The organism is Bradyrhizobium genosp. SA-3 (genome assembly GCF_004212635.1).
Taxonomy (GTDB): domain Bacteria; phylum Pseudomonadota; class Alphaproteobacteria; order Rhizobiales; family Xanthobacteraceae; genus Bradyrhizobium.
This window is the reverse complement of record NZ_PSRT01000056.1, coordinates 1-52,174: the sequence shown is the minus strand read 5'-3', so window position 1 is coordinate 52,174 and position 52,174 is coordinate 1. Positions and strand designations below refer to the sequence as shown.

Annotated in this window: 48 protein-coding genes, 1 tRNA gene and 4 pseudogenes; 30 read left to right on the top strand and 23 right to left on the bottom strand. The window is 61.6% G+C overall.

Features of this window, described 5'->3' with window-relative positions:
* Positions 1-2: 2 nt before the first annotated feature.
* Complete coding sequence (locus tag CWO91_RS20775) at positions 3-947, bottom strand: ketopantoate reductase family protein (protein ID WP_130215804.1); 945 nt, start codon at positions 945-947, stop codon at positions 3-5.
* A gap of 102 nt (positions 948-1,049) precedes the next feature.
* Here CWO91_RS20775 and CWO91_RS20770 point away from each other — a divergent pair, with 102 nt between their 5' ends.
* The 3 genes from CWO91_RS20770 (at position 1,050) to CWO91_RS20760 (ending at position 3,497) form a co-directional block, all read left to right on the top strand.
* Positions 1,050-2,102, top strand: a complete 1,053-nt coding sequence (locus CWO91_RS20770) for a LysR family transcriptional regulator (protein WP_245471321.1) — start codon at positions 1,050-1,052, stop codon at positions 2,100-2,102.
* Between the two features lie 202 nt (positions 2,103-2,304).
* A complete protein-coding gene (locus CWO91_RS20765) occupies positions 2,305-2,763 on the top strand; it encodes a VOC family protein (protein WP_130215802.1) in 459 nt (152 codons plus the stop codon).
* Between the two features lie 293 nt (positions 2,764-3,056).
* Positions 3,057-3,497, top strand: a complete 441-nt coding sequence (locus CWO91_RS20760; protein WP_130215800.1) for a CBS domain-containing protein — start codon at positions 3,057-3,059, stop codon at positions 3,495-3,497.
* A 326-nt stretch (positions 3,498-3,823) separates the two neighbouring features.
* Here CWO91_RS20760 and CWO91_RS45040 read toward each other — a convergent pair.
* The 3 genes and pseudogenes from CWO91_RS45040 to CWO91_RS20750 all read right to left on the bottom strand — a co-directional run bounded on the left by CWO91_RS45040 (position 3,824) and on the right by CWO91_RS20750 (position 7,207).
* Positions 3,824-5,586, bottom strand: a pseudogene (locus tag CWO91_RS45040) (transketolase).
* A gap of 84 nt (positions 5,587-5,670) precedes the next feature.
* Positions 5,671-6,768 (bottom strand): annotated as a pseudogene (gene tal / locus CWO91_RS45035) (transaldolase); the annotation flags it as partial.
* A gap of 49 nt (positions 6,769-6,817) precedes the next feature.
* Positions 6,818-7,207: a hypothetical protein gene (locus CWO91_RS20750; RefSeq protein WP_130215798.1), complete on the bottom strand. Its 390-nt coding sequence runs from the start codon at positions 7,205-7,207 to the stop codon at positions 6,818-6,820.
* Positions 7,208-7,390: 183 nt separating this feature from the next.
* On the opposite strand from CWO91_RS20750, the gene CWO91_RS20745 reads away from it, so the two are divergent.
* The 5 genes from CWO91_RS20745 (at position 7,391) to CWO91_RS20725 (ending at position 11,703) form a co-directional block, all read left to right on the top strand.
* Complete coding sequence (locus CWO91_RS20745; protein ID WP_130215796.1) at positions 7,391-8,581, top strand: NADH-quinone oxidoreductase subunit D; 1,191 nt, start codon at positions 7,391-7,393, stop codon at positions 8,579-8,581.
* A 20-nt stretch (positions 8,582-8,601) separates the two neighbouring features.
* Positions 8,602-8,928 (top strand): antibiotic biosynthesis monooxygenase family protein, encoded by a 327-nt coding sequence (locus tag CWO91_RS20740; RefSeq protein ID WP_130215794.1) that lies wholly within the window; start codon positions 8,602-8,604, stop codon positions 8,926-8,928.
* A gap of 138 nt (positions 8,929-9,066) precedes the next feature.
* Positions 9,067-10,029 carry a PQQ-binding-like beta-propeller repeat protein gene (locus CWO91_RS20735; RefSeq protein WP_165405587.1) on the top strand — a complete coding sequence of 321 codons (963 nt, stop codon included), beginning with the start codon at positions 9,067-9,069 and terminating at the stop codon, positions 10,027-10,029.
* A gap of 86 nt (positions 10,030-10,115) precedes the next feature.
* A complete protein-coding gene (locus tag CWO91_RS20730; protein ID WP_130215790.1) occupies positions 10,116-10,526 on the top strand; it encodes a hypothetical protein in 411 nt (136 codons plus the stop codon).
* 184 nt (positions 10,527-10,710) lie between these two features.
* Positions 10,711-11,703, top strand: coding sequence for a ribose-phosphate diphosphokinase (locus tag CWO91_RS20725; protein WP_130215788.1), 993 nt, complete (start codon positions 10,711-10,713; stop codon positions 11,701-11,703).
* On the opposite strand, the gene CWO91_RS20720 is transcribed toward CWO91_RS20725, so the two are convergent.
* Entirely contained in the window at positions 11,615-12,745 is a 1,131-nt protein-coding gene (locus CWO91_RS20720) for a hypothetical protein (protein ID WP_208753050.1), read from the bottom strand. The genes CWO91_RS20725 and CWO91_RS20720 overlap by 89 nt on opposite strands.
* 233 nt (positions 12,746-12,978) lie before the next feature.
* Here CWO91_RS20720 and CWO91_RS20715 point away from each other — a divergent pair, with 233 nt between their 5' ends.
* From CWO91_RS20715 to CWO91_RS20700, 4 genes are all read left to right on the top strand, one after another.
* Complete coding sequence (locus CWO91_RS20715) at positions 12,979-13,689, top strand: dienelactone hydrolase family protein (protein WP_130215786.1); 711 nt, start codon at positions 12,979-12,981, stop codon at positions 13,687-13,689.
* Positions 13,673-14,353 (top strand): phosphoribosyltransferase, encoded by a 681-nt coding sequence (locus tag CWO91_RS20710; protein WP_130215784.1) that lies wholly within the window; start codon positions 13,673-13,675, stop codon positions 14,351-14,353. The genes CWO91_RS20715 and CWO91_RS20710 overlap by 17 nt, the downstream gene beginning before the upstream one ends.
* Positions 14,350-14,718 carry an HIT family protein gene (locus CWO91_RS20705; RefSeq protein WP_130215782.1) on the top strand — a complete coding sequence of 123 codons (369 nt, stop codon included), beginning with the start codon at positions 14,350-14,352 and terminating at the stop codon, positions 14,716-14,718. The genes CWO91_RS20710 and CWO91_RS20705 overlap by 4 nt, the downstream gene beginning before the upstream one ends.
* Positions 14,719-14,993: 275 nt before the next feature.
* Complete coding sequence (locus CWO91_RS20700) at positions 14,994-16,193, top strand: site-2 protease family protein (protein WP_130215780.1); 1,200 nt, start codon at positions 14,994-14,996, stop codon at positions 16,191-16,193.
* A 31-nt stretch (positions 16,194-16,224) separates the two neighbouring features.
* Here the strand turns inward: CWO91_RS20700 and CWO91_RS20695 are convergent, their stop codons facing one another.
* A complete protein-coding gene (locus tag CWO91_RS20695; protein ID WP_130215778.1) occupies positions 16,225-16,434 on the bottom strand; it encodes a hypothetical protein in 210 nt (69 codons plus the stop codon).
* Entirely contained in the window at positions 16,431-17,369 is a 939-nt protein-coding gene (ligD, locus tag CWO91_RS20690; RefSeq protein ID WP_130215776.1) for a non-homologous end-joining DNA ligase, read from the bottom strand. Before ligD ends, CWO91_RS20695 begins: the two co-directional genes overlap by 4 nt.
* A gap of 311 nt (positions 17,370-17,680) precedes the next feature.
* Between ligD and CWO91_RS20680 the strand changes: the two genes are divergently transcribed.
* Positions 17,681-18,253: a uracil-DNA glycosylase gene (locus CWO91_RS20680; protein ID WP_165405586.1), complete on the top strand. Its 573-nt coding sequence runs from the start codon at positions 17,681-17,683 to the stop codon at positions 18,251-18,253.
* Between the two features lie 106 nt (positions 18,254-18,359).
* On the opposite strand, the gene CWO91_RS20675 is transcribed toward CWO91_RS20680, so the two are convergent.
* The 4 genes from CWO91_RS20675 to CWO91_RS20660 all read right to left on the bottom strand — a co-directional run bounded on the left by CWO91_RS20675 (position 18,360) and on the right by CWO91_RS20660 (position 22,026).
* The gene (locus CWO91_RS20675) at positions 18,360-19,181 is read right to left on the bottom strand and encodes a phosphosulfolactate synthase (protein WP_130215772.1); all 822 of its coding nucleotides are present in this window, start codon (positions 19,179-19,181) and stop codon (positions 18,360-18,362) included.
* A gap of 13 nt (positions 19,182-19,194) precedes the next feature.
* Positions 19,195-20,586 (bottom strand): MmgE/PrpD family protein, encoded by a 1,392-nt coding sequence (locus CWO91_RS20670; RefSeq protein WP_130215770.1) that lies wholly within the window; start codon positions 20,584-20,586, stop codon positions 19,195-19,197.
* A 317-nt stretch (positions 20,587-20,903) separates the two neighbouring features.
* Entirely contained in the window at positions 20,904-21,338 is a 435-nt protein-coding gene (locus CWO91_RS20665; RefSeq protein WP_130215814.1) for a CBS domain-containing protein, read from the bottom strand.
* 391 nt (positions 21,339-21,729) lie between these two features.
* Positions 21,730-22,026: a hypothetical protein gene (locus CWO91_RS20660; RefSeq protein WP_165405585.1), complete on the bottom strand. Its 297-nt coding sequence runs from the start codon at positions 22,024-22,026 to the stop codon at positions 21,730-21,732.
* Positions 22,027-22,337: 311 nt separating this feature from the next.
* Between CWO91_RS20660 and CWO91_RS43100 the strand changes: the two genes are divergently transcribed.
* Positions 22,338-22,484, top strand: coding sequence for a hypothetical protein (locus CWO91_RS43100; protein WP_165405584.1), 147 nt, complete (start codon positions 22,338-22,340; stop codon positions 22,482-22,484).
* Between the two features lie 89 nt (positions 22,485-22,573).
* The gene (locus CWO91_RS20655) at positions 22,574-23,014 is read left to right on the top strand and encodes a CBS domain-containing protein (RefSeq protein ID WP_130215766.1); all 441 of its coding nucleotides are present in this window, start codon (positions 22,574-22,576) and stop codon (positions 23,012-23,014) included.
* Between the two features lie 85 nt (positions 23,015-23,099).
* Here the strand turns inward: CWO91_RS20655 and CWO91_RS20650 are convergent, their stop codons facing one another.
* Positions 23,100-23,822 carry a metallophosphoesterase family protein gene (locus tag CWO91_RS20650; RefSeq protein WP_130215764.1) on the bottom strand — a complete coding sequence of 241 codons (723 nt, stop codon included), beginning with the start codon at positions 23,820-23,822 and terminating at the stop codon, positions 23,100-23,102.
* A 4-nt stretch (positions 23,823-23,826) separates the two neighbouring features.
* Complete coding sequence (locus CWO91_RS20645) at positions 23,827-24,618, bottom strand: nucleotidyltransferase family protein (RefSeq protein ID WP_130215762.1); 792 nt, start codon at positions 24,616-24,618, stop codon at positions 23,827-23,829.
* Positions 24,619-25,339: 721 nt separating this feature from the next.
* On the opposite strand from CWO91_RS20645, the gene CWO91_RS20640 reads away from it, so the two are divergent.
* From CWO91_RS20640 to CWO91_RS20605, 8 genes and pseudogenes are all read left to right on the top strand, one after another.
* Complete coding sequence (locus tag CWO91_RS20640) at positions 25,340-25,567, top strand: hypothetical protein (protein WP_130215760.1); 228 nt, start codon at positions 25,340-25,342, stop codon at positions 25,565-25,567.
* A 151-nt stretch (positions 25,568-25,718) separates the two neighbouring features.
* Complete coding sequence (locus CWO91_RS20635) at positions 25,719-26,993, top strand: S41 family peptidase (RefSeq protein ID WP_130215758.1); 1,275 nt, start codon at positions 25,719-25,721, stop codon at positions 26,991-26,993.
* A gap of 813 nt (positions 26,994-27,806) precedes the next feature.
* Positions 27,807-29,776 (top strand): annotated as a pseudogene (locus CWO91_RS20630) (AMP-binding protein).
* Complete coding sequence (locus tag CWO91_RS20625) at positions 29,773-30,558, top strand: ABC transporter ATP-binding protein (RefSeq protein WP_130215756.1); 786 nt, start codon at positions 29,773-29,775, stop codon at positions 30,556-30,558. The pseudogene CWO91_RS20630 and the gene CWO91_RS20625 overlap by 4 nt, the downstream one beginning before the upstream one ends.
* Positions 30,559-30,567: 9 nt before the next feature.
* Complete coding sequence (locus CWO91_RS20620; protein ID WP_283810983.1) at positions 30,568-31,497, top strand: branched-chain amino acid ABC transporter permease; 930 nt, start codon at positions 30,568-30,570, stop codon at positions 31,495-31,497.
* Between the two features lie 14 nt (positions 31,498-31,511).
* Positions 31,512-32,639, top strand: coding sequence for a branched-chain amino acid ABC transporter permease (locus CWO91_RS20615; protein ID WP_130215810.1), 1,128 nt, complete (start codon positions 31,512-31,514; stop codon positions 32,637-32,639).
* A 101-nt stretch (positions 32,640-32,740) separates the two neighbouring features.
* The gene (locus tag CWO91_RS20610) at positions 32,741-34,066 is read left to right on the top strand and encodes an ABC transporter substrate-binding protein (protein ID WP_245471320.1); all 1,326 of its coding nucleotides are present in this window, start codon (positions 32,741-32,743) and stop codon (positions 34,064-34,066) included.
* 75 nt (positions 34,067-34,141) lie between these two features.
* Positions 34,142-34,981: an ABC transporter ATP-binding protein gene (locus tag CWO91_RS20605; RefSeq protein WP_130215754.1), complete on the top strand. Its 840-nt coding sequence runs from the start codon at positions 34,142-34,144 to the stop codon at positions 34,979-34,981.
* A gap of 166 nt (positions 34,982-35,147) precedes the next feature.
* On the opposite strand, the gene CWO91_RS20600 is transcribed toward CWO91_RS20605, so the two are convergent.
* From CWO91_RS20600 to CWO91_RS20580, 5 genes are all read right to left on the bottom strand, one after another.
* Positions 35,148-35,223, bottom strand: a tRNA-Lys gene (locus tag CWO91_RS20600).
* A 168-nt stretch (positions 35,224-35,391) separates the two neighbouring features.
* Positions 35,392-35,988 (bottom strand): Spy/CpxP family protein refolding chaperone, encoded by a 597-nt coding sequence (locus CWO91_RS20595; RefSeq protein ID WP_130215752.1) that lies wholly within the window; start codon positions 35,986-35,988, stop codon positions 35,392-35,394.
* A 191-nt stretch (positions 35,989-36,179) separates the two neighbouring features.
* Positions 36,180-37,181 carry a TRAP transporter substrate-binding protein gene (locus CWO91_RS20590; RefSeq protein ID WP_091878846.1) on the bottom strand — a complete coding sequence of 334 codons (1,002 nt, stop codon included), beginning with the start codon at positions 37,179-37,181 and terminating at the stop codon, positions 36,180-36,182.
* A 303-nt stretch (positions 37,182-37,484) separates the two neighbouring features.
* Positions 37,485-39,047: a 2-isopropylmalate synthase gene (locus CWO91_RS20585; RefSeq protein WP_130215750.1), complete on the bottom strand. Its 1,563-nt coding sequence runs from the start codon at positions 39,045-39,047 to the stop codon at positions 37,485-37,487.
* Positions 39,048-39,448: 401 nt separating this feature from the next.
* Positions 39,449-39,715, bottom strand: coding sequence for a hypothetical protein (locus CWO91_RS20580; RefSeq protein ID WP_130215806.1), 267 nt, complete (start codon positions 39,713-39,715; stop codon positions 39,449-39,451).
* 175 nt (positions 39,716-39,890) lie between these two features.
* Here CWO91_RS20580 and CWO91_RS20575 point away from each other — a divergent pair, with 175 nt between their 5' ends.
* Positions 39,891-41,141 carry an SMP-30/gluconolactonase/LRE family protein gene (locus CWO91_RS20575; protein WP_130215748.1) on the top strand — a complete coding sequence of 417 codons (1,251 nt, stop codon included), beginning with the start codon at positions 39,891-39,893 and terminating at the stop codon, positions 41,139-41,141.
* A 100-nt stretch (positions 41,142-41,241) separates the two neighbouring features.
* A complete protein-coding gene (locus CWO91_RS20570) occupies positions 41,242-42,342 on the top strand; it encodes an NAD(P)/FAD-dependent oxidoreductase (RefSeq protein WP_130215746.1) in 1,101 nt (366 codons plus the stop codon).
* Positions 42,343-42,478: 136 nt separating this feature from the next.
* Here the strand turns inward: CWO91_RS20570 and CWO91_RS20565 are convergent, their stop codons facing one another.
* Entirely contained in the window at positions 42,479-42,817 is a 339-nt protein-coding gene (locus CWO91_RS20565) for a hypothetical protein (RefSeq protein ID WP_165405581.1), read from the bottom strand.
* Between CWO91_RS20565 and CWO91_RS20560 the strand changes: the two genes are divergently transcribed.
* From CWO91_RS20560 to CWO91_RS20540, 5 genes are all read left to right on the top strand, one after another.
* Positions 42,780-43,655, top strand: coding sequence for a branched-chain amino acid ABC transporter permease (locus CWO91_RS20560; protein WP_091878870.1), 876 nt, complete (start codon positions 42,780-42,782; stop codon positions 43,653-43,655). The genes CWO91_RS20565 and CWO91_RS20560 overlap by 38 nt on opposite strands.
* 1 nt (position 43,656) lies before the next feature.
* A complete protein-coding gene (locus CWO91_RS20555; RefSeq protein WP_130215742.1) occupies positions 43,657-44,583 on the top strand; it encodes a branched-chain amino acid ABC transporter permease in 927 nt (308 codons plus the stop codon).
* The gene (locus CWO91_RS20550; protein WP_165405582.1) at positions 44,583-46,064 is read left to right on the top strand and encodes an ATP-binding cassette domain-containing protein; all 1,482 of its coding nucleotides are present in this window, start codon (positions 44,583-44,585) and stop codon (positions 46,062-46,064) included. The genes CWO91_RS20555 and CWO91_RS20550 overlap by 1 nt, the downstream gene beginning before the upstream one ends.
* Before the next feature lie 32 nt (positions 46,065-46,096).
* Positions 46,097-47,332 (top strand): ABC transporter substrate-binding protein, encoded by a 1,236-nt coding sequence (locus CWO91_RS20545; protein ID WP_130215738.1) that lies wholly within the window; start codon positions 46,097-46,099, stop codon positions 47,330-47,332.
* Between the two features lie 187 nt (positions 47,333-47,519).
* The gene (locus CWO91_RS20540; RefSeq protein WP_130215736.1) at positions 47,520-48,830 is read left to right on the top strand and encodes an ABC transporter substrate-binding protein; all 1,311 of its coding nucleotides are present in this window, start codon (positions 47,520-47,522) and stop codon (positions 48,828-48,830) included.
* 186 nt (positions 48,831-49,016) lie between these two features.
* Here CWO91_RS20540 and CWO91_RS20535 read toward each other — a convergent pair whose 3' ends face one another.
* The 4 genes and pseudogenes from CWO91_RS20535 to CWO91_RS20520 form a co-directional block, all read right to left on the bottom strand.
* Complete coding sequence (locus tag CWO91_RS20535; RefSeq protein WP_130215734.1) at positions 49,017-50,186, bottom strand: Gfo/Idh/MocA family protein; 1,170 nt, start codon at positions 50,184-50,186, stop codon at positions 49,017-49,019.
* A 48-nt stretch (positions 50,187-50,234) separates the two neighbouring features.
* The gene (locus CWO91_RS20530) at positions 50,235-50,549 is read right to left on the bottom strand and encodes a septal ring lytic transglycosylase RlpA family protein (protein ID WP_130215732.1); all 315 of its coding nucleotides are present in this window, start codon (positions 50,547-50,549) and stop codon (positions 50,235-50,237) included.
* A 101-nt stretch (positions 50,550-50,650) separates the two neighbouring features.
* A pseudogene (locus CWO91_RS20525) lies at positions 50,651-51,495 on the bottom strand (CmcJ/NvfI family oxidoreductase).
* A 415-nt stretch (positions 51,496-51,910) separates the two neighbouring features.
* Positions 51,911-52,174: hypothetical protein (locus CWO91_RS20520; RefSeq protein WP_208753049.1), on the bottom strand; the 264-nt coding region annotated here is incomplete at its 5' end.

The following is a 52,174-nucleotide window of genomic DNA, read 5'->3' as shown; positions in this document are numbered from 1 at the left end:
TCTCAGGCCTTTCCTGGATAATCGCTGCGAGCGTATTCGAGCCCTTTGACCAACGCGACGAGGGTAGAATTGACGGGGGTCGGCACGTTGAGCTTGGCGCCCCAACGCACGACCGAGCCGTGAATGTAATCAACCTCGGTCAGGTTGCCGGCCTGCAAACTCTGCAACATCGACGTCTTGAACTCGGGCGGTAGACCAGCGGATGCCATCGTCCAAGCGCGCCGCGGGTCGGTAATCGAGATCTTCACGCCAGCGGCTTGCGCGACCGCGATGCCCTCTGAGATTGCGGCCAGCGCGCAATCTTCCAGGATCGGTAGTGAATAGAGACCGCCATAGGTCAGCGCGGTAACGGCGGTAATTCCTCCTCCGGCGACATTGATGAACAACTTGTCCCACATCGTGCCCAAGATATTGTCGCTGAGCAGCGTGAGAATGCCGGCACGATTGAAAGTCTCGGAAATTCGCTGTGCGCGTTCCGTCAAGCGTCCATCAAGTTCGCCGATGATGGTTTCCTTGCCGATGACCCCCGAGCGAACATAACCGGGGCCAACCAGCACGCCGCCAACGTAGGTCTTGCCTGCCATGACCCGGTCACGACCAACTTCCTCCGAAAGGATGTCCTCGTGACCCAGACCGTTTTGAAGCGACATCACAACCGTCTGCGGCCCGATGATCGGCGCTGCCGCCCGGATCGCATCCCGCGTGTGGTAGGATTTGACGAGGACGATGACGAGGTCCGCCACTACGCCGACCTGGGCCGCGGAGGTGCAGGCAGAGACCTTCACAACGGTCTCGGCGCCACCTTCGAGCATCCGTAGACCACCAGCATTGATCGCCTCGACATGAGCCTGAAACGGATCGATCAACCAAACCTCGGCCCCACCGCGCGCCAGCGTGCCGCCGATGGTCGAGCCCAGGGCCCCCGCTCCGATAAAGCAGATCCTCATCCGAACGTTTCTCCCGCGCCTTTTTTGGCGTCGGAAGCGTGGTAGCAGGCTGCCCTGTATTTGGATATGCTATGATCCTTATAACCATTATTGCAGATTGCAATGAAGCACCGGGATCTCCCTGAGACGAACCTGCTGGAGCCGCGCCTGCTCCGGCTCTTCGATGCCTTGTTCACCACGGGCAGCGTCACCAAAGCGGCCGAGAAGCTCGGTCAGAGTCAGCCGACCATTTCGATCTGGCTGGCGCGCCTGCGAAAGGAACTGGACGATCCGCTCTTCATCCGGTCGGCGGAGGGAATGCTGCCGACCCCGCGCGCCGAGGCTCTCATCGGCACGGCCAGACAGGCGTTGGAGATGCTGCGTCGTCTCGCCGAGCTTCGCCCTGAGTTTGATCCGGCGACTGCAAAACGCCGCTTCGTCATCTGCATGACGGATGCGAGCCATATCACGCTCCTTCCGGCCATCCTCGCCCACGTTCGTCGTGTTGCTCCGGGCATCCGCATTGAGGCAGCGCAGATCGGCGGCGATACCCCACGAATGCTGCAGTCTGGCGAGGCCGATCTGGCGCTCGGCTACATCTCGGACCTCGACGCTGGGCACTTCCAACAGGCACTCTTTCCGCAGGATTGGGTCTGCTTGGCGAACGCAAGACATGCCCGGATCCGCGACCGCATCACCGCAAAGGATTTCAGGCGTGAGGCGCACGTCCTCATTCGCTCCGGCACCGGACATCAGTTGCTCGCGGATGCGCTACAGCAGCAGCGGATGGTCCTTGACGTTGCGCTTGAGCTACCGGGCTTTTTGGGGTTACCCGCAATCGTCGGGACGACTGACCTGATCGCCACCCTTCCAAGGCACATCGGCGAAACGTTGGCTCACTATTACGGACTGCGCGTGCTCGACTGCCCGCTGGCGATTGCCGGGTTTACGGTGAAGCAATATTGGCACGCCCGCTTCCATCACGACCCGGCAAGCCAATGGTTGCGTGACGTCTGCTGTGAGCTCTTTCAACAGCAGGAAGTGCGGGGCCTACATCGTTCCGGTCGCCCAAAGAAACGAAGGCCGACCGCAGTGCACCATTTCGAATCTGGACACGACAGGCTGTCAGGTGAGTCGCCGATTGGCTCCTCTGAAGCCCGAAAGGGCCCGCGATGAAGACGTTCGATACCAGCCGCAGCGACGCAAACTGCCGACAATCGCAGCATTTCAGCATTGCTTTCTTCGCAATCGCCCTCGAACGGCAAGCAATGCCGTACAAACGCGCAAAGATGGTCCGATGCCAATCGGAGCTGAAGCGATTGCGGCTTGGTCTGAGTCTACCCACCTGATCGATAGGTAGGCAAAAGAGGAGAATCCAATGACTGAGTTCGCAAGGCCGCGCGCCATTGGCTTCAACCACATAGCTTTGGAGGTCGGAGATATTGAAGAAGCACTGGCATTCTACGGCCGTCTCTTCAGCTTCGAGCTACGTGGCAAGACCGACACCATGGCCTTCATCGATCTGGGCGACCAGTTCATCGCGCTGCAGAAAGGCCGCCGGCAAGCTGCGGACGACGGCCGCCATTTCGGGCTCGTGGTCGACGACAAAGAAGCGGCGCGCAAGGCGCTGGACGCCGCGGGTGTCGCCGTGATCGATGGACCCTTCCTCGATTTTCGCGATCCGTGGGGCAACCGCGTCGAGATCGTGGGTTATGACAACGTCCAGTTCACCAAGGCGCCGAACGTGCTGCGCGGGATGCGCCTGACACACCTCGGCAAGAACGAGCATGCGAAGAAGGAACTCGCCGAGAAGGGCATGGCGGTGGGGCCAGGCTGAAACAGGCCGTAATTTCTTATACGGCACTTTCGACGGAAGACTGCATGAGCGAATTTCCAGATCTTCGCAACCGCATGGTCGACGTTCAACTCGCGCGTCGTGGCATCCATGATCGCCGCGTATTGGATGCTATGCGGCTCCTGTGGGAGCAGTTCGCCGACGGCTTCTCTGCACGGATCAGAACTAGTCGTCTTTGGAACGCACGATCGTCGCCTCCGTTGTGTTGACATATCAATCGAAGAAGCCCCCGCATAATCGAAATTTGTCGGGGCAGACCGGCATAGGAGTCGACCATGAAGAAGATCAGCGAGGTGATGACCCGCGACGCGAAAGTCGTAAATCCTAACGACACGGTACAGAATGCGGCAAAGCTGATGAAAGAGTGCGATTGCGGCGTATTGCCCGTGGGTGAAGGTGACCGCCTCGTGGGCATGATCACAGACCGCGATATTGCGGTGCGCTGCATCGCGGACGGCAAAGGGCCGAACAGCAAGGTCCGTGACGCTATGACCCAAGAGGTGAAATACTGCTTCGAAGACGAGGACATATCTCACGTCTGTACGAACATGAGTGAGATCCAGGTACGGCGATTGCCCGTGGTGGACCGGAACAAGCGCCTGGTCGGGATCGTGTCGCTTAGCGATTTGGTGCGCCAATCGGCAGGGACTGCCAAGGCACTGCATGGAATCGCGCGGCCGAGCCAGCAGCACAACCAGAGTTCCGCCACCGCCTGAGCCCAGCACCGACCGGAACCGGGCGTGTTCGTCTAATACAAGGAGCAGCTTCAGCATGGTGCTCCAGGAACGTCCTATTTGGACGCCGGGGAACCAGGCTACATTAACAAAGGCCGCGGACAAAATTTCCGGGAACGACTGCGCCGTGTCGCAGTTATCCAGTCAGAGCAAGTAACGTTATCCAGTCAGAGCAAGTAACGTTATCCAGTCAGAGCAAGTAACGTTATCCAGTCAGAGCAAGTAACTTTTGAAAGGTGGAATCCTTGAAAAAGTGAAAGCTCGAGCCCCGTCATTCCAATCGATGGATGGCGGGGTCTATTTTTGTTTCAGGCAGCCAATTGCAGGACCTTGTCTTCAATCGACCGGCGCGAGATGCCGTACCTGTCGAGCAATTCGTCTTTCGTGCCGGAGCGCGGCAGTCGTGCAATCCCCAGCCGATGCACCGGCGCCGTCGAGCCGACCGCGGTCGACACGGCATCGCCCAGCCCGCCATCGATCGCGTGGTCCTCGACGACAATCAGCCCCTTGGTATCACGAGCGGCTGCCGATAGCGTGACGACATCGATAGGCTTCACCGAGTAGGCATCAATCACGCGGATCGAAATCCCACGTGCGTCGAGCATGTCGGAAGCGGCCAACGCCTCATGCACCGTAATACCAGCCGCAACGACAGTGAGCCGATCTTGCAGCGACGAGCGCAGCACCTTGCTGCCGCCGATCGGAAACTCCTCCGCATTGGAGTAGATCACCGGCGTCTTGGGCCGTGTCGTCCGGATGTAGACGATGCCATTGGTACGCGCCGCCATCGCGGTCAGTCGCTCGGCGCTCACCGCATCTGCCGGATACAAAACCGTACTTTCGATCAGGGCGCGGAACATGGCAAGATCCTCAAGGCCCATCTGCGACGGGCCGTCCTCGCCGATCGAAACACCGGAATGGCTGCCGCACAGAATGAGATGGGCGGGCCGCGAATACTGCGCCATGCGAATGAAATCATAAGCGCGCGTGAGGAAGCAGGCGAACGTCGCTGCACATGGGATCTTGCCCGCCGCCGCGAGTCCGAGGGCGACGCCGACCATGTTCTGCTCGGCGATGAAACTCTCGAAGAACCGTTCCGGGTATCGGGCCGCAAACGACTCTGTTCCGGTGGAGTTCTTCACGTCGCCGTCAAGCGCTACCAGCGCGGGCTCCTCGCCAGCGAGCTTCTCCAGCGCGTGCCCGAACGCCTCGCGGGTGGCGACCTTATCGCCCAGCCGATAGGCGGGAGCGGAGTGTGCCGCGGCCACGCGCTGCGGGCGCGCCATCTGGCCGACCCGACGTGGCTCGACGACGGGCGGCGCCTGCGTCTCATCGCCCAGTTCGTCGAGTGCCTGCGACATCTGTTTGCGGTCGAGCGGTTTGCCGTGCCATCCGTCCGCTCCTTCCAGGAACGAGACCCCTTTGCCCTTGATGGTACGCGCGAGGATGGCGGTCGGGCCACCGTCATGCGCGGCCCGAAATGCCGCAAGGATCGCTGTCATATCGTGACCGTCGATCTCGATGGTGCGCCAGCCGAAGCTCGCGAACCGGCGCGCGAACACCGCGGTATCGTGGTGATAGGGCGCCGCCTCGCTCTGGCCGAGACCGTTGATGTCAACGATCGCCGTCACGTTCGCAAGGCCATTGAGCGAAGCAAACTGCGCGGCCTCCCACACCGAGCCTTCCGAGCATTCGCCGTCGCCAAGCAGGCAGAACACGCGGGCATCGATGCGGTCCAGGCGGTTCGCCGCTGCGAGCCCATTGGCCGCCGCAAGCCCCTGTCCGAGTGATCCGGTCGCGACCTGATCCATGGATTGAGCGGAGTCGGATGGCCTTCCAGCGTGCTATCGATCCGCCGCAGTGACAAGGGATCCTCGCTGATGGCGCCGGCCTCGTGCAAGGCCGCCCACAGGATTGGCGCCGCATGGCCCTTCGACAGAACGAACGTATCGACATTGCGCGCGGTCGCATCGTGCGGATCCCAGCGCATCTCGCGGAAGAACAGCGCTGCCACGATATCGGCGCACGACATGCAAGAGGTGGGATGACCCGAGCCCGCTTCCGTCGTCATGCGGATCACCAGTCGCCGCAGCCGGCGGGCCTCTGCGCGCAGACCGTCCACATCACGGAAGGCCACAGCGCGCTCACCCTTGGCGGCGAACAGCTTGAGCAGCGAGTCGAGCGGATCGATGAACTTCTGGACCGCATCGTTCTCGAGCTGGGCCGTGACCAGATCGAACGACACCCCAAGCCGATCCAGATCTTCCATGACGCGCCGCGCGCTCTGCACATCATGCGTGACCGTGGCCTGCACGGTGCCGTGGTCGCGGAACCCTGCGATGGTCTTGCGCGTCATCGTGTTGATGGTCATTGGACCGATCAACGGCTCGACATACATGAGATCCGGATAGTCCGGGTTCTTGGTGCTGGTGCTCGCCCATAGCATCCGCTGTACCCGCGCGCCTTTCTCGGCGAGCGCCATCCAGCGGTTACTCGCCCGGATATGGCTAAATGCCTGATAGGCGAGCTTGGCGTTCGCGATCGCGACCTTGCCCAGAAGGCTGCGTGGATCAGGATCGGGAGGCAGGCGGTCGGGCACGATGCGCTGCCGCAACAGTCGATCGACGAGCACATCAATGCGACTAAGGAAGAAACTTGCGACCGAAGCGATGCGTTCGATCGGCCGGCCTGCGTCCAGCCGCCGTTCAAGCGCTCGCAGGTAGGCCTCGGCCACCGCCTCATAGCGGGAAATCGAGAACAGCAGCGTGATGTTGACGTTGATGCCTTCGAACAGCAGCTGTTCGACGGCCGGAACCCCTGCCGGAGTGCCGGGAATCTTGATGAACAGGTTGGGCCGGTCGACCAGTGTCCACAGCCTCCGCGCCTCCTCGATCGAGGCCTCTGTGTCGTGCGCGAGGTGGGGCGATACTTCGAGGCTCACAAAGCCGTCGACACCCGCGGTCTCCTCGTACACTGGGCGCAGGATATCACAGGCGTTCCGGACGTCCGTGGTAATCAGCTCCTCGTAGATGCCCACCGGGGAGCGGCCCGCCACGGCCGCGCGAACGATGTCATCGTCGTAATCCGCGCCTTCCGCGACCGCCTTCTCGAAGATGGCCGGATTCGACGTGATACCACGCAAGCCTTCCTCGCCAACCCGCCGTGCCAGATCGCCGCTATCGATCATTCGCCGGGTGAGATCATCCATCCAGCAGCTCTGGCCTTGCGCCAAGAGTTCGATCGTCCGGTTCATATGCGGTCTCCTTAGTTCAAGTACCTGGAAAGCCGACCACGCACTGCCTTTATTGCCATTCGCCCTTGATCAGCGGACCGATGGGATGCTCGCGCGGCGACATCTTGAGGTGGCGGAAGATGTCGGCATTGCGGGCCGTCTCGTGTTCGGTCTCGATATCGACCCCATAGGCGCGTTCAGGATCGACGCGCGCGCCGATCAGGATGAACTCGGCGCCTTCATAGTCGAGCAGATGCGGGTCTTCCGATGCGAAGCGCCGGCCGTGGAATTGCCGCTCGACCGGTTTGGGGTAATGCGCCTCTTCCCGCTCCGACAGTCCCGCGCCGGGCGGAGACCCGGCCTCGGGGTTCTTGATAGACAGAATGTAGGCCGCCTGGCGCTCGATATTCAGCTCCTCCTGGACTTCGCCGGGATCGTGCTCAACTCTTCTGCCCTGCACCCTGCTCAACGGAATGCAAACGCACGCGTTCCTAGGTTCGGCCGGAACGCGATGCGGCCGTTTAGTTCCTCGCAGCGGGGCCCGAGGAGGCTGCGGGAGCTTTAGGAACGACCAAGCCTTGGGCCGCGTTGCTGCTACGCCGGGGCGCGGACCCGCAGCCGCAGCTGTAGCCGTGAGTTTGCCATGGAGGAAGAAGGCCTCCGCAATTTCACCATCAATTTCGGGCCTCAACATCCTGCGGCCCACGGCGTGCTTCGCCTGGTGCTGGAGCTTGATGGCGAGGTGGTCCGTCGCGTCGATCCTCACATCGGCCTGCTCCATCGCGGAACCGAAAAACTGATCGAAAACAAGACCTATCTTCAATCGATCGGGTATTTCGACCGGCTCGACTATGTCGCGCCGATGAACCAGGAGCATGCGTTCTGCCTCGCAGCGGAGAGGCTGCTTGGCCTCGAGGTGCCGCGCCGCGGCCAATTGATTCGGGTGCTGTACTGTGAAATCGGACGCTTGCTTTCGCATCTTCTCAACATCACAACTCAGGCGATGGACGTCGGGGCGCTCACCCCACCGCTGTGGGGATTCGAAGAGCGTGAGAAGCTGATGGTGTTCTACGAACGCGCATCCGGCGCGCGCATGCACGCAAATTACTTCCGTGTCGGTGGCGTGCATCAGGACCTGCCACCGAAGCTGATCGATGACATCGAAGCCTTTTGCGATCCGTTCCTTCTTGTGGTGGACGATCTCGACCGCCTGCTGACGGACAATCGCATCTTCAAGCAGCGGAACGTCGACGTCGGCAGGGTGACGTTGAAGCAGGCTTGGGAGTGGGGCTTTTCCGGCGTAATGGTGCGCGGTTCGGGTGCGGCCTGGGACCTGCGAAAGGCGCAGCCATACGAATGCTATGAAGAGATGGATTTCGACATTCCGATCGGCAAGAACGGTGACTGCTACGACCGCTATCTGATCCGGATGGAAGAAATGCGCCAGTCAGTGCGCATCATGAGACAGTGCATTGCCAAGCTCCGGGCTCCAGACGGGCAGGGTCCGGTCGCGGTGCAGGACAACAAGATCTTTCCGCCACGTCGCGGCGAGATGAAGCGCTCGATGGAAGCCCTGATCCACCATTTCAAGCTTTACACAGAAGGCTTTCGCGTACCTGCCGGCGAGGTCTATGCGGCAGTGGAAGCCCCCAAGGGCGAGTTCGGCGTGTATCTGGTTTCCGATGGGACCAACCAACCCTACAAATGCAAGATCCGCGCGCCCTCGTTCGCACATCTGCAGGCGATGGACCTACTCTGCCGCGGCCACTTGCTCGCCGACGTCTCGGCGATCATCGGGTCGCTGGACATCGTGTTTGGGGAGATCGATCGATAATGTCGTGAAAGGAGATCGCCATGCCACAGATCCAGGTCGGCCAACAGCCGGTCACGCAAATTACCATTATCGAAGCCGAACCGGAGAAACAGGCCGAAGCCCTATCGCTCATGAGGGAGCGAGCTCGCTTCATGCAGCGTCAGCCGGGGTTCATTTCCGTCAGCCTGCATCGCAGCCTCGATGGGCGTCGTATCGTGAATTACATTCAGTGGGAAAGCCGTGATCTTCTACGGGCGGCGCACCAGTCACCTGAATTTCGCAAAGCCTGGAGTCAGTTCGGAAGTCTCACCGACGATATCGATCCTCATTTGTACGAGGTCGCCGACGTCCTCGCGAAGAGTCAGTGAACCGGCGCTCGATGAGCGCGAGAGCGAAACGCCTCAGCTCATGTGCTCCACGATGATGGAACCGGAGCAGCACGGGGCTGTTAGGCGCACATGAACATCCGACGCGCTTTTTCGAGGACAGCCCGTCCTGCCTGGAGGGTGGTACTATTTGCACTTGCGCTATCGCCGCTATCCGCCCTTGCTCAAGACGGCTCCGTTCTGACCTATCATGGCGACAACAGCCGAAGCGGTCAGTACGTCGTTCCCGCGCTATCCTGGGATAAAGCCAGATCGGTTCAGCTGGATCGCACGTTCAACGCCCGTGTCGCGGGCTCGATGTACGCTCAGCCGCTGTACTGGCGTCCTCCTGGAGCGAACGCCGGGATGCTATTCGTGGGCACCGAGGACGACGTCGTCCAGGCCCTCGACGCGACGACCGGCAAGGAATTGTGGAGGCGCGTGGTCGGGCGTCCAGTGCGCCGTTCGTCGCTGCCGTGCGGAAATATCGATCCGCTTGGTATTACCGGGACGCCGGTGATCGACCCTGCAACCCAAGCCATCTATTTTGATGCTGCCGTGGAGCGAGGAAACGGCCCGCGCCACGAGGTGTTCGCGCTTTCGACAAAGGATGGCAGCGTTCTCCCCGGCTGGCCGATCGATGTGGCCGACCTTCTGCAAAAGGCAGGACGACATTTCGACCCGAGCGTCCACAACCAGCGCGCGGCGCTCACGCTTCTCGACGACACTGTCTATGTCGCCTTCAGTGGCCATTTTGGTGATTGCGGGAACTATCACGGCTGGGTGGTCGGACTTTCCCTGCGCGAGCCCGGCAAGCATGTCAGCTTCGAAACGCGTGGGCGAGGGGGCGGGATCTGGGCGCCGGGCGGTCTGAGCGTCTCCGAGCATGACATCTACTTTGCGACTGGGAATACGCTCGGCGCGCGACCTGGAGCGACGGTGAAGCCGTATTTCACTTTGGACCCGACCTGCGCCGCAGAGACGACAAGAGGGACTATTTTGCGCCATCGGACTGGAAAGCACTCGATGCCGCCGATGCGGATCTCGGGGGCAGCAATCCGCTTACTTTCAACATATCCGGAGCGGGCGGGGACCGCGCTCTGATCCTGGCGCTGGGGAAGGATGGCAAGGCTTATCTTCTCGATCGAAATAGTCTCGGCGGCATTGGTGGCCAGCTGGCGGTCGAAACAGTGTCCCAGTCGTCGATCGTCACGTCGCCGACTGCCTATCGCGTCGGCGATGATGTCTTTGTTGCCTTCCAGGCCTCCGGAGCGAATTGCCCGCAGCCCGGCCGAGGTCACGATTTGACGGTCTTGAAGATCGCAGCAGGCTCCCCGCCGGCGATGGCCACTGCCTGGTGCGGTGCGCTCCGCGGCCGCGGCTCCCCCGTTGCGACCACCACGGACGGCGATTCCAACCCGATTGTTTGGATTGTTGGCGCCGAAGGCGACAATCGGCTGCACGCATTCCGCGGCGATACGGGCGAACCGATCTTTGTCAGCGAGCCCTTGAGCGGTCTCCGACGCTTCCAGACGCTGATCGCGACGCAGGACCGCCTCTATGTCGGCGCCGACGGGCGCATTTACGCCTTTCATTTTTGAAAGGCACGCATATGCAGCTTCACGAGACCGCGATGGCACCTCTCCCATACCGGGAACTCAGCATCGGCCTCATTTGTTCAATGGTGAGATCCCCTCGAAGCTGGGGTCTCGCGCTTGCAGCCCTGCCGACGCGGAAGTGATCCCATCCCGCTCGGGGCCGGTCATCTCGCGAACGGAGCTATAGATGGCGAAATTGGCCTGTCATTCCGAGATGCGGCTGTTCGCGCTGAACGCGACGGCCGATCTTGGCAATGCCACGGCTCAGGCGCAGGGTTGGTCGCTTGCTGCACACGAGGAGCGTGAGTTCGAGGATGGCGAGCACAAGGCGCGCCCCCTCGATTCGGTACGTGGCACAGACGTATACGTGATACAAGCCCTGCATAACGGGCCAAACCAGAGCGTAAACGACAAGCTCTGCCGATTGCTCTTCTTCATCGGAGCTCTCAAAGACTGCGGCGCCGCTCGCGTCACTGCGGTCGTGCCGTATCTTTGCTATGCGCGAAAGGATCGCCGCACCAAGCTCAACGACCCAGTAACGACGCGCTACATTGGCAGTCTCTTTGAGGCTGTTGGTACTGACGCCGTCGTCGCCCTCGAGGTGCACAATCCGGTTGCGTTCGAAAATGCCTTCCGCTGCCGGACCGTCGCCCTGACGTCGACAACGCTATTCGTTAAGTTTGCCGCGCAATTATTGGATGAAAGCTTCAGCGTGGTGTCTCCGGATCCCGGTGGCGTGAAGCGCGCACAACTCTTGCGAGGAGCGTTGGAAGCCACGCTGCATCGTCCGATCGGCAAGGGGTACGTCGACAAGCACCGCAGCGCCGGCGTGGTTTCGGGCGACCTCTTGGTCGGCGATGCAGCCGATGCGACAGTGCTCATCATTGACGACCTGATCAGTACCGGAACCACGCTGCTGCGTGCCGCGCAGGCGGCCCGGCGCGCCGGCGCCCGTCGCGTATTGGCTTTCGTGACACATGGGCTATTCATGCCTGGCTCCGCCGAGGTCGTTGCGAATCCTGCCATTGAGCAGTTTGTCGTGACCGATGCGGTGCCCATTCGAATTGACGATGCCGCTGCGCGCGCCAAGGTCAAAGTCGTCCCTGTCGCCCCACTGCTCGCCGAGACGATACGCCGGCTGCACGAGAACCGCGATCTCGCCGACCTCCTGGTCTTCTGAGCAATCCAACCAGCTTGATTGCGTCCGATGCCGCCAGGCGAAGATATTGGCGCGCGACCCGCGGCCACTTCTCGGGACTGCGCGGCTCGGGCTCGAGGAGATGGGCGATCGCAAGACGGGCGCGCAATGTTGCACGATGACACCGATAAAACGTCATTAGCTCGTCGCCCGGACTGTCCTTGAGTTCTTGACGTATCCGTCGTGTAATGTACTCGCCGATCCATCCTGCCCCAAGGCGCTCGCATTCAAGGTCAAGGAAAGCGATCTCGTCAAATGGATCGACCGCACGCAGGCGCGGATTGAATTCGATGCAGTCAATGATGCGAACTGGATCACCAAGCCAGATGTGCTCGGGCCGCAGGTCGCCGTGACCATCGATGATCTTTCGGCGACGGATGCGATCGGCGAGCAGGTCTGATCGGCGATCGAGGAAACGGCGTTGCATCTGGTCGATCCACTGTATCAGCCCTGCCGGCATCGCGAGCCGACTGTCAAGAAGCACGCGCCGATTATAGTCGAGGCCTCGGTACCATTCGGCTAGTCGGACGGCCGACGAAATGAAGGTAGGCTGTGCGCGGCGATAGAACTGGGCAAGGACAGCGGCCAGCCGATCAAGCTCCCAGGTCTTGACGCCCCCCTCAACAATGCTGTTATCCAGCATATTCCGCTCGTCGAGGCGACGCATCATGACAAGCCAATCCACCGCCTTGCCCGGGCCGCCGATGGCAAGCCCCTTGGGAGACCAGACCAGCGGCAGGACGTCGAGATATACGTCCTGGGCGAGACGGCGATTGAGGCGCAGCTCAGCCCGGCACGCGGCCTCACGTTTGGCCACACTCGAAAAGTCAAGATATGGAAAGCGGACCGGCTTCTTCAGCTTGTAGGCTTTGTCCCCGACGAGAAAGACCCATGACATATGGGTCTCGCGAGTGGTGATGGTGGCTGCGCTTTCCGGATACACATTTCGCCGGCTCAGAAAGTGTACTTTGTCACGCAGCCGCAGCTCGCGGATTTCGCTCTCGCTCTGCTCTCGCGCTTCCATTGCTGGCGCCCATCAACGCTGCAGGAACGGCGCAGCCCCCGCTTGCCGAGTTGCATTGATCGCCTGCATCTTAGAGGCCTCCATCCGCCCAATCTGGGCGAGCGATACCACAGGAGCGGTTCCCGCCCCTCGCCGGGCGGCTTGTCGAAGCCGACGCGAAGACCTTCCGGAGCTGCGAAACCAAAGCTGGCAGCGCCCGTTGGTAGCAAAGGAAATAAGAAGTGAGAGCGAAAATGGTTGCTCGTGCTCGACCGGGACAGAGCGGTGAGGTCCGGGACGTTTCCATTCCACCTAGGGGGCTTGCCGGTATATTACACATTCCCGAAGGCAGCCGTGCGGTCGTCGTCTTTGCCCATGGAAGCGGATCTAGTCGCTTCAGCCCGCGCAATACGGCAGTTGCCGCCGCTCTCAATCATCATGCGCTAGCGACCCTCCTGTTGGACCTCTTGACCTTCGACGAAGAAGCGAACCGCGCGAATGTATTCAACATTGAGCTGCTGGCCGACCGTTTGCTTGATGCGGTGCGCTGGCTGGATCAGGACCGGACCATGGCTCGGTTTGCGGTGGGTCTGTTCGGCTCGAGCACGGGAGCAGCAGCAGCGCTCATGGCAGCAGCCCGGCTCCGCAACCGAATCGGCGCTATCGTCTCGCGCGGCGGCCGTCCCGATCTCGCCGGCGATGCAATCGATCAAGTCAATGCTCCAACCCTCTTCGTGATCGGCGGCAATGACTTCGGGGTGATCGAACTCAATCAAGTTGCATTTGCGCGGCTTCGAGAACCCAAGGCAATCGAGATCGTTCCGGGAGCCAGCCATCTCTTTTCGGAACCGGGAGCCATCGAACAAGTGACAGATCACGCAGCACGATGGTTCGCCCGTTACCTCACTCCTATGGCTCCAGGAGCAGGTTCGAAGGCAGGACAGCGACATGCCGTTCAGAGATAGAATCGAAGCGGGTCGAAAGTTGGCGGCGCCCCTCGCCACGTACGGGAACCAGCACCCGGCCATTCTGGCGCTTCCTCGGGGTGGCGTGCCCGTGGCAGCTGAGGTCGCAGCCGCGCTGCACGCGCCGCTCGATCTCATCATCGTTCGCAAGGTCGGCGTCCCGTTCCAAAACGAGTTGGCAATGGGTGCCGTCGTAGATGGTGGCGCACCGATCGTGGTGCGCAATGATGATGTCATTCGGCTCGCAGGCATCAGCGAAGCCGATTTCCAAGCCGAGTGCCGCAAGGAGATTGCCGAGATAGAGAGGCGGCGTCAGCGCTATTTGGGAGATCGTCAACGTCTTGAGATTTCCGGTCGGACGGCAATCGTTATCGACGATGGCATTGCGACCGGCGCCACCACGCGGGCCGCCTTGCAGGCGACGCGAAAACGAAATCCAAGCCGGCTCGTCCTCGCGGTTCCCGTTGCACCGACCGAGATTGTCCCGCAAATGCGCGCAGAATGTGATGATTTCGTATGTCTTGAGGAACATACCGCGTTCGCCGCCATCGGCTACTATTATCGGGATTTCGGGCAGGTCTCCGACGGCGAAGTGCTCGACATGTTACGACGATTTCCGATTTCGTCCGATCTGCGCCAGTCGCGGGAAAGAGCCCAGCAATGATCGACTGTCCTTTCTGCAAAATCGTCAGCGGCGAGATTCCGTCAGCGAAAGTGTATGAGGACGAGGAACATCTCGCCTTTCTCGACATTCGCCCGCAATCCCCCGGGCACACTCTCGTCATCCCAAAGAAACACCAGCGCTGGGTCTGGGACGTACCGAACGTTGGCGCGTATTTCGAAGTCGTACGGACGGTTGCGCGCGCAATGCAAAAAGCTTTCTGCGAGGAAATACATTCCCGCATCATCGGCGAAGAGGTGCCGCATGCGCACATTTGGCTATATCCCGCTCCAGGCAGGGCGAAAGGCGATCCGAGAGATTTTGAGCGGAATGCGAAAGCAATTCGCGACGCACTTGAGCCGCAATGATCCGGAGTTCTGGCCACACGTTCGTCAAAATTTGTCATCCAGCTGCCTGATCCCCCATGACTCCGAACGCCTGTCGTCGGCCTCAGTGAGACTGTCGACGGACTACTTGTATCCTCACAAAGCCATCAAGGATTGGAACGTATGCCAACAGGCGTTTTCGGTGCACACGATCGCAGACCGGCAACATCACGCTGAGGTGGCCTTAGGAATGAGGTGGCCTTAGGAACAAGGGTCCTCGACACGATGTTTCCCATGAACGCCACTGCGAGGCAGCGATGTTCCTGCACCGGATCAAAATCCTCACGCTCGCCGGGTTCACGATATGGATCGACATCTCGTGGCTCATCCTGGCAGCGCTGTTGATCTGGACGCTGGCGCTCGGCGAGTTCCCTCGCACAGTTCCGAATTTGTCCGCCGCCACATACTGGTGGATGGGATTCGCAGGCACGATCGGCCTGTTCATCTCGATCATCCTGCATGAGCTGAGCCATGCGCTGATTGCGCGGCGTTACGACATGCCGATTGCCGGCATTACGCTGTTCATCTTCGGCGGGGTCGCCGAACTGAACAAGGAGCCGAGCAGCGCCAAGGCAGAATTCCTTATGGCGATCGGCGGGCCGATCGCCAGCATGGTGCTTGGCACCATCCTGCTCCTGGTCGCTGCCGCAAGCGAGAAGACCGTTTCGCCCGCCGCATTCGGGGTGCTCGACTACCTTGGCGGCCTCAATTGGATCTTGGCACTGTTCAATCTCGTTCCCGCCTTCCCGCTCGACGGCGGACGGGTGCTGCGCGCTGGTCTTTGGGGCTGGATGAACGATTTTGGACGGGCCACGCGCATTGCCGCCGGCAGTGGCGAGTTCTTCGGCATTGCCATGATCCTGTACGGCATCCTGGAATTCATCACCGGCAGCACAATCAGTGGCGTCTGGCTGTTCTTTATTGGCTTGTTCCTGCACGGCGCCGCCGGCGCGGCACGGCACGAGCTGGCGCTTCGCCACACCTTCGGCGGGCTTCCCGTTTCCACGCTCATGCAACGCAATCCGATCGGCGTCGCCCCGGATATTTCCATTGCGGAATTGGTCGAGGATTACTTTTACAAGTACTACTTCAAGGCTTTTCCCGTGTTGCGCGACGGCGAACTCATCGGCTGCATCATGGCGAAGGATGTTCGCGATCTTGGTCCCTCCGACTCCGCCCAGCGCCGCGTCGCTGATGTCATGCGCCCATGCTCGCCGGAGATCATTGTCCCTCCGCATCTGGATGCACTGGAGGCGCTTGCAAGGATGCAGGGCGGTCTGCACAGTCGCCTGCTCGTGGTTGAACAGGGACGGCTTCTCGGCGTCCTGGCCTTGTCCGATATGCTTCAATACCTCTCGCTCAAGCAGGAGCTCGACCGAAACATGCAGGATCTGCCATGGAGCGGTGTCAAGACCCGTGATGCGGGATCTGCCCACTACGTGCATCCCGCCCGCTGACGCGCGAGCCAGTGTCCAAGCAAATTCGCCCTCAGATTGCGTTTAGCGGATGGTAACAGGGAACGCGTTGTCCGCAATTGCCCTTGATCCCGTTGGGGAAGCGGTTGAGGACTTCGGCCCGGTTCTTGAGATAGGGAAACAGGTAAGGCGCGATCCTGTCATAATAGGCAATCACGTCACCCTTGGTGTATCGCTCCTTCGGCCAGAATGTCTTGTCGAGGTGGGTAAGCTTCACGGTCATGCGCGCTCCCGTCTGACTTGCCGCGCGGGCTTGTCGCTGCGCATGCCGAGAAACACCGGATGTCGCATCTCCCCCTCGCGGGTCCATTCAGTGAACTTGACCTGGCACACGAGCCGCGGCTTGATCCACGTGGTCCGGTCCTCGTGCGGAACGTCCGTAAACGGCTTCTTGTCTGTCCTCAACTTCATCATGCGCGCGTGCAGCGTCGCGAGCATCTCTCGGGAGAATCCCCCACCGCTGTGACCAACATAGACAAGCTTGCCCTTGTCGTACACGCCAAGCACCAGCGAGCCAAAGTGCTGGCGGCTCCCGCGCGGCTCGGTGAAGCCGACCACAATGGCTTCCTGTTCCTGGTCGGCCTTGATCTTGAGCCAATCTTTCGTGCGCCTGCCCGAGTGGTAGAGACTTGCGGCACGCTTCGCGATAATGCCCTCCTCCCCCGCTCGTCGTGCTTTGTTGAACGCCGCCTTGCCATGCCGCTTTCTGTGTCCGCTGTAGTGGACGAGTGGGTGCCGTGTAAGGATGGCGTGCAAACGGTCCTTGCGCTCAAGCAACGGCTTGCGACGCAGATCGCGGCCATCGAGGAAGAGCAGATCGAACACATAATAGCGGAGACGTGCCTCGCCTTTCAGCGCATTCTGCAGCAGCTGGAATCGGGATCGGCCCTCCGCGTCGAGCGCCACTAGCTCGCCGTCAATCACGGCATTACGCTTGATGATATCGAGCGCTTCGGCGACTGGGGCATAACGCCTGGTCACGTCATTGCCATTGCGCGAGTAGAGGGAGCCATTTCTGCCTCCGGTTTTTGCGACAAGCCGGAAGCCGTCCCATTTCGTCTCGAATATCCACTCCTTGTCATCGAATGGCGCGTCGATGAGGGTCGCCAGCATTGGCCTGAGGTCGCTTTTTTCGCATGCGTCTTGATCAGCAGCCATTGCTTCGGGCTCTTCAGGCGCACGAGCGAATATGCCCCGCGAAGCTTGCTTCCCTTGAGAACGAAGCTCATGCGTCCTCGCCGCAAGCCTGCTCGCATGGTTCGCTCGCTCTCTGCTGCGCTGGCCGCGCCCTCGGCTTCGTAAGTGCCGCCGTCCCATTTTTCAACGAGCCCTGCGAGTCGAAACTCGCGTCAATGACCGTCGGTTCCAAGGCGAATCGGCGGCCGGTCTTGGCGCTCTTGGAAATCAGTGGCGCGACGGCAGTTGATAGAGTCAGAGCAGTTGCATTGCCAGGCTTGGCGCCGGAACCGATGGCCAAGGCACGCGTCGCCAACACACATCTCGATCACCGTCGTGTCGCGCCTGAGGGCCTGTTCCGACGACCGCGGCTATACGTGGTTGGCGAGGCACCCGGCGCAGAGGAAGCTGCGCAGGGCAGGCCTTTTGTCGGTCCGGCCGGCAGGGCGTTGCGCGCGATGCTGGATGAAGCTGGGATCGATCCCCAACAGCTGCGTTTGGCAAACGCTATTCCTTTCCGGCCCCTCGTCTATTCCAAAGATCGGAAGCCACGTAATCGCAGCCCAACAATGGTGGAAGTCGATCGCTATGGCGCAGCAGTGTTGAACGACATTCGGCGTTCCAGGCCAGGCGTGATCGTTGCTCTTGGCAGCACAGCGGCTCGCCTGTTCGGCGAGTCGCAATCGATCCGCGTGACGCGCAAGGCAAAGCTTCAATTTGAAGGCTACCCGCTCCACATCACTTTCCACCCAGCCTACGTCCGCCGCTTCGGCGGACGGAACGGCGACGCTTGGCGTCAGACGGTCGCCGATCTACGCCGGGCTTGGCAAGTATCGGCGAGTCATTTGGATCCAAATCGTGCTTGAAGACATCGATGAGGCGTACCACCGGCGATTTCGGCCTCGATCGACCGCGACGTGACCTCATACCTCATCTTCTCCTCATGTGCGATCCGCCACCCGGTCCGCACCGTCAACCGGACAGGTTCTGAATTCGACCCCAGGTGCTCTTGGTGCCCCAAATGCCCGAGCGCAGTGCCTCGAGTTGCACGATCTGACTGTGGTCAACGAACAGATTGACCTCGTTTCCGTAGTTCTTGACATACCATTCGAAGACCTGCGGGTCGGCGCCTTCGAACATGACCTTTTCGAGCCCGAGCTGATTGATGATGCGGGCGACCACATCGGTGCGCCAAGTGTTGACGTTTTCCGTGATCCCTTCGCTTTCGATCATGATGATGCCGGCTCCGGCGTCGAGCGCCCGCTCAGCTTGCGCGATGAGCCAGCCGACATCCTTGGTGCCTTCCGCTGCGAGCTCCTCGGTCGACGTGCTACCACCAGCGCCGAACTGAATGCCGAGTTCGGGCTTCGCCTTCAGCCCCGCCTTTTTCACCTTCTGCACCAGGTGCAACAGGCTATCGGTCGGCAAGCTGATGAAGCCTGTCGAAATCTCGATCACATCAAAGCCAAGCGCCTTGGCCTCCTCAATGTAGCGATCGACCGCGTCCACGCCGAAGCGCACTACATTCTCGATCCAGCCGCCGGTCGAGACGTAGACATCATGATCGTGCGCCAGCTTGTTGATTGACCTGACCGCGTCGGCCGGCATCAGCGCAAACGAGCCGCCAGCATATTTGAGGCCGTCAACCCAGGCGCCGACCGTTTCCAGGATATCGGCAAGATGGCGGGGACCATAGGCGCCGTAATACGGGCCTCGGATTTCAGTGATTCCGATCCGACGCGGCTTGGCCGAACGCGCCGCCCGGGGAATGAAGGAAAACGTGGTTTCTGCCATGGCTTCGTCCTCCTCAGAAATTCTTTCGCACCTCCCTCGGCGGGATTGAGATGTCGCCGAGCATTGACGTGAGGGCGGCCACCGGGCGCTCCTCCAACGTTGCGATCACCTCGGCGAGCGCGTCGCGTTCGGAAAAGCTCGTGAAGGCTGACGTGACGCGATCGAACTTGCGGCGCGATGCGGCCCAATCGAATGGCCTGGTATGAAAGCCGTGATAGTCGTCGCGCTGGGCACGAAACACAGTTCCGTCCTTCTGTTCGATTTCGAGAGCGGCAGGGAGCCGCTGCGGAAACTTCGCCGACAGGCTGGGATCGGGCGTGACCGTGACCTTTCGCAGCAACATCTGGGCGTCTTCGGCCGAAATTCGTTCGGGTGCGTATTGCTCGGGCTGCACCTCACCGTCGATCAACGCGACCGCCAGCATGTAGGGCAGGCTGTGATCGGCCTCCTCCTTGGTTCGCACGATTCGCTTGTCACCCTCCTCCCCGCCGCCAATGATCCGATGGGCTACCGCAAACGTCTTGAGCCGTATTGCCGAGACGGCGGCCGCCTCGAATCCCGGGCGAGCACGAATCTCGAGCGCTGCGTCGAGCGCAGATTGGGCGTGGATCTCGGCATTGTGCCGCTTCACAATGGTTCGGCGCACGCCTTCCAGATCCTCTTGTCGCCAGTCAATCTGGAAGGGGCCGCTGATCACCTCCTTGAATCCCTTGTTGCCCTCGAACACAGCTTCGGGCCCGGTGATTCCGCGGCTCGCGAGCAGCGCAGCGTGTGTCGCCGACATCGCCGTATTTGGAAAGGCGAGTCCCTTCCAGTGAGACAGCGCGCCCGTACGGGTGACACGCAGCGCATTGTTGGCAGTGCCACTGATGGCAATCGCATGTGCGATCTGTGCGGACGGCAAAGCAAGCGCCTTGGCGGCACCCGCAGCGGCCGCGTACGCTCCTTGTGTGGTATGATCAAAACCCATGTCGCGGACCGGAGCGACATCGCTTAATCGGGTGTGGACCTGGTAGGCGACAGCGAGCGCGGTGAGCAGATCGGCCCCGCTCGCCTCCCGCATCTCGGCTGTCGCCAGGACTGCGCCAAGATTGTCGGATGGATGGCACGTCTCACCGGCAGCGATATAGCTGTCCATGAAATCAAGGTACCGGCTGAGAGCGCCATTGTAGAACGCGGCGCGGTCCGGCGCGGTGCGGCCACCGCCGATGAGCGTGGAGAATGGACGACCACCAAGTTCGGCAACGAGGACGCGGATCACCGCCACAGGCGGCGCATTCAGCGCCGCTATGGCTACGCCGATCGTATCCAGCACGCGAATTTTCAGCTGCTCCAGCGCCCGCTCGCTCAAGTCTTCCATCCGGGCACGTTCCACAAACCTTGCGAGCTCCTGGACCTCGGTCATGGCCGCAGGCTCCTCATCTCGATATGCCGCCAGGTCCGCTCGTCGCGATGCCCGCGGCAAGCCGCTCCCCCTGCTGGCAGGCATTCCGGATGCTGGTCAGTCGCTGCGTGCAGACTGGTTCGTCGCGGATGGATGTTCGCCACACCATCATCGGCAGCGAAGCGCGCTCCTTCAGCCGCCTGCCTGCGATGCAGGGTCAACGTAACGGCGCCAAGACGGTTGCAACGGGAACAGGCGCGGCTACTGAGCGCGCTCAGCGCAGAGGATGTCCGCGCTTATCGGCGGGCCGCGCGGGTGCGATTCGCCGTGTTAGCCGTCTAGGCAACTTGCGTGTGCTGGCCGCCGGGTCGCGAAATTTGCTGCAATGAGGCTGCGGTTGCGTCGCGTTCGTGGCTTCGCGCGATATCACCCAAGGAAAGGATACCCACCAGTCGCTTTTGCCGATTGAGCACCGGCAGCCGCCTGACTTGAATATCGCCCATGTTCCAGCAAACCGAATCCAGGTCCTGGTCCTCGAAGCAATACTTGACGTCGGGGGTCATGACGGCCTTGATCTGGGTGTCCGGTCCGCGGCCTTTTCCAAGCACGCGGATTGCGAGATCCCGGTCCGTGATCATGCCTACGAGGTAATCACCTTCCGCAACCGGCAAGAGCCCAACGTCAAGCAGCGCCATTGCTTCGGCTGCCTCTCCAACCGTGTCTTCTGGTGTGCAAAGCTGAACGTCCGAGGTCATGACATCAGACACTTTCATGGAAATCCTCCGCTCTGATTTGCCTCCAACAGCCAGCGATGCCTGATGTTCCTCACCGACGGATGGGCCATCCTGCGGCCGATTCCGCTGCCCTGCCAGCAAGGCAGAAGGTTCGCGTGCGGCTTCCCGCTCCTGCGCGAGCCCTTCCTGCACGAGCTGTTGGTCCCCAATCATCTGGCCGATGATCTGTCTCGTCTGCGCTTCCAACTTCGCTCGAAATCTGGTCATGGCTTCCTCCCATCAGGAACTGAACGTAGCGACTGGCGGAACCGTTTGAAGGCCATGTTCCGCGCGACCCGACCAGTGCCCCCCTCCGGGTCCGTCGACTCGAGCAATTGTTGATGGGCGGCACCGGCACACATTGGATCTCAGCCGCAGCTTCGCGTTGTTCTCACCCTTCTTGGTCATCTCCAGACCACCCCACCTGTGGACCCGATAGGCCTTGGTGCCGCCTGGAGTGGACGACTTCGGCGCGCGCGAGCTTACTCTCCAAGTCGGCAATTCGGGCCTCGTTGACGCTTTGCTCGGCGAGCGCAACCTGATATTCCGAATTCTCGACCAGATTTGGCTCGTCGGCGATGGCCTGCCGAATGCGCCGGACAAGGTCAGATCGCTCGATGCGGATGCGGCGGCTCAGTTCGCCTTGAAGTGCGGCATGCCCGGCGGACGTCATGGGAAACTTGGTCATTCGGATTTCTGCCGCTTCTGCCGACGAAGCGTGCGCTCGGATGTTCATGCCCAGTAGTGAAAAGACATTTCTTCTGGTGCCGCGCTTGCGTTGGACGACGATGTTTGCGGTCGATCGAGACAGACCGCCGTAACTGCCCTAGCTGCGGATGGAACGTGCCGTGAGCTCGTCAGTTCCAATCTCGTTGGTGCGAGCATGATGGAGCCTGCGTCGGGTCAGGCTTCTGCGGCAGGTTCCGCATCCTGAATTAGGAACGAAGAACCCGCCCTGACGTCATACGCACGTTCACGCGATTCGCAGGATAGGTAATCATGGTCCGCGAAGGCCCCGCCGAACCGCCGGCGCCCAACGTTGCCGAGACGACGGAGGGCAGACGAGTTCGTCCCTACGGCATGCTGTTTACGGCGCTAGTCGCAGCCGCCGCTATCATCATCGTGATCTATCTCGTCATGAGGTAAGAGGCGAACGGTAACGGAACTCAGATCAGGAGGAAGGAACGTCGGCTCTCGACTTTTGTTGGCGGCCTATCAGCCAACGGAGATTTCCGATGAGAGTTTGCGACGCGGTGACTACCGATGTGCAGCTCTGCACACCGCAAGACAGTATCAGGGAAGCCGCCGAGGCGATGGCGGCGCTCAATGTCGGACTATTGCCGGTAGCTGAAAATGACACTCTGGTCGGGATGATCTCCGACCGCGATATCGCGACGCGTGGCGTAGCGATGGGTCGGGGACCGGACGCGCTGGTCCGCGACGTCATGACCGCAGACGTCAAATACTGCTTCGAGGACCAGGGCATCGATGACGTCACCCGCAACATGGCCGACATTCAGGTGCGGCGGCTGCCCGTTCTCAATCGAGACAAGCGGCTGATCGGAATCATCGCACTCGGCGATATCGCGGTTTCCAGGGCCGGCGGTGGCGCCGCAGCGGCATTGTGCGGAATTTCGCAGCCGGGCGGACAGCATGCTGGCGCGGTCACCGGTTGAGGCAACGCCAAACGCCGCCAAGTGTCGGCCAGTCAAGCAAGTGGCACGACATGGTCCTGCTGGGTCCACCAATTGAATCTGCAGCTCAGACCTCAATCAGGGCATAGGGTCGACCGGTGGGCTTCTCGATCGATCGGGCAACGTTGTAAACCCGCGCGCCCGCGGGCGTGCGGCCTTCATAGCGGCCCTGGTGGGCATGGCCGTGCACCACCGCACTCACCTTAAATCGATCGATCGTTTCGCCAAGACGTGACGAGCCGAGGAACGGAAGAATCTCCAGTGGCTCGCCCGCGACCGTATCGAGAATCGGCGCATAGTGAAGAACAACGACAGCCTGCTTGCTGGCCACGGCGCGCATGGCATTTTCGAGGCGCGTCGCTTCATTGACGGCTTCGGCGACCAGGCTTTTGACGACGGCCTCGCCGAATGAAGCAAGCATGCGGCGGCCAAACCCACCGATGAAGCCCTTCACCCCGACGAAGGCGACGCCGTCGATTTCGTACGACTGCCCGTTGAGCAGGTGCATCCCGGCACCCTTCAAGATGCGCTTTACATCTTCGGTCTGCCCGGACTCGTAGTCGTGATTTCCGAGCACGCCGACAACGGGAATGGAGCAGGCGCGCAAATCCTCCGCCAGAAGTTCCGCTTCCGACGGCTTGCCGAGGTCAGTGAGGTCGCCGCAAAGGACGAGCACCTGGGCCTTGGTCGAAAGCTCGGCAAAGAGCTCCCGGAAGGACAACGTGCGATCCTCCTTCACGTGGAGATCGCCAATGGCAGCGAAAGTGAGGTTGCCGGGTTCCTCGGACATCGCGCTACTCACTATCCTCGTCTGCGTCGACAAAACCCCATTCCTCAATGGCCTGCTCATAATCGACCTGCGAAAACAGGCGCCCCCGACATATCTTCACGCGCGGAGGAGGAAGCTCTAACTGTGTCTTCAGGCGGGCGACCAGTTCGTCCATCAGCCAACGCGGCACGCAATCGCGCTCGCTCGGATAGGCCCAGCGGAAGTTGAGTAGATGCGCCAGAAGCACCTCCCAATACAACTCCATGTGGGCAAGCAGGCGCCGCCAGTCGATCTGATCGTGCTGCTTGAGAATGAGATGCACGATATCCGCGCCGTCGTAACGGTGCCGCAGCTGGACGAAGGCCTTGGACCAGATCAACTCCGTCGGGGCAATGATGCGCATCGGCGTGCCGAACACCTCGATGCGCGGTGCGGATTCGAACCATTGGTCGGTCACGGGAGCCATTCCATGCCAGAACGCGAAGATCACATCGAAAAAGTCCTCGTCCTGGAAGACTTTGCCGAGCCAGCGTTCGTCCTCGATTTCGACGGTGTATCCGAGGTTCCGGAAGTGGTGGAGAACACGGGGATAATCAGTCGGCTTGCACACGATATCGAGATCTTTGGTCGCGCGCGCCACGCCGGTATAGGCGCTTAGCGCATATGTGCCGGCCAATAGAAACGGAAGATCTAGCTTCGCGAGCTCGCGCAAGGCCTGGGTGTAAAATAGCTCGGCGCGGGCCGATGGCACGGTCGGCTCAGCGGCTGCATCGATCGTCTCTATAGATCCAGTGACCGGTCTGATTTCCTTCGCCATGAAAGTTCAATCGAAGCTTATCGGCTTCGGCCATGATGGTGCCTGTTTGACAATCGAATAGATCATGCAAAGTTCCGCACGCCCCGGGCCACCTTCTGTAGAAGGTGGCTACTCGTTGCCTACCACCGGCTGGCCTGGTGCGCGGTCGAGTGGCGCGTGTGGCTTAGCTAGGCCCGTCGTACCGGGCGGGGTCTCGTTGTTGGCCGTCCTTGTGTCGACCTGTGCAAGCGTCGCCACGAATGCCGCGACTGTTGCGATTATCAAAATCGCGAAAAGTACGATGACGGTACGGTGGCTACTCCATTCGTTACTCATGATGGATCTCCACCCCTGACGTGGAAACGCATTGCGACTTGGATGTGTTCCTTGCGCGCAACCGGGCTAGGTAGAGGAAGACGAAACTGTCCTCTACCTCAAGGTGCATTGACCGGGATGGTCATCAATTCTCATTTTCTCACCGCCCCACAGGCACCACCTTGGAGGGCGTCGAAAGTGGTCGTAAGGGCCAGATGCAATGGCCCCAGCTCGGGGCCAACCGACTGGGGCCGCAAAGCGCCAACTTACATCGCGAAGGATATGGCCGGGAAACTGCGAAGAGCGCGTCTTTCGCTGCCTAATCAACACCCCGAAGCCTGGTTGGCCGGCGTCTACGGAACGTAATTTCCGGCCACGAGCCAAAGTTCCTGTGCTACAATTCCGCACGGGCAATGGGTATTAAGCGATGCCAATAAGGCGCCTGCTGCGAGACAGCAAGCTGGAGCCGGACGAAATTGAGATTTTGACACGCGCGTTCAATCACGCGCTGCGATCACTGAGCTTGGTCGACCGTGGCGATCCACTTGCCGAAATGCTCGCGAGAAAGGTGATTGAGATCGGCGCGACTCGTGTTCGCGATCCGACCGAGATATCCAAGATCGCCATCAAAGAACTTGGACTTTCCTCTGAATAGGCTGCTTGGTTTGGCCGACGCTGCTCAGATCGAAAGCTATTCCTTCTTGGCGCAACCCGCCAAAGAAAAACCGAGGAGGCCGCATGATCGGCCACATGTCCAACGGGCAAGCTGATGCGCAGCGACGAGCTCAATCGCCGCAGGTTGCACGATGAAGAGGGCAATCAATTCAGCACCGTCGCGCCGCCACTTTTTGCGGCTAACGTCAATGGCTGCGGCATCAGCCCTGGCTCCAACGGTTTTGTGGGCCGAGCAGCGAGAAGCAGCGGATTCGGCCACATCCCCGGCCACCTCCACCGCGTTCGAGGAGGTATGGCGGACCGTGCGAGATCGGTTCTACGATCCGCACCTACACGGGCTCGATTGGTCGGCGGTCCGGGAACGTTACTTGCCTGACGCCGTACAGGCGAGTTCCGAACAGGCGCTGGCCAGCGTCATTAATAGCATGCTCTCCGAGCTGCATGCTTCGCACACCCGCTACTACACACCATACGAACCAGAGTACTACCAGCTTTCCGATATCTTTGCCGGCGCGCTAAGGCGCCGCGGACTGGAACGCGCGTTTCCGAGTGGCCGTATCTCCTATCCTGGCATAGGCGTCCTCTCGCGTCTCGACATGCAGGGTCGCAGCATGATGACCGGTGTTATAGAAGGCACGCCGGCGCAACAAGCCGGCCTGCTCGCTGGCGATGTGATCGTGTTCGCCGATGGTGCGCCGTTTCAGCCGGTACAGTCGTTTCGTGGCAAGGTTGGCAAGGAAGTCGTGCTGGGCCTGCGTCGTGCCGGCGCGTTTATGCAAATATCGGTTACCCCGGCCGAAATTGAGCCCAACAAAATGTTCTTGGACGGCTTGAAGGCCAGTGCTCGTATGATACCGGCCAACGGCCGAAGGATCGGCTATGTTCATGTCTGGTGCTACGCTGGCTCCGTGTATCAGCGGACACTCGAGCATCTTCTATCGCAGAGTCCGCTGAACGACGCCGATGCCCTGATCTGGGACCTGCGAGATGGCTGGGGCGGCGCGATTCCCGAATATCTTGATTTGTTTAACACGCGAGCGCCGACGATGCAGGTCACTGATCGCAATGGCGCCAGCCAGCTCGATAACGTGAAGTGGCGCAAGCCTGTCGCCATGCTGATCAACAGTGGCACCCGCAGCGGCAAGGAGATCCTTGCCTACGGCTTCAAGAAATATCGGCTCGGCGAGGTCATCGGTAGCCGGACCGAGGGAGCTGTGCTCGCTGCGACGGCATTCCTCATTGGCGGGGGCTTGCTGTTGCTCGCGGTCGCGGACGTGCAGGTGGACGGCGAGCGGCTGGAAGGCGTTGGCGTCGCACCCACGATCGAGGTCGAAGCTGACTCGGCCTCCGTGGATCGTAGTGATCCTCAACTCAATCGTGCAATCGCCGTCCTATCCGGAGCCTGATCCTCGGAAGGCAGCCCTGCTGGCTCTTACACTGACCGCGAGGACCGGACGCCACCAGTGAAATGTTGTGTTTCTTGCTCGAGCATTCGTGGGCCGTAATGGCGGGGGAGCGTGTCGAACCCCGACCCTAACATCCGGCTCTGGTGCTGCAGCAAGCGGTAGCCTACGGCGACGGGCAGAACAGATTGTCCGTTTTGCTCGCCCTAATAACCCATTCTACGACGAGCACATCATCGACCGGTACCATCGGATCTGCGCGCTGTATCGAATGGGGTGAAGATACAGCAAGGAAAAGTCACACAGCAATCTGCCCGTGCGACGTCCACCACAAAAACCGTCGTACGAGAGCCGTTTTGTCTCGGCCACCATCTCGCGAAGGTGTTGGAAACAATGACTTTTTGCTTGGTGGGCGCACCAGGGCTCGAACCTGGGACCCGCTGATTAAGAGGCGTGCGATTTACTTGGAAGATCAATGTCCCTTCCGACAAGAAGGTCGTCAAACCTGCGTTGAACTCGCAATAGGATTTTCCCTTGTCGGATTGGAGCGCAGCTTCAATATCGCAACGCAACATAAATCTGGACGCTCGAGTTTAGCCGTCAATACCGCAATCGGCTATTGGCAGGCGGCCCCCTCAATGACCCACCGCGCGGACGGCCACAACAATCTCGGCCCGGCAAACCGGGACTTGTAGGACTTTCGAACCGTTGTAATGTTGGAACGTGCGGCGTTCGCATGGCTGCTTCCCATAAAGGGCGCGGCGTCACCATAAGCAGGCGCGAACCAACGCGTCGGTTTTTGGGATCAAGAGCGACATGGCCGATGGCGGATCGTTCGATACGTTCCCCAAGTTGCTTCTGCGAAATGCGACGCAGTTCGGCACGCGTCCGGCGTTTCGACACAAGGATCTTGGCATTTGGCAGACGTGGACGTGGGCCCAGGTTGCTGCGATCGTTCGGGCTTACGCCGCGGGCTTGCATCGACTTGGACTGCAGCCAGGAGACAAGATCGCGGTAGTAGGTTCCAATCGACCGAAGCTCTATTGGACCATGATAGCAGCGCAGGCGCTGCGAGCGATTCCGGTTCCGGTTTACTCGGACGCAGTGGCTGAAGAGCTTGCTTTTGTTCTCGCGCACGCCGAGGCGAGCTTTGTTGCAGCACAGGATCAGGAGCAGGTCGACAAGGTCTTGTCCGTATCCGAGCGAGTGCCGCATCTTCAAAAGATTCTCTATGACGAGTCGCGCGGCCTTGATGGCTACGCTCACAGCCGGCTGATCGCAATCCACGATGTCATCGAGGACGGTCGCGCAGCGCTTACGGCGGGTCCGGCGCTCGGTGGACAGATCGATGAATTCGTCCGGCAGGGTGATGGTTCTGACATCGCGGTCATCCTCTACACCTCGGGAACGACCGGCGCGTCGAAGGGCGTCGTGCTGTCGACGCGAGGCTGCATTGACGCCGCGTCGGACACCACCAGGTTCGACGGACTGACCGACCACGACGTGGTGTTCGCATATCTGCCGCTGGCCTGGGTGGGCGATCATTACCTCAACTATGTGCAAGGCCTTGTCGCTGGCTTCTGCATGGCCTGTCCCGAGAGTAGTGAAACGATCGAGCAGGATCGGCGCGAGATCGGACCGACCTTCTATTTCGCGCCGCCGCGTGGTTTCGAGGCCATGCTGACGCGCCTGATGATCCGCATGGAGGACGCTGCGCCCGTCAAGCGTCGAATGTTCAACTACTTTCTCGACGTGGCGCGCCGGTATGGCGAGCAGGTGTTGACCGGAAAACAGGTGCCGCTGCGGGGCCGGTTGCTCTATGCGCTCGGGCGCTTGCTGGTCTACGAACCTCTCAAGAATGTTCTCGGCCTGTCCCGGGTGCGTGTCGCGTACACTGCAGGCGAAGCCATCGGTCCGGACTTGTTCGCGTTCTACCGCTCGATCGGACTAAATCTGAAGCAGCTCTACGGCCAGACCGAAGCCTTCCTGTACGTGACGTGCCAGCCTGATGGCGAGATCTACCCCGATACGGTTGGTCCGGCGGCCCCGAACGTCGACATCCGCATTGCGCAATCGGGCGAAGTGCAATTTCGCTCGCCCGGCATGTTCGTCGGATATTTCAAGGATCAAGCAAAGACCGCGGAAACCATGACATTCGACGGTTACGTCAAGACCGGCGATGCGGGCTTTTTCGACGAGAAGACCGGACATCTAAAGATCATCGATCGGGCGAAGGACGTCGGCTGGCTGGCTGACGGCACGATGGTTGCGCCGAAGTACCTTGAGAACAAACTGAAGTTTTTCCCAATATCAAGGAAGCGATCACTTTCGGCGACTCAAGAGAGTTTGTTTGCGCCATGATCAACATCGACCCGGTCGCTGTCGCGAACTGGGCGGAGCGCAACAATATCGCCTATGGCTCCTATCAGGAGCTTGCCGGGCATCCGCTGGTCTATGAGATGGTAGCGAAAGACGTTGCCGCGGTGAACCACTCTCTCGTCAAGGAAAGGGTGCTGGCGGGCGCTCAAATTCGTCGCTTTCTCATTTTGCACAAGGAACTCGACGCAGATGACGGCGAATTGACCCGCACGCAGAAGGTGCGTCGCCGGTTCATTGCCGAGCGCTATGCGCCACTGGTCACCGCACTCTACGACGGCTCGCATGAGGCCGACATTGCCACTGAAGTCACTTTTGAGGATGGCCGCAAGGGCACTATCGCGGCTCGTGTCAAGATCCGCGACATGCAGGCCACTGGTTCGGCGGAATCTTTGGGGAAGGCAGCATGAGAGCGCCGGACACGAACGAGATCCTGCTTCAAGTCGAGGGCGTAGCACTGGCCTTCGGCGGCGTTAGGGCGCTGAGGGACGTTTCGTTCAACGTGAGGAAAGGCGAAATTCGAGCCATCATCGGCCCCAACGGCGCCGGCAAGACCTCGATGCTCAACGTCATCAACGGTTTCTATCACCCTGATCGTGGCGCCATCACCTTCAAGGGGCGCACCCGGGTCAGGATGCAGCCTTTCGAGGCCGCCCGCGGCGGCGTCGCGCGCACCTTCCAGAACGTCGCCCTGTTCAAGGGAATGAGCGCGCTCGACAACATCATGGCAGGTCGCACGTTGAAGGTGCGCCGGGGCCTCCTATGGCAGATGCTGCGTTACGGCCCTGCTCTGGCAGAGGAAGTCGAGCATCGGCACCGGGTCGAGGAGATTATCGACTTCCTGGAGATCGAATCGATCCGCAAGGTGCCTGTCGGGCGCTTGCCATACGGCTTGCAGAAGCGCGTCGAGCTTGGTCGCGCTCTCGCCATGGAGCCCGACCTTCTACTCCTCGACGAGCCCATGGCAGGGATGAATCTCGAGGAGAAGGAGGACATGTCGCGGTTCATTATCGATGTGAACAGCCATTACGGCACAACCATCGTGCTGATCGAGCACGACATGGCTGTTGTCATGGATCTCTCGCATCGCGTGGCGGTGCTCGATCATGGCGTAAAGATCGCCGACGGTACGCCAGACGAGGTGAAGAAAAACCAGGCCGTCCTCGACGCCTATCTTGGCGTTGCGCACTGAGGAGGATTCGTGATCGCATTGGGTCAGTTTCTCGAGGTCCTGATCGGCGGATTGATGTCCGGCGTGCTCTATTCGCTGGTCGCCCTCGGCTTCGTGCTGATCTTCAAGGCATCCGGCGTTTTTAATTTTGCCCAGGGTGCAATGGTATTGCTCGCGGGATTGGCGCTGGTTCGCTCGCTCGATCTCCTCGTGGCCAACGGCTTCCCGCTTTGGGTTGCGATCGTTCTCGGCATCGGCTTTGCCGGCGTGATCATGGCGACAACGGCTTGGCTGATCGAGCGGTTCGTGATCGGACCCCTCATCAACCAGGACGCCCTCACGCTGTTCATGTCCACCATCGGCGTGACATTCGTTCTCGAGGGCGCGGCGGAAATGATCTTCGGATCGGATGTTTATCCGTTGCGGCTATTCCCGACGGACGCCTGGTTCGTGTTTGAGGGCCTCTTCCCGGGTGGAATTCTGATCAACAAGCTGGACGTCTGGGGTGCATTGATCGCAGGCATCCTGGTCGCCGGCCTCGCGATCTTCTTTCAGCGTACCAAGACCGGTCGCGCACTCAGGGCTGTGGCCGATGACCATTTGGCCGCGCACTCGGTTGGGATTCCAATCAGTTGGATCTGGTTCGTGGTCTGGCTCGTTGCCGGTCTCGTTGCGCTGGTTGCGGCGACCGTGTGGGGCACCAAGCTTGGTGTGCAATTTTCCATCACCTTTCTCGCGCTGAAGGCTCTGCCGGTCCTGATCATCGGGGGCCTCACCTCCATTCCGGGAGCCATCGCCGGCGGGCTCATTGTCGGGGCGGGTGAGAAGCTCGCAGAGGTGTACCTCGGGCCATCTATCGGCGGCGGTATCGAATATTGGTTTGGCTATGTGCTGGCGTTAACAGTGTTGCTTGTGCGGCCGCAGGGTCTGTTCGGCGAGCGGATCATCGAGCGTATCTGAGACAGGAGCTAGCTTTGCTTTATCGTGAGGTCGGCCAATTCAAGACAACCTACGCAGAGGATATGGCGATCTTCCCGATCCGTCAGGACCGCATTGCGCTCGCGATCTTGCTCGGCATCGCTTTCATTGGGGTGCCGGTGCTGGCCAGCTTCCACATCTGGCCGTTTGGTAGCGAGTATCTGCTGTGGGCGATTCTGCTACCCTTCCTGATCCTCGCACTCGCTGCCATCGGCACAAACATTCTCGTCGGCTATTGCGGCCAAATCTCGCTCGGCAGCGGTGCGTTCATGGCCATTGGCGCCTATTCCGCCTACAAGCTGGCGACAGGCGTTCATGTCCCGCTCACCTCGCATGGCTTCGCGATTTCGATCCCGCCTTTGCCCGTATTGGCATCCATTCTGCTTGGCGGGTTCATGGCGGCGGGTGTCGGAATCCTGTTCGGGATTCCCAGTCTGCGGATCAAGGGCCTCTATCTTGCGGTTGCAACGCTCGCGGCGCAGTTCTTCTTCGACTGGGTATTCCTGCGGGTGCCGTGGTTCACCAACTACGCCCCGTCAGGGTCGGTCAATGCGCCGGAACTGAATTTCTTCGGTGTGGTCGTTCGCACGCCGATCGAACGCTATCTGCTCTGCCTGATCTTCGTCACGGTGATCGCGGTCTTGGCGAAGAATCTCGTCCGCGGCAACCTTGGCCGACAATGGATGGCAATTCGCGATATGGATATCGCTGCCGAGCTGATCGGCATCCGGCCACTCTATGCAAAGCTCACCGCCTTCGCGGTCTCTTCATTTATCATCGGCGTGGCGGGCGCACTCTGGGCGTTCGTCTACCTTGGCTCATGGGAGCCGCTCGCGTTCTCGATCGACCGTTCGCTCGAGCTCTTGTTCATGGTGATAATTGGTGGGCTGGGATCCATCATGGGCCCGTTCGTCGGGGCGGCGTTTATCCTCATTGTGCCGATCATGCTGAACGTCCTTCCAACCCAGCTCGGCGTGCCGCTGTCGACGGAAACGATCACTCACCTGCAGTTCATTATCTTTGGGTCGTTGATCTGCTATCTTCTGATCAAAGAACCCCATGGGTTCGCCCGGCTGATATCAATCGGCAAGGAGAAGCTCAGACTTTGGCCGTTTCCCTATTGAAGTTGCGATCGCGCCTCGAGCGGATGGCGGCTGTTGACAAAGGAGGAAGGAAACAATCCCCCGAACGGAAAAAGAGGGGCTCAAAGGAGGAGAATATCAACATGGCAAGTATTCCACGCAATGTACTGATACTGGCGGCCGCGTTGTCGGGCGCGGCGTTTGGTGCACCGGCCGCAGCGCAAAACGAGCAGTTCATCCCGATTCTGTCCTACCGGACCGGACCGTACGCTGTGAACGGAGCGCCCTACGCAAACGGCGTTGTGGACTATTACAACCTGATCAATGAGCGTGACGGCGGTATCAACGGCGTCAAGATTCTGACCGAAGAATGCGAGACCAGTTACGCGACCGACAAGGGCGTTGAATGCTACGAGCGCCTCAAGGGCAAGGGGCCGACCGGCGCGGCCTTCATCAACCCGCTATCGACCGGGATCACCTTTGCCCTCACCGAGAAGACCGCGACCGACAAAATCCCAATCATCACGATGGGGTACGGCCGTGCCGATTCCAAGAACGGCGCGGTGTTCGCCTACAACTTCCCATTGCTCGGCACTTACTGGTCGGCGGCGGATATCGCGATCCAGCATGTCGCCAAGGAACTCGGTGGCTTCGATAAGCTGAAAGGCAGGAAGATTTCGCTGCTGTATCACGACAGCCCCTATGGCAAGGAGCCGATTCCGATGCTGCAGGTGCTGGCGCAGAAGTACGGCTTTGCGTTCACCTCGATCCCGGTCACGCACCCCGGTGTCGAGCAGAAGTCGCAGTGGCTGGCGATCCGCCAGAATCGACCGGACTATGTCCTGGTCTGGGGCTGGGGCGTCATGAACAGCACGGCAATCAAGGAAGCGGCGGCCGTTGCGTATCCGCGCGAGAAGATGATCGGTGTTTGGTGGTCGGGCGCAGAGCCCGACGTGACGCCGGCAGGCGATCAGGCCACAGGTTACAAATCACTGATGCTTCAGCATGGTGCTGGCAGATTTCCCGTCCATGCTGACATAGAGAAATACGTCTACGCGAAAGGCAAAGGTTCGACGGAATCTGGCAAGGTCGGCGAAGTTCTCTACAACCGTGGCATGGTCAACGCCATGCTCGGCGTGGAGGCGATCCGGAAGGCGCAGGAAAAGTTCGGCAAGAAACCGCTGACGGGCGAGCAGGTCCGTTGGGGGCTGGAGAACCTCATCCTCACCGATGCACGCATCAAGGAACTCGGATTTGAGGGGATGTTGAAGCCGGTCAGCATTTCCTGCTCCGATCACGAGGGTGCGCGCTACGGGCGCGTTCAGCAGTGGGATGGCAAGGCCTGGAAAGTAATCTCCGACTGGTACACGGCAGACGAATCGCTCATCGAGCCGCTCGTCGCCGATGTGTCCGCGAAGTATGCCGCGGAGAAGAAGATCCAGCCGCGCGACTGCGCGAAAGAAACTTGAACCAGTCTGACTGATCCGGGAGGCAGGTTTGCCTGCTCCCGGATCCCCGAAGGTGCAACTGTTTGGAGGTCTGCCGTGTCAACCCCCAAGGTCGCTCCGGCGACGGAAGCGGCAGCTCCGGTTCTGTCGGTCAACAATATCGAGGTTGTCTACGATCACGTCATCCTCGTGCTAAAAGGCGTATCGCTGGAGGTCCCGCGGGGCGCCATCGTCGCGCTTCTCGGTGCCAATGGTGCCGGCAAGACCACGACCCTGAAGGCGATCTCGAATCTGCTGCATGCAGAGCGCGGCGAAGTCACCAAGGGGGCGATTCTGTTCGACGGCGTCGAGGTGAAGTCCCTGTCGCCGAGCGATCTGGTGCAGCGCGGTTGCATCCAGGTGATGGAGGGGCGACGTGCCTTCCCTCACCTCACGATAGAAGAGAATCTTCTGACTGGCGCCTTCACGCGCAGGGACGGCAAGTCGGCGATCACGCAGGACCTTGAGCGGGTCTATGCCTATTTCCCCCGCCTCAGAGAGCGACGTGATTCCACCGCCGGTTATACGTCAGGCGGTGAACAGCAGATGTGTGTGATCGGGCGCGCGCTGATGTCGTGCCCGAAGATGATCCTGCTCGACGAACCTTCGATGGGCCTTGCGCCGCAGATCGTGGAGGAGATCTTCGAGATCGTGAAGGATCTCAACGTCAAGGAAGGTGTTTCCTTTCTTCTCGCCGAGCAGAACACCAATATGGCGCTCAAATACGCGAGCCACGGCTATATCCTCGAAAATGGCCGTGTGGTGATGGACGGCGAGGCACGGGCGCTCGCAGCAAATGAGGACGTCAAGGAATTCTACCTTGGCGTTGCCGGTGATAGGCGAAAATCATTCCGCGACGTGAAGCACTACAAGCGTCGCAAGCGCTGGCTCGGATGACGCAGAGCGATCGGCTCCGCTCGTCGGGAATGTATGCAACCCTGCGTCCGCCAACAGGCTCAAAGAAAGGATTTTCGCGGCTACCGAATGCGGACTGGACCAAGTGCAGCCGCTGACCGCTTGTCGGAATGGCTATCGCGAGGGGTACCCAAGCCATTGAAAGGCTTGGTGGGCGCACCAGGGCTCGAACCTGGGACCCGCTGATTAAGAGTCAGCTGCTCTACCAACTGAGCTATGCGCCCGAAAGGCGGTTAAGGCCTTGCGAGGCCGGTCGTTTAGCAAAGCGATCCGGGTATGGCAAGCGATGGGATGCAAGTTTTCCAAGGCTTCGTCCACAAGTCCAAAAAAGCGAAAAGCCGCCGGATTCCAGCGGCTTCGCCAGGGTTAATCCCGGGACAATCCGGCCCGGCTCAGAGCCGGCCTTCGCGGTCCCGGTCCGGACCGCCGTCCCGGTCGAAACGGTCACGGTGGAAGTGCTCCATGCCGCGCTCCATCATGCGGTCCATGCCGCGCTCCATGAAGTGGCGGGGCGGGCCGTCTTCGCCGCCGCCGAATGGGCCGCGGTGGCGGGTCAGCACCGCGAGGCGCCGCTTCTGGCCCTCGTCCAGCGTCTTGTAGAGCGGATCGGCGGCATCGGCGATCTTCTTCAGGGCGGCGGAACTGGCGCCCATGTCCTCGGCGCGCTGGCGCAGGCGAGCGATCGGATCCTCCGGCTTGTCGGTATCGCCCGGGCCGGCATTCATCCGCGCATTGGCGCGGTCGATGCGCAGCTTGGCGAAATCGCGCACGGCGGCCTCGACCGGCGGCCATAGCTTCTCCTGATCGGCATTGAGCTTCAGGCCGGCATGGACGGCGGCGATCCGCGCGTCGACGAAGGCGGCGCGGTCCTCGGGGTTCATGCGGATGTGATGGAAGCGCTCCATCCACGGGCGATGATATTGAGCATAGACCGCGCCCGAGCCGGCGATGCTGAGCACGGCGATGGCAGCGATGGTGAACTTCCTCATACGGACCTCCTCTGGAAGGATGCCCTGAGGATGAGCGCGGTGCGGCTGACGCGCAACTTACAACTTGGACAGGAAGCGGCGTTCTTACGACGACGCAACGCCTGATTTTACCGCCAGCCACAATCAGAAATCATTCGCAACAAAAGGCTTCCGTGCAGCTCGCACGGAAGCCCCTTCATCGTCTTTCCAGATCAGTTGGTCGTGCTCTTGGCTTCCTTCAGGAATTCGTCGATCAGCGGCTGGCCGACGCGGCTTGCGGCGTCCTTGTAGACCGGCTCCATCGCCTTGCGCATCGCCTCGTCCTGCTCGCCCGTGAGCTTGATGATCTCGCTCTTGCCGCTCTTCTTGATCTCGGCGAGCGCGTCGTCGTTCTCCTTCTGCGACTGCGCGTTGCTGAAGGCGGTCGCCTCCTTCATCGCCTTCGAAAGCTGGTCGCGGATGTCTGCCGGCAAATCGTCCCAGAACTTCTTGTTCACGATCACGACGTAGCCGATGTAACCGTGATTGGTCTCGGTGATGTACTTCTGCACCTCGTGCATCTTCTGGGTATAGATGTTCGACCAGGTGTTCTCCTGTCCGTCGACGACGCCGGTCTGGAGTGCCTGGTAGACTTCCGAGAACGCCATCACCTGCGGCAGCGAGCCGAGCGCCTTGAACTGAGCCTGGAGCACGCGCGAGGACTGGATGCGGAATTTCACACCCTGATAGTCGGCAGGCGAGATCAGCTTCTTGTTGGCGCTCATCTGCTTGAAGCCGTTGTCCCAATAGGCAAGTCCGGTGATGCCCTTGGCATCCAGGAGCTTGAGCAGCTTTGCGCCGAGCGGGCCTTCCGTCACCTTCCGCAGCGTCTTCAGGTCGGGAAGGATATAGGGCAGATCGAACACCTCGAACTCGCGAATGCCGAGCGGGCCGAATTTCGAGTTGGACGGCGCCAGCATCTGCACGCTGCCGAGCTGGAGCGCCTCGAGCTCTTCCTTGTCCTTGTAGAGCGTCGAGTTCGGATAGACTTCGACCTTGACCTTGCCGCCAGTGTACTTCTCGGCGAGCTCCTTGAATTTCTCCGCCCCCTTGCCCTTCGGCGTGTCGGTGGCGACGACGTGGCTGAATTTGATGATGATCGGGTCAGCGCTGGCGGGGCCGACAAGGCCCAAGGCCAACGCCGCGACGGAGGCCGCGATCGCAAAGGTGCGCATAATCTCTCCCTGGTGTTATTGGGCCGCCCGGCATGCCGAGCGGCCTATCCTCATGCCGACAGCATCAATACAGGCCGGCGGCCTGCGCGGCTATTGGCCGTTAGCAGGGCAGGTATTCATGGTGAATGCCGCGAGCACCGCTGCGCCCCTCTCCGGCTTGCGGGAAAGGGTTGGGGAGAGGATGTCTCCGCGACGGGACATTCCCCGTGGGGACAGAGCCCTCATCCGCCGCGCTCCGGCGCGCAACTGCGCTGCCGAGCGCGTCGGCCTCTCCCGCAAGCGGGAGAGGCGAAGTCAGCGGCGTCAGCTCGCCGCTGCCGTCGTCACCGTATCGCGCTGGCGCTTCATGACGATCTTGTTGAGCGCGCCGAGATAGGCCTTTGCGGAGGCCACCAGCGTATCCGGGTCCGCCGCACGCGCCGTCATTGAACGGCCGTCCTGCGACAGCCGCACCGAGACCTCGGCCTGTGCGTCGGTGCCTTCGGTCACCGCGTGAACCTGGTACAGCTCGAGCTTGGCCTCGTGCGGCACCAGGCGCTTGATGCAATTGAACACCGCGTCGACTGGACCGTTGCCCTCGGCTTCCTCGATCTTGATCTGGCCGTCGACGTCGAGCTTCATGGTCGCGCGCTGCGGGCCATGGGTGCCGGCGATCACGGTCAGCGAGGTCAGCTTGATGCGGTCGTGCGAGGCCGCCATCTCCTCGTCGACCAGCGCCTCGATGTCCTCGTCGTAGATGTCCTTCTTGCGGTCGGCCAGCGCCTTCATCCGCGTGAACGCATCTTCTAGCTGGTTCGGGCCGAGCTTGTAGCCCATCTCCTCCAGCTTGTGCACGAAGGCATGGCGGCCGGAATGCTTGCCCAGCACCAGCGAGGACTGCTTCAGGCCGACCATCTCGGGCCGCATGATCTCGTAGGTGGAGGCGTCCTTCAGCACGCCGTCCTGGTGGATGCCGCTCTCATGCGCGAACGCGTTCCGGCCGACGATGGCTTTGTTGTACTGCACCGGGAACGAGGTCGCCGCCGATACCAGCTTCGAGGCGCGGGTCAGCTGCGTGGTGTCGATCTTGTTCCAGTAGGGGAATTTGTCGTTGCGCACATTGATCGCCATCACGATCTCTTCGAGCGCCGCGTTGCCGGCGCGCTCGCCGATGCCGTTGATGGTGCACTCGACCTGGCGCGCGCCGCCGACGATGCCGGCCAGCGAGTTCGCCACGGCCATGCCGAGATCGTTGTGGCAGTGCACGGAGAACACAGCCTTGTCCGAGTTCGGCACGCGCTCGATCAGCGTCTTCATGAAGTGGGTGTATTCCTCCGGCACCGTGTAGCCGACGGTATCGGGGATGTTCACCGTGGTGGCGCCGGCTTTGATCACGGCCTCTACGATGCGGCACAGAAAGTCCATCTCGCTGCGGGTGCCGTCCTCGGCCGACCATTCGACGTCGTCGATCTGGTTGCGGGCGCGGGCGACCATGGCGACGGAGGTCTCGATCACCTGCTCCGGGGCCTTGTTCAGCTTCACCCGCATGTGCAGCGGCGAGGTCGCGATCACGGTATGAACGCGGCCGCGCTTGGCGAACTTCACCGCCTCGGCGCAGCGGTCGATGTCGGCCGGATGCGCGCGGGACAGGCCGGCGATCACCGAATTCTTGGAGCGGCGGGCGATCTCGCTGACCGCCTGGAAGTCGCCTTCGGAGGTGATCGGGAAGCCGGCCTCGATGACGTCGACGCCCATATCGTCCAGGAGCTCGGCGACCTCGAGCTTCTCCTCGAAAGTCATGGTGGCGCCGGGGCACTGCTCGCCGTCGCGCAGCGTGGTGTCGAAAATGATGACGCGGTCCTTGTCGGACTTGTTCACGGTGGCCATTCCAAATTTCCTTTTGAGCTTTTGCGCCGTTCAGTCTGCTGGGCGCTTGAGGTGTCCGGTAATCTCGACCAACCCCTGAGCGCCCAGGCGCGTGGCGCCCAGCCGGCCCTCAGGGGCAGCTAAGAAGAAGCCCGCCAAGAAGGAGGGTGGGCAGCAGCGCGGCCGGGATCGCGGCGGCGGCCATAGCCACCTCCCCCGAAATCCCATCGATTTGGCCGCGAATCAGCATTGCCAGACCCTTTTGAGCCCACAATCCTCGGTCAAAACCGTTGACGGTTGGTTGCCGGGAGGCTCGATGCGCCCGTTTCTAGACGAGAAACGGCCGCAACTGCAACGCCAAAAGATGGTCAGGAGAACTGACCTAGTAGAAGGGAATTTGTCGGCTAGCGCGCGAACGCCGGCTATCCGGTTCCGGTGCGACGGGCGCGGGCCCTGCTTTCCCAGCGGTTCAGCATCTGGCCAAGCTCGCCGGTGGTGACCACGGCGGCGCCGGCGTTCGTGATCTCGTTGGTGTTTGCCGGCGCGTGGGCGGAGAGCCAATCCGGCTCGGTGTACTCGCGCCAGCGGCGTGCCTCCGCCCGCCTTTTGCGGGAGACGTAATCCCGCGTGAAGTAGCCGGCCGCAAATGCGATCGCGAGCAGAATGACCAGGACGACAATTTGCACAATGAGCTCCGGCTTTATCCCGTCAGCCTCCAATCCAAACGCATTCGAAGGTGACGAAATTGCGACCCGCTTCGCGCAGCGGTTTCGATTCCACCCCTCGCAACCGGCTGCGGACCGCATTAACCTCCGCTCCGCTCGGCCGGATCAACCGACCAGCCAACATGATCGGGAGGACGCGATGACACGCCAAGAGGCTCGTGACGGAGAGCAGCGTGACCAGGATGGTGCGCTTTCACGACGAACACTCGTCCAAGGAGTTGTACAAGGGCTTGCGCTCGGCGCCGCCGCCACAATGGCCGGAGCCGGCTCCGCGCTGGCGCAGACCGGCCCCGCCGCACCGCCGACGACGATCACCACGCCGCCGCGCGACTTCGGCCCCCGTGGCGCGCCGACCACCTATTTCTGGGACCCCGACATCATCGCCGTCGATCCGTCCTTCAACGATCTCGCGCAGCCCAACACCGCGATCAAGCGACTCTACACCGGTGTGCTCTGGGCCGAGGGCCCGGCCTGGAGCGCGCAAGGACGTTATCTGCTGTGGAGCGACATTCCCAACAACCGTCAGATGCGCTGGAGCGAGGACGACGGTCGCGTCAGCGTGTTTCGTGCGCCGTCCAACAATTCCAACGGCAACTCATTCGACTTCCAGGGCCGCCAGCTTTCCTGCGAACACCTGACGCGTCGGGTGACGCGTTATGAGCATGACGGCACCGCCACCGTGCTCGCGGACTCCTATCAGGGCAAGAAGCTGAACTCGCCGAACGACATCGCCGCGCATCCCGACGGCAGCTATTGGTTCACCGATCCGCCCTATGGCGGCCAGCTCTATGAAGGCGAGCCCGACGTCGCGGGCGGCCCGAGCAATGCAGGCGGCAAGCTCAATCCGCGGATCGGACAGCCTGCCGGCTTCGTGCCGGGCAAGCGCGAGCTGCCGACCAACTGCTATCGCATCGACCCCTCGGGCCGCATCGACCTCGTCGTCACCGAGGACCAGGTGCCAGACCCGAACGGCCTCTGCTTTTCGCCGGACTACAAGAAGCTCTACATCGCCTCGACCGGCAAGGGACCGGGCGACACCGGAGCGGGCGGCAAGGGCGAGATCTTCGTGTTCGACGTCGGCAGCGACAACAAGCTCTCCAATCTCAAGAAGTTCAGCGATTGCGTGATCGACGGCGTGAAGTGCGGGCCGGATGGCCTGCGCTGCGACGTCAACGGCAATGTCTGGGCCTCCAGCAATGCCGGGCGCGCCGTCGGCTACAACGGCGTGACGGTGTGGTCACCGGAAGGCAAGCTGCTCGGCCGCATCCGCCTGCCGGAGGTGTGCGGCAACGTCTGCTTCGGTGGCCCCAAGCGCAACCGCCTGTTCATGGCCGCGAGCCAGTCGCTCTACGCGGTCTACACGGCAACGCAAGGCGCCGGCCCGGGCTGAGCGATGCAAGCCCCATTGCGACGCGGCGCCGGCGCTCCTCGCCGGCGCCGAATTGTTTTGATAATCCTTCGGCGCGCGAGTGTACTTCGAGGAGAAAACCATGCGCGTTGTGATCTGCGGCGGCGGCGTGATCGGGGCCTGCATCGCCTGGTTCCTGTGTCGCCGCGGCATCGACGTCATCGTCGTCGAGCGGGCTGAGGTGGCGGCGGCCGCATCGGGGAAAGCCGGCGGCTTCCTCGCGCGCGATTGGTGCGCCGGCACGCCCCTCGACGCGCTGGCGCGGCGCAGCTTTGCACTTCATGCGCAACTGCCCGGGGAGGTCGCGGGCGATTGGGGCTACCGCCCCATGACCGCCTATAGCGGCTTCGTTGTCCCCGATGGCGACGCACGGCGGAATCTGCCCTCCACACTTGGCTGGCTTGCCAACGGCGTCGTCATCGCGCAACGCATCGGCACGCGTGAGACGACTGCGATCGTTCATCCCCGCAAGTTCACCTCGTCCGTGATGGACGCGGCGCTCGCACAAGGCGCGCAACTTCATCGCGGCCGCGTCACCGGCATCGTGCGCGATGCCGGTGGCATGATTGCGCGGGGCGTGGAGGTCGAGGGCAGCGTGATCGAGGCGGATGCTATCGTCATCGCCATGGGACCATGGTCGCTGCTCGCCGCGAAATGGATGAGCCTACCTGCGGTCTACGGCCAGCGCAGCCCGAGCATCGTGTACGACACCGGCACGGACGTGCCGGCCGATGCGCTATTCCTCGAGCATGAGGACGACGGCAGCGCCTTGTCGATCGAGGTTTTCCCACGGGCCGATGGCAGCACGCATATCACGGCGCTCTCCGACATCGCGCCGCTGCCGCTCGATCCCGTAGCCGTGACGCCCGACCAGGACGCGATCGCGCGCCTGCAGGCGATGAGCGAGCGGCTGTCGCCGCTGTTCCGGCCCGAGAAGATCATCGCGCGGCAGGCCTGCTTTCGCCCGGTGACGCAGGACGGCTTGCCGTTGATCGGCAAGGTGCCCCAGAGCGAGGGTCTCTACGTTACGACCGGACACAATGTCTGGGGTATTCTCAACGCACCCGCGACCAGTGAGGCGTTGGCGCAGCTGATCGCGGAGGGGACAACGCAGATCGACCTCTCACCATTCGATCCCGCCCGCCTCGGCCCGCTCGATCCGTCGCTGCTGCAAACGCGCTGAACCGGGCGAAGGCATGCTCGCGACGTACTTGCATGGGCGCCGACGAAATCTGCATGCCTGATGGCCCTGAGCCCCGCGGCTCTCTATTTGCGCCGCGCTAGACTTTAGTCCGCCTCTCACAATCCTGAATGCAGTTTCACTTGCCGAGAATGCCCTCGCCGGTATAGTCGCGCCCCAATAGCTCACAAGAGGCTTGTTCAAGGGAGAAAAACAACATGAAGAAAAGACTCTCTATTGCGTTGCGAATTCGCTCGACGCCGCCGTGACCGGCGCGCCGGAGGACGTCGTCAGGACTGACGTCAGTCTCCCGAGCTCCATCAAGCCCACCGCAAATTGAACGGAACGGCAGCCGGGCCTTGCCCGGAAAGCTTTCCACATGCGGTGCACGCAGCAGCTTTTCCTCCAAGCGGCAGCCAGACCTGCCCGGCCAATTCTCAATGCGAGCATTCCAGATCTTGATCGATGGCTTTGCCATCAGCGCTCTCTACGCTCTCGGTGCCACCGGCTTCACGCTGATCTTCGGCGTCTCCGGCGTCCTCAACCTCTCCCACGGTGCCATCATGGTGGCCGCAGCGGTGGCGGCCTGGGCCGCCGCCAGCATCCTCAATGTCGGCACCTATGCCGGCGCGCTGATCGGCGTCGGCGTCGCGCTTCTCACCGCCTTCGCCACCTATTTCGCGGTGGTGAAGCCGATCCAGGATTCGCGTCGCATCCCGAATGAGGAAAAGGAGATCTTCGTCCTCACCGGAACGCTGCTGTGGGGCATCATGATCCAGGAGCTGATCGCCTATTTCTTCACCAACAACGCCAAGACCGTGCTGCCGATCGTCGACGGCGTGGTCGAGATCCTCGGCGTCCGCACGCCGCGCAACGAGATTTTTACGGCGATCGTCTGCTGCCTGGTCATCGCGCTGCTGTGGCTTCTGGTGAACCGCACCCGCACCGGCAAGGCCGTGCTGGCGGCGTCGATGAACCCGCGCGGCGTCACCCTGCTCGGGCTCGAGCTCACCAACATCTACATCGTGGTGTGGGCGATCTACGGCATTTTGGCCGGCATTGCCGGTGTGCTGCTCGGCATGTTCTTAGGAGTCAGCTCCTACAGCGTCGGACCGCTGACCGCGAGCGCGTTCTCGATCGTCGTGCTCGGCGGCCTCGGCAGTGTCTCCGGCTCGCTGATCGCGGCCTTCGTGGTCGGCTATCTCGAGACCCTGACGGCCTACCTGCTCTCGCCGGCCTACCGCACCATCCCGGCGCTGCTGCTGCTCGTCTTCGTGATGTACATCCGGCCCCAGGGCCTTCTGGGGAGGCGCTGAGATGTCCACCTTCTTCGCCTCGCGCCTGTTCTTCATCTCGGTCGCGCTCGTCGTCATCGCGGCAACGCTGCCGCTCTACGTCTCCGGCTATGTGCTCGGCCTTCTCACCGTCGCCTTCTATTTCGGCGTGTTCGCGATGGCCTGGGACCTCTTGTTCGGCTTTGCCGGCGAAGTGAACTTTGGCCCGACCTTCCTGATCGGCGTCGGTGCCTACGCCGCCGGCATCCTCAATGCCCAGTTCGGCTGGTCGGTTTATCTCTGCATCGTCCTCGGCGCCCTCGCCTCCGTCGTCGCCGGTCTCGTGCTGGCGCTGCCGGCCTTGCGGGTGCGCGGGCCCTATTTCGGCCTGACCACGCTGGTCGCGGTGCTGATGCTGCAGAATTTCATCGTCGTGTTCGCCGATCTCACCGGCGGCGAGATCGGCCTGACCATCCCCGACGTCATCTCCATCAATGCCGGCACGAACTACTGGATCGCGCTCGGCTTCATGACGATCTCGGCCGCGATCCTCTACGGCCTTTCGCAATCGCCTGTTGGACTCGTGCTCCAGGCCAGCGGCCAGGATCCGGTGCAGGCCGGCGCGCTCGGCTTCAACATCGTCAAGCACAAGCTCGCCGCCTTCATCGTCAGCGCGTTCTTCTCGGGGTTATCGGGCGCGCTGCTGGTGTTCTACTTCGGCACCGCCTCGGTCGGCACCGTCGTCGACGTCGCGGTCGGCGTCAACGTGATCGTCTCGGCCGTGCTCGGCGGCCGCCGCACCGTGCTTGGCGCGGCGTTGGGCGCGATCTTCCTGATCGTCGCCGGCGAGTTCTTGCGGCCCACCGGTGAGCTCGCGACCTTCATCGTCTCGGCGGTCGCGCTCCTCGTCGTGCTGTTCTTCCCCGGCGGCTTCCTCGGAGCGGCCCTCTCGCGCGAGGCGCGTTCGTGATGGACATGAGGCTTTCAAACCGGGCCGTGCTCGAAGTTCGCGGCCTGACCAAGCGCTTCGGTGGCTTGACCGCGGTGAAGAATCTCGGCTTCGAGGTCAATGGCGGCGAGATCTTCGGCCTGATCGGGCCGAACGGCTCGGGCAAATCGACGGCGATGAAGAGCGTGATGGGGATCGAGCGCCCGACATCAGGCGAAGTCGTCTTCGAGGGCGAGAACGTCGCCGGCCTGCCCGCGCACAAGATCGCGCGCAAAGGTTTTGGCATGGTGTTCCAGCACTCGCGGCCGTTGAACCGGCAAACGGTGCTGGAAAACATCCTGGTGGCGCTGTTGCCGGACAGCCTGTTCATGCTGTTCCCTGACAAGGCGCTGGTCGAGCGCGCCAAGTGGATCGCCGAGCGCGTCGGGCTCGGCGCAGTCATGAACCGCCGCCCACCGACGCTGCCGTTTGCCGATCTGCGCCGGCTCGAGCTTGCCAAGGCGATCGCGCGTGACCCCAAGGTCGTGTTGGTCGACGAGCCCTTCGCCGGCCTGACGCGCGCCGAAGTCGAAATGTTCTCCGACCTGATCCGCAGCTTCCGGGACGAAGGCCGCGCGGTGATGCTGGTCGACCACAACGTCAAGAGCGTCGCAGCCCTCGTCGACCGCGTGCTCGCGATGTATCTCGGCGAGGAGATCGTCACCGGCAGGGCCGACGACGTGATGAAGAACGAGACCGTGCGGCGGGTCTATCTCGGCGGCGCCATCGAGACCCATGCGCGGCCTGAGACCAGCTTCAAGGACAAGGTGCCGCTGCTCCAGATCGAGAATGTCAGCGTGTTCTACGGCAAGGCCCAGGCGCTGGAGAACGTCTCGATCCACGTCCATGAGGGCGAGTTCGTCTCGGTCGTCGGCCTTAACGGCGCCGGCAAGACCACGCTATTCAACACCATCTCGGGCTTCCTGCCTTACAGCGGTGAGATCGTGCGCGGCGGCAACAAGCTGCGCGGTACCAGCCCGGCCAGGATCGCGCGCAGCGGTCTCGTGCAGTGCCCGGAATCGCGCGAGCTGTTCGGCGAGATGAGCGTGCGGGAAAACCTCGATCTCGGCGGCCAGCACCTCGCTGATGACAAGCGCGCCGCGCAGCTCGCCTGGTTGTTCGAGCTATTCCCGATCCTCAAAGAGCGCCAGGGGCAAATGGCGCAGACGCTCTCCGGCGGCGAGCAGCAGATGCTCGCCATCGGCCGCGCGCTGATGATGCAGCCGCAGATCCTGATCCTGGACGAGCCGACGCTGGGCCTCGCCCCGGTCATCCTCGAGCAATTGTCCAAGGCGCTGACCAAGCTGCGACAGACCACGTCGATCACGGTGCTGCTCGGCGAGCAGAACGTGACCTTCGCGCTGCCGCATGCCGACCGCGTCTATGTGCTGGAGCATGCAAGGATCGTCTGGGAGGGCGATCCCGGCCGCTTCGCGGCGGAGGCCGGCGCTGATTTCCTGTAGTTCGTAACAAAAACATAGAAAGGGAAACGACCATGCGACTATCAGTTCTCAACAGCAGCCTGCTCGCCTCCGCGCTGGCGCTGTGCCTCGCGGCACCCGCCTACGCGCAGTCGAACGATCCCATCAAGATCGGCGTCATCGCCGAGGTGCAGGCGATCGCCGGTGCGGCGACGCCCGGCGGCGCGCAGATCGCCGCCGACGAGATCAACGCCAAGGGCGGCGTGCTCGGCCGCAAGATCGAGATCGTCACCTACGACAACAAGAGCTCGTCGGCGGATTCCGTGCGCGCCTTCCAGCGCGCCGTCAGCGAGGACAAGGTCTCCGCGGTGATCGCAAGCTATATCAGCGAGGTCGTGCTGGCGCTGGAGCCCTGGGCGGCGCGGCTGAAGATGCCGCTGATCACCCCGGGCGCGGCCTCGAACGAGATCACCAAGGCGATCCACAACGACTACGAGAAGAACAAGTACACCTTCCATGGCTACCTGACCTCGGCGGCGCAGGCCCAGCTCGTCTGCGACGCCGCCAAGGACCTGCTCGTCGACAAGCTCAAGTTCAAGACCGTCGCGATCATGAGCGAGGACGCCGCCTGGACCAAGCCGCTCGACGTCGGCTACGAGGCATGCCTGCCGAAGGCCGGCCTCAAGGTGGTCGAGCACGTCCGCTTCTCGCCTGATACCACCGACTTCACGCCGATCTTCAACAACATCGAGAGCAAGAAGCCCGACGTGATCGTTACCGGCATCTCCCATGTCGGCGTGCAGCCGACGGTGCAGTGGAAGAACCAGCAGGTGCCGATCCCGATGTTCGGCATCAGCGCGCAGGCGCTGAGCCCGACCTTCTGGAAGGACACCAATGGCGCGGCCGACGGCATACCGTCGCTGGCGGTGGCGACGCCCGACGTCGCCGTCACCCCCAAGACGAAGCCGTTCGCGGCCGCCTTCAAGGCCAAGTTCGGCACGCCGCCGGCCTATACCGGCTACACCGCGTATGACGAGGTCTACTTCATCACGGAAGCCATCAAGCGCGCCGGCTCGACCGATCCCGATAAGATGGTCGCCGAGCTCGAGAAGACCGATTACGAGGGCACGATCGGCCGCATCCAGTTCTACGGCAAGAACGACGAATTCACCCACGGCATCAAGTCAGGCCCCGGTGCTGTCACCGGCCTCGTCTTCCAGTGGCAGGACTCCAAGCAGGTCGTGGTCTGGCCCGAGAAGATCGCGGAGGGCAAGATGAAGTTTCCGACCTTCGTCAAGCTGTCGCAGTAACCGGTCGCATCGACAGGAGGCCCATCGCTCCGTGCGGAGTGATGGGCTTTTTGCTGTCTTTCGCAGATGCGTTCTTACGCCGCCGCCTGCCCTATCGACCTTGGGCGATGTTGACTTTCGCCATCCTGCTCCCAATACTTCGCCAAAAATAACAGCCAAACATAAGACGGTTTTGAGGGAGGATAGGATGCCGACTTCACGCAGGCAGCTGCTGAAGACCTCGGCGGCTGCCGCCGCCGCACTCAGCCTCGATTGGACACGGGCCCAGGCGCAAGCCGAGAATTTGCGAATTGGCGTGATCTACGATCTGACCGGCCCGTTCGCCGCAGGCGGTTCGGTCGCCTCTTCGATCGGTGCGCAGATTGCCATCGATCTCGTCAACGAGAAGGGCGGGATCGGAGGCAAGACCAAGATCGTGCCTGTTGCCGCCGACTCCCAGAGCAAGCCGGACGTCGCCATCAATGAGGCCGAACGCCTGATCAATCAGGAGAAGGTCGATATCCTCAACGGCGTCTATGCGAGCTCGCACGCCGTGCCGCTCGCCGCCAGGGTCGAGCAGCAGAAGAAGATCCTCTGGATCACGACCGCGGTCTCGACCGCCGTGTTCAAGGACAAGAATCTGCAATACGTCTTCCGTGCGCAGATTCATTCCGACCAGTACGGACAAGCCTTTGCAAGCTTCATCAACGAGCATGCGAAAGCCAAGCTCGGCATCGACCCGAAGGAAGTCAAGGTCGCATTGATCCACGAGGACGGCCCCTATGGGGTCGGCGTTGCCGCCGCCGACGAGGCCTATGCCAAGCAGGCCGGCATCCAGGTGGTGCTGCGCGAAGGGTATTCGGCCTCGGCGCCCGATCTCTCGGTGCTGGTCACAAAAATCAAGCGCGCCAAGGCCGACGTGATCTCGCATGCCGGCTACAACCCCGACATCACCCTGTTCCTGCGCCAGGCCCGCGAGAGCGGCCTGCGTTTCAAGATGCTGTTCGGGGCCGGCGCCGGCTACAGCCAGCTCGACAAGCTGCGTGCGACTTTCGGCTCCGACATCGACAATTTCTGCAACATCGATCCGGTGCCGGCGCAGCTGCTCGATCCCGCCAAGCTCGCGCCGGGCATGGGCGATCTGATCAAGACCATGGTCTCGCGCTATCAGGCCAAGACCGGCGCGACCGACGTGCCGCCGCACTGCTCGATGGGTTTTAACCAGACCTGGGTGCTGCTCAACAATGTGCTGCCGGTCGCCAAGGAGAAGTACGGCAGCTTCGAGCCCGAGGCCGTTCGCAAAGCAGCGCTCGACGTCGATATCCCCGCCGGCGGCACCATCCAGGGGTATGGCGTGAAATTCTTCCCGCCGGGCACGCCGCTCTCCGGCCAGAACGAGCGCTCGACCCCGGTCGTGATGCAGAACGCCGGCGAGCACATCTCGGTGGTGTGGCCGACGAATATCCGCACGCGGGAGCCGGTCTTCCCGCTGCCGAAGGGCTCGACCTACGGGGCGTGAGGTGGTGTGCGCGGCGACGCTTGTCTTCACCACGCATGCAGCGAAGCGAATGCGTAGCGGGGTGGGGTGATCTCTCCTCACGGGTACCGCCCGATTGGAGAGATCACCCCACCCCGCTCGCGCTTCGCGCGATCGACCCTCCCCTCCAGGGCCCTCCAGGGGAGGGTAAGAGAGCGCCGCGATCACCTACAACACCACCCGCCGCCCCTCTTCCGCCGCCCAGTAGCCCGCGTAATTCACCTTGATCGTCTCATACGCCAGCGCGAGGTCCGAGAGCGGCTGCCGTCCCGTCGCGGCGCATTCCATGAAGTCCTGGATCTCCTGCAAGTAGCCGCGCGTCCATTCCTCCTCGAGGCAGACATATTGCCAGCCGGTTTTGCGATCGACCTTTTCGGTGATGTAGACGCTGGCGAGCTTCTCCTCGCTGGTCTGGTAGCTCATCAGATGCGTGTTCGGGGTGATGTTGGCGAACAGTGAGCCGCCGCTCGTGTAGGTCTCGATCAGATTGCGCACACCGCCCATGATTATGTCGCCGGAGAACACCGTCGCCTTGGTGCCGTCGGAGAAGGTCGCCGTCAGCGTGCCCCAATCCTCGACATCGACGGGATTGGCCTTGATGTAGGTGCGTTCTTCGCTCTTGAGGCCAGCGGTAACATTGCCGACATCGCAAGTGACGCTGGCGACGCGGATGGTCTCGCCACGCGCTTTCGCCTCGACCTGCTTGAGGTAGAGCACGGCCGAGAGCGGGTGACAGCCCATGCGGATCAGCGAGCCGCCGCCCGTCATCGCCCATTGCGCGGCATGCGCGGCGTGCGAGCCGGAATGGCTCTCCTCGCCCTTCATGAACAGGATCTTGTCGCGGGTGGCCTTGATGATCTCCGCGGTCTTGGTCACCGCGGGCGCGTAGATCCAGTCCTCGGCATACATGAACAATTTTCCGCTACGCTCGATCGCGGCCCGCGTCGCGTCCATCTCCTCCAGCACGCGTTCGTACATCAGCGCCTTCGGCACATGCTTGCCGATCGGCTGTTTGTCGTCCTCGCGGCCGAAATAGCCTGCAAAGGGCTTTTCGCAGATGACGTGCTTGCCCGCCTGCATGCTGGCGACGATCATCTCGGCATGGAGACTAGGCGGGGTGCAGATGTCGATGACATCGAGCTCGCGGTCCGCGATCACTTCCGCGAAGCTACGATAGACCCGCGGGATGTTGTGGCGGGTCGCGAACTCGACCACGTGATCGCCGCGCGCAGCCACCGCTGCGACCTCGACGTCCACGCCATAGACGCGCCGGAACGCATACATGTGCAGCTCCGACACGAAGCCGCAGCCGACGAGTCCCACCCTGATCCTGGCCATAGCGCCCTCACCCCTTGCTTTGGGCGGCACTATAGCCCGCTGGCCGGCCTAATCCACCGAGACCCGCACCACGCCGGCGCTCATCATGCCCAGTGCGCGGGCGGCGGGCACCGAGAGATCGACGATGCGGCCGCGGATGAATGGGCCGCGATCGTTGACGCGGCACTGGATCGTTCGTCCGCTGTAGGACACCCTCAGCACGGTGCCGAAAGGACGCGTCCGGTGCGCGCATGTCAGCTCGCCACCTTTGCCGGCCTTTCCATATCCGTAGTACGACGCAAGCCCGCTTTCGGCGTGGGCAACGGAAATGGCAAAAAGCAAAAAGCTGGCAAGAGATATCAATAGCGTCGTCTGCGCTTGCACGGCACCCTCCCGGTTACCTGCCCGGCGCTGCAAACGTCGCTTTGTTCCCTAAGGTTCCCAAAACACTGCCGGGCGATGCCCGGCAGTGCCATCACTCTTTGTTACTGTTTGTGAAACACCAGCGTGCGCACCTCGATGCTCTCGCGCGGGGCGGCATCTCGCGGTGTGGTCGGATCAATAAAGGCCGTGTGCGGCCCGAACCGCGTGCGGCCGTCGGTTGCGGAATCATAACACTTGAGCAGCAGCGCCTCGTCCACCGTCATCTCGGGGACGTAAAACCAGCGGTGGTTCGGATTGTACTTCACCGAATAGGTCTCGCCGCGACGGTTGGGATAAATCAAATCGGAGGCGACGAGATCGTCGGGCGCAACCGTCGTGCCGTCAGCCATCGCCAGCGGTGAATCGCGCAGGGGCCGCGGATCGGCCGCCACAGATTGATCACCTGCACGCGCCCCTTCAACAACTCTTCGGCTTCGTCAGGCAGGTGCTCGCGCACGCGATTGGCGCCGGAGACGGCGGTCTGGTCGACATGCACGCGCGTCGCGGGCTGGCGCGGGCCGCCACCACGAATGTCGGCGGCGCCTTCGACGCGCTTGCGCACGGTATGGTCGAAGATGACGACACGATCGGCCTTCAGCGTCGCGCGCAGGAACGCCTCGACGGCGGGATAGTAGACCGCCCTGACCTCATCGTCGTTGTAGAAGTCCTTCACCTGCGTCGGATGCCGCACCAGCGCAAAGCCTTCGCGATCGAGCGAGAAATTCTGCGCAATCAGCCGCGCGTCGAAGATCGGGACCTGATGCGGCTCGGCAAGCGCCGTGCTCTTCGGCTCGCCCGGAGGCGGATCGAAGGCGTAGGTGCGCGGCTTGGCTGATGTCGGTGCGAGATAGTTGAGTTCGGCAGTGACGAAGGGAAGCGATTCGATTTTTGTTTCTTGCAGGCCCATGGCCGGTCTCCCGATGTGGTCGTCGGATTGATTTTTGCCGGGGAGCCGCGGGGTGCAAGGGAGGCGATGCAAATAGCAATGACGATGTTGTCGGGCGTGAAGAACGAAGAAGAAGAAGCGTTGAGGAATGCGAGTGCTATGAAAACACTGTCTCGTCTCACGGATGCTTGAGAACTTCGTGAGGTTTCGTGCCCCGGACGCAGCGCAGCGCTTCTTCAGCGATGCGCTGCTGAGCCGGGGCCCATCTAACCGAGAGAGCATTCTGTGCGGCATGGGTCCCGGCTCTGCGGAGCAGCGTTTCACGCTGCGCCGCGTCCGGGACACGAGAGCCGCTACTACAGCCCCGCCTTCGCGATTGCATCGCATTTGCCCTGCATGAGCCTGATCGTGTGGCTTTCGCTTGAGCCGCGTGAAATCACCAATAAGCGCGGTAGTACGGACGCGGATACGGCCGATAGTAGCCATAATAAGGCCGATAGTACCGGCGATAGCCATAGTACCGCGGATAGGCGTAGGCCGGCCCATAGCCGTAATAGGCCGGCGCATAACCATAGCCGTATCCCGGATATCCATAGCCGCCGTAATACGGGCCGCCATAATAGCCATAGCCGTAAGGCGCGCCGCTGGCGATGGCGCCGCCGATGATCGCGCCGGCCGCGAGGCCACCGAGGCCCCAGCC

Coding starts and splice junctions, on each gene's coding strand:
- CWO91_RS20775 (WP_130215804.1), bottom strand. CDS start 947: ATGAGGATCTGCTTTATCGGAGCGGGGGCCCTGGGCTCGACCATCGGC.
- CWO91_RS20770 (WP_245471321.1), top strand. CDS start 1,050: ATGAAGCACCGGGATCTCCCTGAGACGAACCTGCTGGAGCCGCGCCTG.
- CWO91_RS20765 (WP_130215802.1), top strand. CDS start 2,305: ATGACTGAGTTCGCAAGGCCGCGCGCCATTGGCTTCAACCACATAGCT.
- CWO91_RS20760 (WP_130215800.1), top strand. CDS start 3,057: ATGAAGAAGATCAGCGAGGTGATGACCCGCGACGCGAAAGTCGTAAAT.
- CWO91_RS20745 (WP_130215796.1), top strand. CDS start 7,391: ATGGAGGAAGAAGGCCTCCGCAATTTCACCATCAATTTCGGGCCTCAA.
- CWO91_RS20740 (WP_130215794.1), top strand. CDS start 8,602: ATGCCACAGATCCAGGTCGGCCAACAGCCGGTCACGCAAATTACCATT.
- CWO91_RS20725 (WP_130215788.1), top strand. CDS start 10,711: ATGGCGAAATTGGCCTGTCATTCCGAGATGCGGCTGTTCGCGCTGAAC.
- CWO91_RS20720 (WP_208753050.1), bottom strand. CDS start 12,745: ATGGAAGCGCGAGAGCAGAGCGAGAGCGAAATCCGCGAGCTGCGGCTG.
- CWO91_RS20715 (WP_130215786.1), top strand. CDS start 12,979: ATGGTTGCTCGTGCTCGACCGGGACAGAGCGGTGAGGTCCGGGACGTT.
- CWO91_RS20710 (WP_130215784.1), top strand. CDS start 13,673: ATGCCGTTCAGAGATAGAATCGAAGCGGGTCGAAAGTTGGCGGCGCCC.
- CWO91_RS20705 (WP_130215782.1), top strand. CDS start 14,350: ATGATCGACTGTCCTTTCTGCAAAATCGTCAGCGGCGAGATTCCGTCA.
- CWO91_RS20700 (WP_130215780.1), top strand. CDS start 14,994: ATGTTCCTGCACCGGATCAAAATCCTCACGCTCGCCGGGTTCACGATA.
- CWO91_RS20695 (WP_130215778.1), bottom strand. CDS start 16,434: ATGACCGTGAAGCTTACCCACCTCGACAAGACATTCTGGCCGAAGGAG.
- ligD (WP_130215776.1), bottom strand. CDS start 17,369: ATGGCTGCTGATCAAGACGCATGCGAAAAAAGCGACCTCAGGCCAATG.
- CWO91_RS20680 (WP_165405586.1), top strand. CDS start 17,681: ATGGCCAAGGCACGCGTCGCCAACACACATCTCGATCACCGTCGTGTC.
- CWO91_RS20675 (WP_130215772.1), bottom strand. CDS start 19,181: ATGGCAGAAACCACGTTTTCCTTCATTCCCCGGGCGGCGCGTTCGGCC.
- CWO91_RS20670 (WP_130215770.1), bottom strand. CDS start 20,586: ATGACCGAGGTCCAGGAGCTCGCAAGGTTTGTGGAACGTGCCCGGATG.
- CWO91_RS20665 (WP_130215814.1), bottom strand. CDS start 21,338: ATGAAAGTGTCTGATGTCATGACCTCGGACGTTCAGCTTTGCACACCA.
- CWO91_RS20660 (WP_165405585.1), bottom strand. CDS start 22,026: ATGACCAAGTTTCCCATGACGTCCGCCGGGCATGCCGCACTTCAAGGC.
- CWO91_RS43100 (WP_165405584.1), top strand. CDS start 22,338: ATGGTCCGCGAAGGCCCCGCCGAACCGCCGGCGCCCAACGTTGCCGAG.
- CWO91_RS20655 (WP_130215766.1), top strand. CDS start 22,574: ATGAGAGTTTGCGACGCGGTGACTACCGATGTGCAGCTCTGCACACCG.
- CWO91_RS20650 (WP_130215764.1), bottom strand. CDS start 23,822: ATGTCCGAGGAACCCGGCAACCTCACTTTCGCTGCCATTGGCGATCTC.
- CWO91_RS20645 (WP_130215762.1), bottom strand. CDS start 24,618: ATGGCGAAGGAAATCAGACCGGTCACTGGATCTATAGAGACGATCGAT.
- CWO91_RS20640 (WP_130215760.1), top strand. CDS start 25,340: ATGCCAATAAGGCGCCTGCTGCGAGACAGCAAGCTGGAGCCGGACGAA.
- CWO91_RS20635 (WP_130215758.1), top strand. CDS start 25,719: ATGAAGAGGGCAATCAATTCAGCACCGTCGCGCCGCCACTTTTTGCGG.
- CWO91_RS20625 (WP_130215756.1), top strand. CDS start 29,773: ATGAGAGCGCCGGACACGAACGAGATCCTGCTTCAAGTCGAGGGCGTA.
- CWO91_RS20610 (WP_245471320.1), top strand. CDS start 32,741: ATGGCAAGTATTCCACGCAATGTACTGATACTGGCGGCCGCGTTGTCG.
- CWO91_RS20595 (WP_130215752.1), bottom strand. CDS start 35,988: ATGAGGAAGTTCACCATCGCTGCCATCGCCGTGCTCAGCATCGCCGGC.
- CWO91_RS20590 (WP_091878846.1), bottom strand. CDS start 37,181: ATGCGCACCTTTGCGATCGCGGCCTCCGTCGCGGCGTTGGCCTTGGGC.
- CWO91_RS20585 (WP_130215750.1), bottom strand. CDS start 39,047: ATGGCCACCGTGAACAAGTCCGACAAGGACCGCGTCATCATTTTCGAC.
- CWO91_RS20575 (WP_130215748.1), top strand. CDS start 39,891: ATGACACGCCAAGAGGCTCGTGACGGAGAGCAGCGTGACCAGGATGGT.
- CWO91_RS20570 (WP_130215746.1), top strand. CDS start 41,242: ATGCGCGTTGTGATCTGCGGCGGCGGCGTGATCGGGGCCTGCATCGCC.
- CWO91_RS20560 (WP_091878870.1), top strand. CDS start 42,780: ATGCGAGCATTCCAGATCTTGATCGATGGCTTTGCCATCAGCGCTCTC.
- CWO91_RS20565 (WP_165405581.1), bottom strand. CDS start 42,817: ATGGCAAAGCCATCGATCAAGATCTGGAATGCTCGCATTGAGAATTGG.
- CWO91_RS20555 (WP_130215742.1), top strand. CDS start 43,657: ATGTCCACCTTCTTCGCCTCGCGCCTGTTCTTCATCTCGGTCGCGCTC.
- CWO91_RS20550 (WP_165405582.1), top strand. CDS start 44,583: ATGGACATGAGGCTTTCAAACCGGGCCGTGCTCGAAGTTCGCGGCCTG.
- CWO91_RS20545 (WP_130215738.1), top strand. CDS start 46,097: ATGCGACTATCAGTTCTCAACAGCAGCCTGCTCGCCTCCGCGCTGGCG.
- CWO91_RS20540 (WP_130215736.1), top strand. CDS start 47,520: ATGCCGACTTCACGCAGGCAGCTGCTGAAGACCTCGGCGGCTGCCGCC.
- CWO91_RS20535 (WP_130215734.1), bottom strand. CDS start 50,186: ATGGCCAGGATCAGGGTGGGACTCGTCGGCTGCGGCTTCGTGTCGGAG.